The sequence below is a fragment of the Parvibaculum sp. genome, from assembly GCF_040882025.1.
In the GTDB taxonomy this organism is placed as follows: Bacteria; Pseudomonadota; Alphaproteobacteria; order Parvibaculales; family Parvibaculaceae; genus Parvibaculum.
Genome location: NZ_JBBECC010000195.1, coordinates 1 through 56,671, shown reverse-complemented (window position 1 = coordinate 56,671; position 56,671 = coordinate 1). Strand labels below are relative to the sequence as shown.

Annotated in this window: 55 protein-coding genes; 30 read left to right on the top strand and 25 right to left on the bottom strand. The window is 63.4% G+C overall.

Annotated features, from left to right (window positions below; genetic code table 11):
* Positions 1-92 precede the first annotated feature (92 nt).
* Positions 93-380, top strand: a complete 288-nt coding sequence (locus WEB61_RS15095) for a GIY-YIG nuclease family protein (RefSeq protein WP_368065170.1) — start codon at positions 93-95, stop codon at positions 378-380.
* 148 nt (positions 381-528) lie between these two features.
* Here WEB61_RS15095 and WEB61_RS15090 read toward each other — a convergent pair whose 3' ends face one another.
* The 5 genes from WEB61_RS15090 to WEB61_RS15070 all read right to left on the bottom strand — a co-directional run bounded on the left by WEB61_RS15090 (position 529) and on the right by WEB61_RS15070 (position 5,136).
* Entirely contained in the window at positions 529-1,698 is a 1,170-nt protein-coding gene (locus tag WEB61_RS15090) for an acyl-CoA dehydrogenase family protein (RefSeq protein ID WP_368065167.1), read from the bottom strand.
* A 16-nt stretch (positions 1,699-1,714) separates the two neighbouring features.
* Complete coding sequence (locus tag WEB61_RS15085; protein ID WP_368065166.1) at positions 1,715-2,635, bottom strand: thioesterase family protein; 921 nt, start codon at positions 2,633-2,635, stop codon at positions 1,715-1,717.
* Between the two features lie 39 nt (positions 2,636-2,674).
* Positions 2,675-3,580 carry a thioesterase family protein gene (locus WEB61_RS15080; protein ID WP_368065165.1) on the bottom strand — a complete coding sequence of 302 codons (906 nt, stop codon included), beginning with the start codon at positions 3,578-3,580 and terminating at the stop codon, positions 2,675-2,677.
* Positions 3,581-3,649: 69 nt separating this feature from the next.
* Positions 3,650-4,258, bottom strand: a complete 609-nt coding sequence (locus WEB61_RS15075; protein ID WP_368065164.1) for a TetR/AcrR family transcriptional regulator — start codon at positions 4,256-4,258, stop codon at positions 3,650-3,652.
* Entirely contained in the window at positions 4,258-5,136 is an 879-nt protein-coding gene (locus WEB61_RS15070; protein WP_368065163.1) for a crotonase/enoyl-CoA hydratase family protein, read from the bottom strand. The genes WEB61_RS15075 and WEB61_RS15070 overlap by 1 nt, the downstream gene beginning before the upstream one ends.
* Positions 5,137-5,287: 151 nt before the next feature.
* Between WEB61_RS15070 and WEB61_RS15065 the strand changes: the two genes are divergently transcribed.
* Both WEB61_RS15065 and pdeM read left to right on the top strand, forming a co-directional pair.
* Entirely contained in the window at positions 5,288-7,840 is a 2,553-nt protein-coding gene (locus WEB61_RS15065; RefSeq protein WP_368065162.1) for a ligase-associated DNA damage response DEXH box helicase, read from the top strand.
* A gap of 95 nt (positions 7,841-7,935) precedes the next feature.
* Complete coding sequence (gene pdeM / locus WEB61_RS15060; protein WP_368065161.1) at positions 7,936-8,646, top strand: ligase-associated DNA damage response endonuclease PdeM; 711 nt, start codon at positions 7,936-7,938, stop codon at positions 8,644-8,646.
* Positions 8,647-8,819: 173 nt separating this feature from the next.
* Here the strand turns inward: pdeM and WEB61_RS15055 are convergent, their stop codons facing one another.
* The 6 genes from WEB61_RS15055 to WEB61_RS15030 all read right to left on the bottom strand — a co-directional run bounded on the left by WEB61_RS15055 (position 8,820) and on the right by WEB61_RS15030 (position 16,310).
* A complete protein-coding gene (locus WEB61_RS15055; protein ID WP_368065160.1) occupies positions 8,820-9,590 on the bottom strand; it encodes a cytochrome c biogenesis CcdA family protein in 771 nt (256 codons plus the stop codon).
* Entirely contained in the window at positions 9,590-10,393 is an 804-nt protein-coding gene (locus WEB61_RS15050) for a TIGR02186 family protein (RefSeq protein ID WP_368065159.1), read from the bottom strand. The genes WEB61_RS15055 and WEB61_RS15050 overlap by 1 nt, the downstream gene beginning before the upstream one ends.
* On the bottom strand, positions 10,390-11,313 hold the full coding sequence (locus WEB61_RS15045) for a sulfite exporter TauE/SafE family protein (protein ID WP_368065158.1): 924 nt from the start codon (positions 11,311-11,313) through the stop codon (positions 10,390-10,392). The genes WEB61_RS15050 and WEB61_RS15045 overlap by 4 nt, the downstream gene beginning before the upstream one ends.
* A 115-nt stretch (positions 11,314-11,428) precedes the next feature.
* A complete protein-coding gene (locus WEB61_RS15040) occupies positions 11,429-14,407 on the bottom strand; it encodes a peptidoglycan-binding protein (protein WP_368065157.1) in 2,979 nt (992 codons plus the stop codon).
* Positions 14,408-14,605: 198 nt separating this feature from the next.
* Positions 14,606-15,691, bottom strand: a complete 1,086-nt coding sequence (locus tag WEB61_RS15035; protein ID WP_368065156.1) for a TRAP transporter substrate-binding protein — start codon at positions 15,689-15,691, stop codon at positions 14,606-14,608.
* A gap of 70 nt (positions 15,692-15,761) precedes the next feature.
* Entirely contained in the window at positions 15,762-16,310 is a 549-nt protein-coding gene (locus tag WEB61_RS15030; protein ID WP_368065155.1) for a CAP domain-containing protein, read from the bottom strand.
* A gap of 162 nt (positions 16,311-16,472) precedes the next feature.
* On the opposite strand from WEB61_RS15030, the gene WEB61_RS15025 reads away from it, so the two are divergent.
* The 13 genes from WEB61_RS15025 to WEB61_RS14965 all read left to right on the top strand — a co-directional run bounded on the left by WEB61_RS15025 (position 16,473) and on the right by WEB61_RS14965 (position 30,463).
* Entirely contained in the window at positions 16,473-16,982 is a 510-nt protein-coding gene (locus tag WEB61_RS15025) for a MerR family DNA-binding transcriptional regulator (protein ID WP_368065154.1), read from the top strand.
* Positions 16,983-17,034: 52 nt separating this feature from the next.
* Complete coding sequence (locus WEB61_RS15020; protein WP_368065153.1) at positions 17,035-18,828, top strand: acyl-CoA dehydrogenase C-terminal domain-containing protein; 1,794 nt, start codon at positions 17,035-17,037, stop codon at positions 18,826-18,828.
* A 25-nt stretch (positions 18,829-18,853) separates the two neighbouring features.
* Positions 18,854-20,011, top strand: coding sequence for an acyl-CoA dehydrogenase family protein (locus WEB61_RS15015; protein WP_368065152.1), 1,158 nt, complete (start codon positions 18,854-18,856; stop codon positions 20,009-20,011).
* 55 nt (positions 20,012-20,066) lie between these two features.
* Complete coding sequence (locus WEB61_RS15010; protein ID WP_368065151.1) at positions 20,067-21,272, top strand: acetyl-CoA C-acetyltransferase; 1,206 nt, start codon at positions 20,067-20,069, stop codon at positions 21,270-21,272.
* Between the two features lie 7 nt (positions 21,273-21,279).
* Positions 21,280-23,532, top strand: coding sequence for a 3-hydroxyacyl-CoA dehydrogenase NAD-binding domain-containing protein (locus WEB61_RS15005; RefSeq protein WP_368065150.1), 2,253 nt, complete (start codon positions 21,280-21,282; stop codon positions 23,530-23,532).
* 192 nt (positions 23,533-23,724) lie between these two features.
* Positions 23,725-24,744 (top strand): GlxA family transcriptional regulator, encoded by a 1,020-nt coding sequence (locus WEB61_RS15000; protein ID WP_368065149.1) that lies wholly within the window; start codon positions 23,725-23,727, stop codon positions 24,742-24,744.
* Positions 24,719-25,399: a DJ-1/PfpI family protein gene (locus WEB61_RS14995; RefSeq protein WP_368065148.1), complete on the top strand. Its 681-nt coding sequence runs from the start codon at positions 24,719-24,721 to the stop codon at positions 25,397-25,399. The genes WEB61_RS15000 and WEB61_RS14995 overlap by 26 nt, the downstream gene beginning before the upstream one ends.
* Before the next feature lie 16 nt (positions 25,400-25,415).
* Entirely contained in the window at positions 25,416-26,033 is a 618-nt protein-coding gene (locus WEB61_RS14990; RefSeq protein ID WP_368065147.1) for a DJ-1/PfpI family protein, read from the top strand.
* 36 nt (positions 26,034-26,069) lie between these two features.
* Positions 26,070-27,092, top strand: a complete 1,023-nt coding sequence (locus WEB61_RS14985; protein WP_368065146.1) for a hypothetical protein — start codon at positions 26,070-26,072, stop codon at positions 27,090-27,092.
* Between the two features lie 60 nt (positions 27,093-27,152).
* Complete coding sequence (locus tag WEB61_RS14980) at positions 27,153-28,115, top strand: alpha/beta hydrolase (protein ID WP_368065145.1); 963 nt, start codon at positions 27,153-27,155, stop codon at positions 28,113-28,115.
* A 162-nt stretch (positions 28,116-28,277) separates the two neighbouring features.
* On the top strand, positions 28,278-29,111 hold the full coding sequence (locus WEB61_RS14975) for a mechanosensitive ion channel family protein (protein ID WP_368065144.1): 834 nt from the start codon (positions 28,278-28,280) through the stop codon (positions 29,109-29,111).
* A gap of 41 nt (positions 29,112-29,152) precedes the next feature.
* Positions 29,153-29,425, top strand: a complete 273-nt coding sequence (locus tag WEB61_RS14970; RefSeq protein ID WP_368065143.1) for a DUF6460 domain-containing protein — start codon at positions 29,153-29,155, stop codon at positions 29,423-29,425.
* 156 nt (positions 29,426-29,581) lie between these two features.
* Entirely contained in the window at positions 29,582-30,463 is an 882-nt protein-coding gene (locus WEB61_RS14965; RefSeq protein WP_368065169.1) for an SDR family oxidoreductase, read from the top strand.
* Positions 30,464-30,553: 90 nt separating this feature from the next.
* On the opposite strand, the gene WEB61_RS14960 is transcribed toward WEB61_RS14965, so the two are convergent.
* Entirely contained in the window at positions 30,554-31,477 is a 924-nt protein-coding gene (locus WEB61_RS14960; RefSeq protein WP_368065142.1) for an NADPH:quinone oxidoreductase family protein, read from the bottom strand.
* 191 nt (positions 31,478-31,668) lie between these two features.
* Between WEB61_RS14960 and WEB61_RS14955 the strand changes: the two genes are divergently transcribed.
* Positions 31,669-32,547: an alpha/beta fold hydrolase gene (locus WEB61_RS14955; RefSeq protein WP_368065141.1), complete on the top strand. Its 879-nt coding sequence runs from the start codon at positions 31,669-31,671 to the stop codon at positions 32,545-32,547.
* Here the strand turns inward: WEB61_RS14955 and WEB61_RS14950 are convergent.
* The 4 genes from WEB61_RS14950 to WEB61_RS14935 all read right to left on the bottom strand — a co-directional run bounded on the left by WEB61_RS14950 (position 32,535) and on the right by WEB61_RS14935 (position 35,493).
* Positions 32,535-33,134: a TMEM165/GDT1 family protein gene (locus WEB61_RS14950; protein WP_368065140.1), complete on the bottom strand. Its 600-nt coding sequence runs from the start codon at positions 33,132-33,134 to the stop codon at positions 32,535-32,537. The two genes, WEB61_RS14955 and WEB61_RS14950, sit on opposite strands and share 13 nt — an antisense overlap.
* Positions 33,131-34,156 (bottom strand): alpha/beta hydrolase, encoded by a 1,026-nt coding sequence (locus WEB61_RS14945; RefSeq protein WP_368065139.1) that lies wholly within the window; start codon positions 34,154-34,156, stop codon positions 33,131-33,133. The genes WEB61_RS14950 and WEB61_RS14945 overlap by 4 nt, the downstream gene beginning before the upstream one ends.
* A 37-nt stretch (positions 34,157-34,193) precedes the next feature.
* A complete protein-coding gene (locus tag WEB61_RS14940) occupies positions 34,194-34,850 on the bottom strand; it encodes a TetR/AcrR family transcriptional regulator (RefSeq protein WP_368065138.1) in 657 nt (218 codons plus the stop codon).
* Positions 34,851-35,025: 175 nt separating this feature from the next.
* Positions 35,026-35,493: a PAS domain-containing protein gene (locus WEB61_RS14935; protein ID WP_368065137.1), complete on the bottom strand. Its 468-nt coding sequence runs from the start codon at positions 35,491-35,493 to the stop codon at positions 35,026-35,028.
* Positions 35,494-35,670: 177 nt separating this feature from the next.
* On the opposite strand from WEB61_RS14935, the gene WEB61_RS14930 reads away from it, so the two are divergent.
* The 6 genes from WEB61_RS14930 (at position 35,671) to WEB61_RS14905 (ending at position 39,846) form a co-directional block, all read left to right on the top strand.
* Positions 35,671-36,195 carry a PaaI family thioesterase gene (locus WEB61_RS14930; RefSeq protein WP_368065136.1) on the top strand — a complete coding sequence of 175 codons (525 nt, stop codon included), beginning with the start codon at positions 35,671-35,673 and terminating at the stop codon, positions 36,193-36,195.
* Entirely contained in the window at positions 36,192-36,629 is a 438-nt protein-coding gene (locus WEB61_RS14925; protein WP_368065135.1) for a PaaI family thioesterase, read from the top strand. The genes WEB61_RS14930 and WEB61_RS14925 overlap by 4 nt, the downstream gene beginning before the upstream one ends.
* Positions 36,626-37,192, top strand: coding sequence for a hypothetical protein (locus WEB61_RS14920; protein ID WP_368065134.1), 567 nt, complete (start codon positions 36,626-36,628; stop codon positions 37,190-37,192). The genes WEB61_RS14925 and WEB61_RS14920 overlap by 4 nt, the downstream gene beginning before the upstream one ends.
* Complete coding sequence (locus WEB61_RS14915) at positions 37,193-38,515, top strand: MATE family efflux transporter (protein ID WP_368065133.1); 1,323 nt, start codon at positions 37,193-37,195, stop codon at positions 38,513-38,515. It abuts the gene before it with no gap.
* Between the two features lie 84 nt (positions 38,516-38,599).
* Positions 38,600-39,052: a nuclear transport factor 2 family protein gene (locus WEB61_RS14910; RefSeq protein WP_368065132.1), complete on the top strand. Its 453-nt coding sequence runs from the start codon at positions 38,600-38,602 to the stop codon at positions 39,050-39,052.
* 83 nt (positions 39,053-39,135) lie between these two features.
* On the top strand, positions 39,136-39,846 hold the full coding sequence (locus WEB61_RS14905) for a helix-turn-helix domain-containing protein (RefSeq protein ID WP_368065131.1): 711 nt from the start codon (positions 39,136-39,138) through the stop codon (positions 39,844-39,846).
* Between the two features lie 15 nt (positions 39,847-39,861).
* Here WEB61_RS14905 and arsC read toward each other — a convergent pair whose 3' ends face one another.
* The 3 genes from arsC to WEB61_RS14890 are packed head-to-tail and all read right to left on the bottom strand — an operon-like array spanning position 39,862 to position 41,629.
* Positions 39,862-40,212: an arsenate reductase (glutaredoxin) gene (arsC, locus tag WEB61_RS14900; protein WP_368065130.1), complete on the bottom strand. Its 351-nt coding sequence runs from the start codon at positions 40,210-40,212 to the stop codon at positions 39,862-39,864.
* The gene (locus tag WEB61_RS14895) at positions 40,212-41,267 is read right to left on the bottom strand and encodes a quinone-dependent dihydroorotate dehydrogenase (RefSeq protein WP_368065168.1); all 1,056 of its coding nucleotides are present in this window, start codon (positions 41,265-41,267) and stop codon (positions 40,212-40,214) included. The genes arsC and WEB61_RS14895 overlap by 1 nt, the downstream gene beginning before the upstream one ends.
* A 5-nt stretch (positions 41,268-41,272) precedes the next feature.
* Complete coding sequence (locus tag WEB61_RS14890; RefSeq protein ID WP_368065129.1) at positions 41,273-41,629, bottom strand: DUF952 domain-containing protein; 357 nt, start codon at positions 41,627-41,629, stop codon at positions 41,273-41,275.
* Between the two features lie 150 nt (positions 41,630-41,779).
* Here WEB61_RS14890 and WEB61_RS14885 point away from each other — a divergent pair, with 150 nt between their 5' ends.
* A complete protein-coding gene (locus WEB61_RS14885) occupies positions 41,780-42,421 on the top strand; it encodes a helix-turn-helix transcriptional regulator (protein ID WP_368065128.1) in 642 nt (213 codons plus the stop codon).
* A gap of 3 nt (positions 42,422-42,424) precedes the next feature.
* Here WEB61_RS14885 and WEB61_RS14880 read toward each other — a convergent pair whose 3' ends face one another.
* The 3 genes from WEB61_RS14880 to WEB61_RS14870 form a co-directional block, all read right to left on the bottom strand.
* Entirely contained in the window at positions 42,425-43,264 is an 840-nt protein-coding gene (locus WEB61_RS14880) for a hypothetical protein (RefSeq protein WP_368065127.1), read from the bottom strand.
* A complete protein-coding gene (locus WEB61_RS14875) occupies positions 43,261-44,784 on the bottom strand; it encodes a hypothetical protein (RefSeq protein ID WP_368065126.1) in 1,524 nt (507 codons plus the stop codon). The genes WEB61_RS14880 and WEB61_RS14875 overlap by 4 nt, the downstream gene beginning before the upstream one ends.
* A 113-nt stretch (positions 44,785-44,897) precedes the next feature.
* Complete coding sequence (locus WEB61_RS14870; protein WP_368065125.1) at positions 44,898-46,520, bottom strand: lysine--tRNA ligase; 1,623 nt, start codon at positions 46,518-46,520, stop codon at positions 44,898-44,900.
* 162 nt (positions 46,521-46,682) lie between these two features.
* On the opposite strand from WEB61_RS14870, the gene WEB61_RS14865 reads away from it, so the two are divergent.
* From WEB61_RS14865 to WEB61_RS14855, 3 genes are read left to right on the top strand one after another with little or no spacing between them, the layout of a single operon-like run.
* A complete protein-coding gene (locus WEB61_RS14865) occupies positions 46,683-48,572 on the top strand; it encodes a sensor histidine kinase (protein WP_368065124.1) in 1,890 nt (629 codons plus the stop codon).
* 36 nt (positions 48,573-48,608) lie between these two features.
* The gene (locus WEB61_RS14860) at positions 48,609-51,494 is read left to right on the top strand and encodes an ATP-dependent DNA helicase (protein WP_368065123.1); all 2,886 of its coding nucleotides are present in this window, start codon (positions 48,609-48,611) and stop codon (positions 51,492-51,494) included.
* Between the two features lie 36 nt (positions 51,495-51,530).
* Entirely contained in the window at positions 51,531-51,941 is a 411-nt protein-coding gene (locus tag WEB61_RS14855) for a tellurite resistance TerB family protein (protein WP_368065122.1), read from the top strand.
* Between the two features lie 4 nt (positions 51,942-51,945).
* On the opposite strand, the gene WEB61_RS14850 is transcribed toward WEB61_RS14855, so the two are convergent.
* Both WEB61_RS14850 and WEB61_RS14845 read right to left on the bottom strand, forming a co-directional pair.
* Positions 51,946-52,092 (bottom strand): hypothetical protein, encoded by a 147-nt coding sequence (locus tag WEB61_RS14850; protein WP_368065121.1) that lies wholly within the window; start codon positions 52,090-52,092, stop codon positions 51,946-51,948.
* Positions 52,093-52,168: 76 nt separating this feature from the next.
* Positions 52,169-52,702 (bottom strand): hypothetical protein, encoded by a 534-nt coding sequence (locus WEB61_RS14845; protein ID WP_368065120.1) that lies wholly within the window; start codon positions 52,700-52,702, stop codon positions 52,169-52,171.
* A gap of 203 nt (positions 52,703-52,905) precedes the next feature.
* Here WEB61_RS14845 and WEB61_RS14840 point away from each other — a divergent pair, with 203 nt between their 5' ends.
* Complete coding sequence (locus tag WEB61_RS14840; protein ID WP_368065119.1) at positions 52,906-53,733, top strand: sterol desaturase family protein; 828 nt, start codon at positions 52,906-52,908, stop codon at positions 53,731-53,733.
* Positions 53,730-54,260 carry a histidine phosphatase family protein gene (locus WEB61_RS14835; protein WP_368065118.1) on the top strand — a complete coding sequence of 177 codons (531 nt, stop codon included), beginning with the start codon at positions 53,730-53,732 and terminating at the stop codon, positions 54,258-54,260. The genes WEB61_RS14840 and WEB61_RS14835 overlap by 4 nt, the downstream gene beginning before the upstream one ends.
* 9 nt (positions 54,261-54,269) lie before the next feature.
* On the opposite strand, the gene WEB61_RS14830 is transcribed toward WEB61_RS14835, so the two are convergent.
* Positions 54,270-55,214, bottom strand: coding sequence for a transporter substrate-binding domain-containing protein (locus WEB61_RS14830; RefSeq protein ID WP_368065117.1), 945 nt, complete (start codon positions 55,212-55,214; stop codon positions 54,270-54,272).
* A 453-nt stretch (positions 55,215-55,667) separates the two neighbouring features.
* Between WEB61_RS14830 and WEB61_RS14825 the strand changes: the two genes are divergently transcribed.
* The coding region (locus tag WEB61_RS14825) for a glycosyltransferase (protein WP_368065116.1) at positions 55,668-56,671 on the top strand (1,004 nt) is incomplete at its 3' end.

Sequence of the window (56,671 nt, the reverse complement as noted above, 5' to 3'; positions counted from 1 at the left end):
CAGAAGCCGCCGTCAGGCGGCGTCTCTCTTCGAAAAAAATCTTTGCCGCAATCGCATTGCCGTCGTGCAAAACGATGCGCCAAACTCATCTCATGCGGGATTACTTCGTCTACATCCTCGCCAGCGGAAAGAACGGGACGCTCTATACCGGCGTCACCAACGACGTGTTGCGCCGCGTGTCGGAGCACAGGCAGGAACTCACCAAGGGCTTCACCAGCCGCTACGGCGTCAAACGCCTTGTCTGGTACGAGGTCCATGGAACCGCCATCGGCGCCATCCAGCGCGAGAAGAACATCAAGCACTGGTCGCGGTCATGGAAGATCGCGCTGATCGAGGAAATGAATCCGACATGGCGCGATCTATTCGAGGAGCTGCTTTAAGAAGAGTTTTTTCGAAGAGAGACGGCGCGTTCCGCGCCTTCTGGATTGCCGGATCAAGTCCGGCAAAGACGACCTGGGGATGGGATGGCGGGGAGCAACGTGAGGCCGGGTCATAACGGCTCCGTGTTTTAGCGTACCTCGCTAACGCCTAGCCCAGGTCAGGCCCATAGGCCTTCAACAGGCCCGCGCCGATGCGTTCGTTCATCATTTCAGTGCTGCCGTCGGTATAGGCCGCGATCTTCGCGCAAGCGAGTTGACGGCCGAGGCCGTGTTCCTCGCGCAGACCGGCGGCGCCCATCGCCTGGATACAGTCGGCGATGCGGGCGAGGGTGACGCGGCCGGCGAATTTTTTCGCATGCGCCGCCGCCATCACCGCGTCGCCGCCTTCATCGATCAGGTGGCCGGCGGCAAGCGTCAGCCCGCGCAGCGCTTCGAGATCGTTGGCGACGTCGCCGAGGGACCAGTTGAGACCCTGATGCTCGAGAAGCTTCCGGCCGAAGGTTTCACGCTCGGCGGCGTAGGCGAGCGCCTTTTCCAACGCGTCGGCCAGCATCCCGGCGCACATCGCCGCGACATAGACGCGGGCGCCGTTGACACCTTTCATGGCGAGCTTGAAGGCGTCGCCGGGCGGCGCCAGCATGTCGTCGTCCGGCGCGATGTAACCTTCGAGCGTGAAACCGCCGGCGCCGATCGCATGACCTCCCGACAGGTCATAAGACGCGGCGCGACGGAAACCCGGCCGCCTTGCATCGACAAGGAAGGCAGCGATGCCGCGCCAGCCCGCGGCCGGATCGGTCTGCACATAGGTGATGAAGAGGTCGCCAACGCCCGCATTGGTGATCCAGCCCTTCTCGCCATTGAGCGTCCAGCCGGTGCCGCTTTTGACGGCGCTGGTCCGGATCGCCGAAAAGTCGCTGCCGGCGCCGGGTTCGCTCAAGGCGGTGCCGCCGAAGATTTCGGCCTTCATCAGCGCCGGCACATGGACGTCGCGATGTCGTGCCGTCGGCGAGAGCGCCAGTCGCGCGGCGACGTTCTGCGTGTTGACCAGAGAAAAAGTGAAAGCCATGTCGGCGCGCGACATTTCCTCGCAGAGCGCGAGCTTCACCATGTAGCGATGGCCGGGGCCGCCGGCCTCGCGCGGCACTTCGAGCGCGGCAAGCCCCAGCGCGGCGGCTTCGCGCAGCGCCTCGACCGGCTGGCGGCGCGCGCGTTCCCATCCGGCGGCGTTGGGCGCGACCGTGTTTCGCGCGAATGCCGCCGCTCTGTCGATGAGCGCCGTTTCATTCGCCGTCAACGCGCCGCGCAGAAATCCCGTCATGGCCGCCCTCCCCCGATCAAACGCCGAGACCGTCGATCACCAGCGTTTCCAGATTGGCGCGCATTTCGTCGGGAATGGCAATCGCCTTGCGTGTCGTCAGGTCGAGTGCGATGGCGACCGCCTCGGCGGTGGCGATGGCTTCGCCGGTTTCGAGATCGAACAGCCAGTGGCACCAGGTATAGATTTTCGGACCGACATTCTTGAGGCCGCTCCTGAGCGTCAGCACGTCGCCGACACGCGGGTGGCGGCGATAGACGAAGCGGTATTCGAGCGCCGCGCCGCCCACCGACGGCGTTCTCGACCGATCCTCGCCGCGCGTTTGCGCCAGCAGATTGGGAATGCCGTCCGACACAATGCCCATGAAATGGCGAATGGTCAGAAAGCCCTGGCCGTCGCATTGCGCGGTGTCGATTTCGCCCTGCCAGGTGCGCACCATGCCCATGGCGTCGGCCCCGGCGAGCTTCGGCGCCGGGCGCGGTTCGTAAATGTCGAGACCGCGCGGGGCGCCATGCACCGGCAGTTCGACGACAAGTGCCTTCGCCGCCGTTTTCACTTTCGCCGGCAGCGGCTTCACTTCGCGGCTTTCTTCATCCAGCAACTCGATCTCGGCGATGAAGGTCGCGGCGACCTCGCCCGAGACCGTGTTGACCATCTCCTCATAGACGCGCAGACCGAAATCGCGCACATCCAGAATGCCGGCGCGAATGAAGAAAGGCGCGCCGGGCCGCTGTTCGCGCAGGAAACGCACATGATGATCGCGCACGAAGAGCCGCGCGCCTTCCGCGCGGGCGAAACGCGGCCCGATGCCGAGCCGGAGCGCCAGCGCGGCCAGCCCCTGCCCCGCCTTGTCGACATAGAACTGCACGTTCATATGCCCCATCTGGTCGCTTTCCCATGTCTGCACGCTCGACCTTGCGACCTCGATCATCTCGCTCATGTTTTCTTTCTCTTGTTGCAATAAGGATGACGAATGGGATCAGCCGCGCGCCCGAAGCGCGTCGGGCAGCGGCACGGCCTTGCGGCTCGCCTTGTCGAACAGGAGCCCCGCGCCTTCGGCGATGCAGGCCGGCTCGCCGGTGTCGCCCGAAAACAGCCAGTGACGATAGCGGATCGTCTTGCCGTCGGTGGCGTCGATGCCGGTGCGCACGAAAAGCGTTTCGCCGGCGCAGAGCTCGCGCAGATAGGCGAGCCTTATCTCGACGGTCGCGGTCGCAAGCCCGCGCGCCGCCTGCTCGTGCCGGCCGAGGCCTGCATGCGCCCACATATGGCCCTGCGCATCGGAGAAGCGTGCCATGAAGAAGCGCGCGTTCATGTGATTGTTGGTGTCGCATTCCCAGGTGTTGACGACTGAACGATTGGTCTCGACCATGCCGTCGGCATCGGCGCGGGCCAGCGAGACGTCGCGCTCCAGTGCTTCCTTCGGCAGCGAGCGCGGCAGCGAGCGCGGCAGCGCTTCCGGCGGCAGTTCGGTTGCCATCGTCGCGGCGCGGGCCCGCGTTTCCTCGGGCCAGGCGGTCAGTCGCCGCGTCGCCAGATCGAGGCAGCCCGTGTCGACGACATAGGTGGCGGCCAGCCGGTCGTCCAGCGCCTCGCGCATTTCCTGATAGATGCGCATCGTCTTGTCGCGCAGCTCGACGACGCCGGAGCGGATCACGACGAGATCGCTGGCGCGAAGCTCGCGGTGAAAGCGGATGTGATGTTCGAGCGCCACATAGCCAAGCCCTGTCTGCGCCTGATCGAGCGCGCCGAGGCCCAGCGCCACGCGCAGATTGTAGGAACTGTCCGAGCTCTTCGAGATGTAGTGCTGGATGTTCATATGCCCCATCTCGTCGCATTCCTGCAGCGAGACATAGCCGCGATAGGTGTCGATCATGCCGGTCATTTTTGCGGGATACGGGTTCGTCGATGGCGGGTGGCGCAGCATAGGGGGGCCGCCGCCGCTTGTCATGGGTCAGCCCTTCGCGGGAAGTGCCGCCAGCCGGTGCGCCAACAGATCTTGCGCAGGGAAACCCAGCGCCGCAAGACGCCCCGAGCCTTCGAGCACCCTGAGCCCGATCAGGAAGGCCGCGAGGCAGAGGATTTCGCGATGCGCCGCCGCGCCTTCGAGCCCGGTCGCCGCGCGCAAGGGCCCGCCCAGCGTTTCGAGCACCGCGATAACACGGCCCGTGACGGCGCGGCTCAGATCGGGGTCGAGCGTGTCCGCCGACATCAGCCGGCCGGCCAGCCGCACATGCGGCGCGTTGCCGGCGGTCGCCGCCAGCGCCTCGCGGGCGGCGGCGGCCAGCGCCTCGGCGGGCGATGCCGCCTTCTCCGCCGCCTCGCGCATCCGTCTGGCGAGGTGCCCCAGCTCCTCGGCGGTCAGCGCGATCGCCAGTTCGTCGATGCCGGCGAAATAGGAATAGACGGCGCCGGGCACATAGCCCGCTTCGGCGGCCACGGCGCGAATGGTCAGCGCCTCCGGTCCGCCCGCGTCGCAGACGCGGCGCGCGGCGGCGAGGATCGCCTTGCGCTTGTGGTCGCGCAGCGCCGTGCGGCGTTTTTCGGCGGCGGGTGCGGCCATCAGAATTTGTAGGTCGAACGGGAGACCCCCTCGGCAATCGGCCCGCCGCCGTCGCGTTCCTTCACCGCCTGCTGGAAGCCGACCGCTTCCGCGCGCTCCTTGAACCAGACGCCTTCGGGCGAGTGGCGCGTGATGCCGTCGAACAGCGTCGCGAACATCTGCGTCGTCTGGAGCCCCATGTTCTCATAGGCCTGATTGACCAGCAGCTTCTGCATCATCAGCTGGTTGCGCGGCACGCCGGCCATGCGGTTCGCGAGTTCGTCGACCCGCGCATCGAGAGCGGTCTCCGGCACCGCTTCGAGAACGAGCCCCATTTCGGCGGCCTCCGTGCCCATCACCAGATCGCCGGTGAAGAGCATGCGCTTGGCGCGTTCGGGGCCCAAGCGATAGACCCACATGGCGGTCGTCGGGCAGCCCCAGACGCGGGCCGGCGGATAGCCGATCTTCGCATCCTCGGCCATCACCACCATGTCGCAGCAAAGCGCGATGTCGGACCCGCCGGCGACCGCGAAGCCGCGCACTTTCGCAAGCGTCGGCTTGTGGCAGCGCCAGAGCGACATGAAATCGCGCGTGTTCGCATGCATCATGTTGAAATCGACCATCGGGTCCCAGGGGCGGGCGTCGCCCGCCGCCGTGCCCGCGCCCTGGTTGCGCGTCGGCCGCTCGGCAAAGTCTTTCAGGTCGTAGCCGGCGCAGAAGGCGCGGCCGGCGCCCGTCAGCACGATCGCATGGACATCGTCATCGTCGTTCGCCTGTTCGACCGCGCGGGCGATTTCGCGCGGCATGCCCGAGGCGATGGCATTGAGCCTGTCCGGCCGGTTCAGCGTGATGGTGGCGATGCGGCCCTGCCGCTCATAAAGGATGTGTTCGAAAGGCATGGGCTTCCCTCCGGTTTTCGGTTATTTTTTGACCATATATCATATTTTTGAACAATGTTCAATTTCTGGCCGGCGGGATGGCAGCGCCCGGCCGGCGCGTCCCGCCTTCGCCCCTCCCCCAAATACAGCGATGGCCTGCTAACCTCCCCCCATGAGCAAGCCCCTTCCCGCGCAACAGACGGTCGCGCTGCCCGCCGCCTTCAGCCGCTGGTTCGCTGCGCGCGGCTGGCATCCGCGCCCGCATCAATTGGCCTTGCTCGATCTCGCCGAGGCCGGCCGCTCGGCGCTTCTCATCGCGCCCACCGGCGCCGGCAAGACGCTGGCGGGCTTCCTGCCGAGCCTTGTCGAGCTTGCCGAACATCCGCAGGCGGCCCCCGCGCTCCACACGCTCTACATCTCGCCGCTCAAGGCGCTGGCCGTCGACGTCAAGCGCAATCTCGAAATCCCGCTCGCCGAAATGGGCCTCGATATCGCGATCGAAACCCGCACCGGCGACACGCCGCAAAACCGCCGCCTGCGCCAGCGCCACACGCCGCCCGATATCCTGATGACGACGCCCGAACAGCTGGCGCTGCTCTTGTCCTACCCCGACAGCCCGCGCTTTTTCGGGCAGCTTTCCTGCATCGTGCTCGACGAACTCCATGCGCTGGCGAATTCGAAGCGCGGCGACCTGCTGTCGCTCGGTCTTGCGCGTCTTTCGCGCCTTGCGCCCGCCGCGCGCCGCGTCGGACTGTCGGCCACCGTTGCCGAACCCGATGCCTTGCGTCGCTATCTGATGCCGCAACCGCCAAATGACGAAAGGGGCGGCGAGAACCTTGCCGACGTCGTCGTCGCGCCGCCCGGTGCGGCGCCCGAGATCAACATCGTCGCGGCGGGCCTGCCCGATGAAGAGGGCGGCGAGGCGCACATCCCCTGGTCGGGTCACTCGGCGCGCCATGCGCTGCCGGCCGTCTACGAAGCGATCAAGGCGAACCGCATCGTTCTCGTTTTCGTCAACACGCGCAGTCAGGCCGAATTCGTCTTTCAGGAGCTCTGGCGCCTCAACGAAGATGCGCTGCCGATCGCGCTGCATCATGGCTCGCTCGCCGCCGAAGCGCGCCGCAAGGTCGAGGCGGCGATGTCGGCGGGCACGCTTCGCGCCGTCGTCTGCACCTCGACCCTCGATCTCGGCATCGACTGGGGCGAGGTCGACCTCGTCGTCAACATGGGGGCGCCAAAAGGGGCAAGCCGGTTGCTGCAGCGCATCGGCCGCGCCAATCACCGCCTCGACGAGCCTTCGCGCGCGCTGCTGGTGCCGGCCAACCGCTTCGAGGTGCTGGAATGCGAAGCCGCCCGTGCCGCCGCTCTCGAAGGCGCGCAGGACGGCATGGTGTCGCGCACCGGCGCGCTCGACGTGCTGGCGCAACACATTCTCGGCTGTGCCTGTTCGCAGCCCTTCGATCCCGACGCGCTCTATACGGAAGTGCGTTCCGCCGCGCCCTATCGCGCGCTGACACGCGGCGACTTCGACAAGGTGGTCGATTTCGTCGCCACTGGCGGCTACGCGCTGAAAACCTATGACCGCTTCGCGCGGCTGCGCCCCAACGCGAAGCTCGAAGGCGACATGCGCCTGCGCGCCTCTTCGCCCGCCGTCGTCCAGCAATACCGCATGAATGTCGGCACCATCGTCGAGGCGCCGATGCTGAAGGTGCGGATGATCAAGCGCGGCCGCCGGCCGATGGGCGGGGGCGGCGGGCGCTATCTCGGCGAGATCGAGGAATATTTCATCGACCAGCTCTCGCCCGGCGACACCTTCCTCTTCGCCGGCCACATATTGCGTTTCGAGGGCCTTGCCGAAACCGAAGCCCTCGTCACGAAGTCGCAATCGGGCGAGCCGATGATCCCGTCCTATTACGGCGGCAAGTTTCCGCTCTCGACCCATCTCGCCGCCCGCGTCCGCCGCATGCTGGCGCACAAGGCGGAATGGGGCCACCTGCCGCCACAGGTGCGCGAATGGCTTGAAATGCAGAGCTGGCGCTCGCTGCTGCCGCGCGAGAGCGATCTGCTGGTCGAATGTTTTCCGCGCGGCGACAAGTTCTATCTCGTCTGCTACCCCTTCGAGGGCCGCCTCGCCCACCAGACGCTCGGCATGCTGCTGACGCGCCGCCTCGACCGCGCCGGCGCGCGGCCCATGGGTTTCGTCGCGTCGGAATATTCGCTGGCGATCTGGTGCCTGCGCGATCCGGGGCTGATGCATGAACGCCACGAATTGCCGCTCGGCGAACTCTTCGCCGAAGACATGCTGGGCGACGATCTCGACGCCTGGCTCGCCGAATCGAGCCTCTTGAAGCGCACCTTCCGCGACTGCGCGATCATTTCGGGCCTGATCGAGCGCCGCTATCCGGGGCAGGAGAAAACCGGCCGCCAGGTCACCTTCTCCTCCGACCTCATCTACAATGTGCTGCGCGAGCACGAGCCCGACCACATTCTGCTGCGCGCCACCTATAATGACGCGGCTTCAGGGCTTCTCGACGTCGGCCGCGTCGCCGAGATGCTGAAGCGCATCCGCGGCCACATTGTTCTGAAACGCCTCGACCGCGTCTCGCCGCTCGCCGTGCCGGTCCTGCTCGACATCGGCAAGGTCCAGGTCGACGGCGAAGCCGGCGACGCGCTGCTTTCGGAAGCCGCCGACAAGCTGATAGAAGAAGCGACGCGGCTGGTTTGATTCCGTGCGCCGCCGCACACTAAAGTGTCACCCCGGCGAAAGCCGGGGCCCATGGACCTCGCGCCATACGCAGGTCGTCATAATTTGACCGGCAGATGTACGAAGTAAAAGACATCCATCTCGAAACCCGTCCCGCGCTCACCGTCTGTGGTGTCGCCTTCGACCTGACGCCGGAAGGCGCGGCGTGGCTCGCCGATGAGCGCCTGCTGGTCGTGGCCGATCTCCATCTCGAAAAGGGTTCGTCCTATGCCGAACGCGGCCAGCCGCTGCCGCCCTATGACACGCGGACGACGCTTGCCCGCCTCGAAAAGCTGATCGCCCGTTTCCGTCCCCGCACCGTCGTCGCGCTGGGCGACAGTTTCCACGATGCGCGCGCCGACAGCCGCATGGATGCGGACGACGCCGCGCATCTCGCGCGCCTGACGCGCGGCCTCGACTGGATCTGGATTTCGGGCAATCACGACCCGGCGCCGCCGCCGCAATTCGGCGGCGAGATCAGGGAAGCGTTCCGCCTCGGGCCGCTGACCTTCCGCCACGAGCCGAGGTCCGCGCCCGCCACCGGCGAGGTCGCCGGCCACCTCCATCCGTGTGCAGCGGTTCGCGTTCGCGGCCGCAGGCTCCGCCGCCGCTGCTATGCCTCGGACGGCACGCGGCTCATCCTGCCCGCCTTCGGCGCCTATGCCGGCGGCCTCAATGTGCTCGACCGGGCCTTCGACGACCTTCTCCCCGGTCTCGATTTCCATGCCTGGATGATGGGCGGGCGCACCATCGTGCCCGTCACGGCCCGCCGCCTCGAGGGCGATTGATCCGTAGACGGATTAAAAAATTGCTCGCTTTATCTCCGTTTCGGGCGCGAGCGCGGGGATAAGACATGAAATCCCGGGGATAACGTGAAGTTGTCCCCGCCCTTATCCCCGCTCAAAAAGCGTTTGTGACAGTTTTTTGACAGTTTGATGACAGAGGGGGTGTTTTCGGAGCCTCAACCGAGTGTCGCGAGCGCCGGAAACGTCTCCAGCAGGAAGATCGCAATCCGCTCGAACGAGCCGAGGATCATCAGCGTTCCGGTCGCCGCCAGCAGCAGGCCGGCCGTCATCTCGACCTTGCGCATGTGGCGGCGAAAGCCGGAGGCGAACGACAAAAATCCGCGTACGGCAAAAGCCGCCGCCAGAAACGGAATGCCGAGCCCCAGCGAATAGACGGCGAGCAGCGAAACACCCGCCTGCAGACTTTCCTGCGCCGCCGCGATCGTCAGGATCGTTGCGAGGATCGGACCGATGCAGGGCGTCCATCCGAAGGCAAAGGCGAGTCCCAGCAGATAGGGACTGGCGAACTGCATCAGCGGGCTGCGCGCGACATCGCCATTGCCCGCGATGTGAAACCGCGCCTCGCGGTCGAGCAGCGCGATGCGGAAAAGACCCATGTAGTGCAGGCCGAAAATGACGATGACGCCGCCGGCGAATTGCGACAGCAGAATCTTGTGCGTCATGATGAAGGGGTTGATCGCCGATGCGCTGGCGCCGAGCGCGACGAAAATCGTCGTGAAGCCGAGCACGAAACCGACAGCGCCCAGCGCCACGCGCCGCGTCAATCCTTCCGAGGCAAGCGGCTTTCCCTCCGCGTCCTCGCGCGTCAGTTCCTCAAGCGAGGTACCGGCGATGAAGCAGAGATAGGCCGGCACCAGCGGCAACACACAGGGCGACAGAAAGCTGATGAGGCCGCCCGCGGCGGCGGCGAAATATCCGATCTCCATCAGGGTCGTCCCATAATCGCCGAAGCGAGCCAGCCGGCAAAGGCGGCGCCGAGCACCGCGAGCAATCCATACAGAAACGGATCGCTGTGCGCCATGCGGTAAATGAACCGCTCGATGCCGCGCTTGTCGATATAGAGGGGCGAGGAAATCGTATCGATCACTTCACCATCCTGAAACAGATAGACCTTTGCGGTATAGAGACCGACCGGCACATTGGCCGGAATGTCGACCGTTGCGCGAAACAGCGTCTGCCCGAGGAATGTCACGCCGCCCGGTACGTTGGCGTAGAGCCTCTCGCGCTGGCGGTTGCGGATCAGCGCCTTCCAGAAGGCGTTCTCCTGCTCGGGCTGCAACACCTGCGGCGTGCCGTCGATCGCTCGCGCCTCGGGCGTCCCGAGGTCGACATTCTCGATCCCGATGCGCAGCGCCTGACGCGTTTCGGGCGTCATCGTCACTTCGAGCGGCCGGGTGCTCGCAATGGCGTAGTAGCCCGGTGCAGCGGGATAGGTGACGGAATCGTGATTGACCCAGATGCCGGCAACCCGGTCCTTCCGCCGCACCATGGCCGGCGCGTTCGGACCCTGCACCACCACCACGACGTCGCGATTGAGCGCGCGCGTGCCCGGCGTTCGCGCTTCGACTGCGCCGAACAGCAGAATCTGCGTGCCCGTGAAATTGGAGCGAATGGCGATCTGGTGTTCGGACAGGTCGGTCACGAGCTGATCCGCCCGGGCCGCACCCGCCGCCGCCAGCAGCGCCGCGGCCAGCGCCAGTGCGATGGAATATTTCAGGGAGCCGATCATCTGTGCGGCGCCACTTCGACAATGGAATAGACATCGTCGGGCGTCGTCACCAGATCGAAACCGAGCCGAAGCCCGATCAGAAGGAGGATCGCCGCCAGCAGCGCGCGCAACTGCTCGGCCGGAAGCTTTTCGGCCGCCCGCACGCCATACTGCGCGCCGACGACGCCGCCGATCACCAGCAGGAACCCGAGCACGATATCGACGGCGAAATTTTCGACCGCATGGAGGACGCCGGTCAACGCGGTCACGAACACGATCTGGAAGAACGAGGTGCCGATCACGACGTTGGTCGGCATACGCAGCAGATAAATCATCGCGGGGATGATGATGAAACCGCCGCCGACGCCCATGATCGCCGACAGCGTGCCAACGAAGAAGCCGACAAGGATCGGCGGGATGACGCTGATATAGAGCTTCGAGCGGCGGAACCGCATCTTGAAGGGAAGCCCGTGAATCCAGCTGTGGTGGCCGCCCCGCCGCGTCGGCACTGCGCCGCCCCGCGCCGCGTGGATTGCGCGTACGCTCTCGACCATCATCATCGCGCCGATGACGCTGAGAAAAAGCACATAGACGAGCGAGATAACGAGATCGATCTGGCCGAGGCGCGTCAGCAGTTTGAACAGGAAGATGCCACTGACCGAGCCGGCGACGCCACCGATCAGCAATATGCCGCCCATCTTGAAGTCGATCGATTTTCGCGTGAAATGCGCGAGCGCGCCGGTGACCGACGAGGCGACGACCTGGGTCGATTGCGTGCCGACGGCAACCGCCGGCGGAATACCGAGAAAGATCAGCAGCGGCGTCATCAGGAAGCCGCCGCCTATTCCGAACATGCCCGACAGGAATCCGATCGTCGCGCCCATGGCGAGAATGGTCAGTACATTGACCGGCATCTCGGCGATCGGAAGATAAATCTGCATGACGCACGGCTCCGGCGGCCGGTAACCGCCCCGGAGCGAAGAAGGGACGGAGAAACGGATGCGAATTTGGGTAACACGTCCGGACGGGAATTCCTAGGTGTACCCCGGAAACGGCTCAGCCGAAGCGGGCCTCGAGTGTCGCCAGCGTCTCAGGCGTCACGGTCCCCGTTGCCGCCAGGCCCTCGGTTATCTGGTAGTCCAGAATGGCATCGCGCGTGCGCGGCCCCATCAGTCCGTCGGGCGAGCCGGCGTCATAGCCGAGCCGGTTGAGCAGCGCCTGCGTTCTTGCAATGGCGTCCTTCTGCGGCAGGGCGGCACGCTCGCCCATATCCGACACATCCCAGCTCTTCAACGCGCTGACATCGCCATTGGCGAGCGGCGCGGGCGTCCTGGCGCGCCAGGTTTCGGTTGCCACTTTCGCCCTTGCGAGCTCGGCGGCCTCCATCGTCGCGGCCAGCGCATCGCGCTTGGCGGCCGCGCCCTTGTCGCCGCCTTTGGCTGCGATCGAAAGCCATTTGTATGCTTCGCTGGCATTCTTCTCGACGCCGAGGCCGCGCTCGTTGAGTACGGCGAGATTGTACTGACTGTCGCCAAGTCCGTAGTTGGCGGCCTCGCCGAACCATTTGGCGGCGGTGGCGAAGTCCTGCGCCGTGCCGCGTCCTTCGGCGTGGATGACGGCGAGATTGTGCATCGCCTTCACATTGCCGCTTGTCGCCGCCTTTTCGTAAAGGACGCGGGCTTTCGCATCATCCTGCGTCACGCCGCGTCCTTTTTCGTATTGCGTGGCGAGACGGTACTGCGCGATGGCAAGACCCTGATCGGCGGCACGCTCGAACCACTCTGCCGCCTTGCTCATGTCCTGCGTCACGCCCTCGCCATCGGCGAAGCGCTTGCCGAGTTCGTATTGCGCGGCGGCGTCGCCGCGTGTGGCCGCCTCCATCAGCGTCAGTCGCGCCGGTTCGACCGGCGCCGTCTCGACGGGCTTCGCGGGCGCGGCGGTCAACGGCGGCGCTGGCGTCAACGTGGCCTGACCGGCCGGCTGCGCAGTCGAAGGCTTCGGTGTTGCCGGTTTCGGCGCTGCGGGTTTCGGTGCGGGCACCAGCGCCTCTTTCGGGGTTGCGGGTGGTGTGGCGGACGCCGGCGCCGGGGCATCGTTTGCCGTCGCGCCGGCGCCCTCCGGACTGGCCTCCGGAATCTTGTCGGTTGCTGAAGCCGGGCTTTCGGTGCCGGACACGGAAGGTTGCGGTGCGCCCTGTTCGATCGGTGTCCGGGGCTGCTCGATGCGCGGCGCCGATCCATCTTTCAGCAGATAGGCGCCGGCCAGCAACACAAGCAGCACGAAACTCGCCGCGAGGCCGATGATCAACCTGCGCCGGCTCGCGCCGTTGTTCTCAGCCGAAAAACGGGCGGGCGACTCGGCGTAGCCCGGCGCGGGCGGCGTCGTGTAATAGGGTTCCTGCCGCGGCGCCGCTCCGCCTTGCGCGGCGGCCTGTGCGGCGCGACGCGCGGCCGCGAGAAAATCGTTGGCGGCGCGCTGTCCGGCATTTTCAATCGGCGGCGGCGCAGGATCGGGCGGGATGACCCCGTCATCGACCGGCTCGCGCAGCCGCATCTCGCTCCCCGCATCGTCGGCGACATAAGGCGGGGGCACGTCATTCTCGTAGGGCGCATCGACGGGCGGCGGCGCCGAAACAGCGGGCGCGGCCGGGCGGCCCCAATCCGACGGATTGAGCGCCGGGCCGAGATTGCCACCCATCGCCGGGTTGAGCATCGGCGGGGCATCGAATTGCGGCATCGGGAAGCCGGGGCCGGATGGCGCAAAGCCCGCCGCCACACCGCCGGCGTTGAGTTGCGGCGACAGCGTCGCCTGCCTCACCGCCTTGGTCTCGCGTTCGAGGTGACCGAGACGGCTCGTCATCTTTTCGATCATCGCCTGCAGCGAGGTCAGCGCCTCACGGTCGCGGCTCTCAGTCGCGTTGAGATTGTCGCTGATGCCGGCAACCGCTTGTTCGACGGTCTGCGCGGCCTGCATCGTTAGTTGTTCGTTGTGTTCGATCCGCTGCGCCATCTGTTCGAGGCGTTGCGCCAGCGCTTGCGGAATTTCGTGACGCTGCGCGTTGTCGAGATCTTCGAGCTTCCGCGCGATACTGGTCACGCTTGTTTCGAAGGTCTTCACCGTTTCTTCGGTGCGATTTTCGGTCTGCTCCAGCCGCCGCGCCATGAGTTCGAGGCTGGTCTGAAGCCGTTCGATGGTCGCACGCTGGCTTTCGGCATGGGATTTCTCGTCGATGGCCTTCAGCGCGGCTTCCACTGCCTGCGGCGCGATGCCGGAAACACCGTGCTCCATCTTTTCCATGCGCGTCGCAAGCTGCATCAGCGCATCTTCGAGCGCGCGCGTGCGCTTCTTGGCTTCTTCCCGTTCGGATTCCTCTTCCGCCGTCTCGATGCGGTCGGAGAGCGAGGCAAGCGACTGGCGAATTTCGCTGAGCGTGTCGTCGGTGCGGCGTTCGGTCTGGTCGAGATGATCGACGACCGCGTTGACGGCCTTTTCGAGCGTCTGGATCGTGCGCGCGTCTTCGGCGCGCAGCCCGCCACCGCCACGCGCGCGCTCGGCGCGCTCCATGCGCTCGTGAAGCTGCTGCAGTTTCCGCTCCAGCGGATCCAGCGATCGGGTCTCGGAAGACCGAGCTTCGGAATATCTGTCGTCCATGTCGTGCTCCGACTGGTCGATGCGCTGGGCGAGTTGTCCCACCGTCGCTTCGAGCCTGCGCGCCATTTCCGCAGTGCGGCGTTCGCTGTTGTCGACCCGCTGCACCACCTCGCGCACCGCCTCGGCCACGGGCGCGAGATCGATCCCCGAAGCAGGTTGCGGTTCGGGCGCCGCCTGCGGCATCGCCTGGGACGGCGGTGCGTAGGCGCTCCGGAAGGAAGCGGGAGCAGCGTCCTCGTCGCCGACTTCGTCGGTACCGGTTTCCATGATGACCTGGTTGAGCCACGCGCCAAGCGTCACACCCGCCCGACGGGCGGCCTGTTTCGCCGCCTCGCGCGCCTCGGGCTCAATGCCCTTGACGCTCCATGGAACCCCCGGTCTCATTCGAATCACTATGCCCGTTAACCCTCTGGGGCAGTATAAACCGCGCTATCTGGTATTACGAACGCGCGCTGTCCCAAAACCTTGTAGCGGTTGCGCCTGCACCGGCCGGCGTCTGAACGCAGGCCGGCAACCTCCCTAATAAAGCGCCAACCTAGGTAAAGACCGGGTTAACGGGTGCGCCATTTCGGTATTTCTGCGTCAGCCCACGGAATGATCGTTGCGGAGCGCCAGCATCGCGACATCGCTCCATTGCGACCAAACACGGGCCTTGCCGAGGGCGCCGCCATAGGACGCCGCCACCCGGCCCGCGAGATCGCTGCTCTGGGCGAGTTCGGCGAGGACCGCCCGCGCCGCCTCGGCCATCGCGGCGGCGATGGGCTCGGGCCAGCTCCGCAGTTCCGTTCCACCCGCCGCCGTCAGCCGGGCGAAGGCGTCGGCATTGTGGAAGGTGAAATCGGCCAGCGTCTCGGCGGCACCCGCCATCGCCGCGCCGCGCACGATTTCCTGCAGATCGGGTGCAAGGCGCTCGAACTCCGCCTTGTTGACCATCAACTCGAGCGCCGGCCCCGCCTCGTGAAAGGCCGGCAGATAGTAATAGCGCGCCACCTTGTTGAGCCCGAACGCCATATCGTTCCATGGCCCCACCCATTCGGCGGCGTCGATCGTGTTGCTTTTCATCGCGGTGAAAATCTCGCCGGGCGGCGTCACCACGACGCTGACGCCGAGCCGCCGCATCACCTCGCCGCCAAGCCCGGCGATGCGGAACCGAAGCCCCTTGAGGTCGTCGAGCGTGTTGACCTCCCTGGCAAACCAGCCGCCCGCCTGCACGCCGCTCGAGCCGGCATAAAAGGGCAGGACGCCGAAGGGCGCATAGGCCTCTTCCCAAAGGGCCTGACCGCCGCCAAATTGCAGCCAGCCGGCCATTTCGGGCGCCATCAAGCCGAAGGGCACGCCGGTGAAATAGTGGAAGACCGGGTTCTTGCCCTGCCAGTAATAGGGGCTGCCGTGGCCCATTTCGCAGGTGCCTTGCGACACGGCATCGAACACCTCGAAAGGCGGCACCAGCTCGCCGGCGCCGAACAGCTTCACGGTCAGCCTGCCGCCCGACATCGCGCCGATCCGGTCGGCGAGGCGCTGCGCATTGACGCCGACGCCCGGCGCGCCTTTCGGCCAGCTTGTCGCCATCTTCCACTCGATGGCGGTGTCGGCGCGCGCGTGGCGCGTCAGCGCCGGCATAGCGAGTGCGCCGGCCGCCGCGCCGCCGATAAACTGTCTGCGTTTCATGGTGCTGCCCGTCCCCGGAGATTCGATGGTGCAAGCATCTCACCTCCCGGCCCGGCTCGGCAATGGGCCGTCAGTCCCCGGCGAACACCTGCACGGCAATGACGCGCATTCCCGTCCGCGCGATGCCGACACCGCTGCGGGTCGCCGCATCAGCTTGCATGATTTGCCGGTGCGACGGGCTCTGCGCCCATTTCGTTACCATCACCTCGGCCAGCGCCGCGTCGTCCATTGCGGCATAGCTCGGCCCATCCAGCATCTGGAGGTTCTCCGAAATGCTGGCGCTGAAAGCCGGATCGACGGCCAGCACCCGCTCGCGCGGTCCCTGGCCTTCGGGGTTGTGATGGCCGAAATAACCGCGCAGCGCCATGTCGGCCGCATGAACGGCAGCGGCGCGCTGCAACGTCGCATCAGCACTCAACGCGCCTGCGCCCTTACCCTTGCGCCAGGCGTTGACGGCCGTCATCACAGCGCGGCCGAGCGGCGTGTCGGCCTCGGCGGCCGCGCTCGCGGCGGCCGGCAGGGAGCTTGTACTGACATTGACCGGTGGCGGCGCCCGTTCCGGTCCGGTTGCACAGCCCGAAAGAACGGCCATCAAGGCGGCGGCCATAAAAACTGTCATGTGTCGCATTTTCCGTCTCCCTGCCGAACTGGCCGAGCCTAACAGATCGCAGACGCAATCGGCTCCACTTGACGCTTACGTCAACGTAAACTAGAGTCCGGTCCATTCTGAAAAACGGCTGAAAACAGCCAAAAAATACGCCATTCAGGGAGCGACCATCTCATGGACCAGCAGCTTCACAGCGCCGTAGAAGCGCCCCGCCGCAACGGCCGCGACGCCGCCGGCGAGACTTTTTCGATCACCCAGCTTGCCGAAGAATTCGGCCTGACGACCCGCGCAATTCGTTTCTATGAGGACAAGGGTCTGCTCTCGCCGGAGCGCCGGGGCCAGACCCGCGTCTATCACCCGCGCGACCGGGCCCGCCTGATCCTGATTGTGCGCGGCAAGAATGTCGGGCTGGCGCTGGCCGAGATCAAAGAGATCCTGAGCCACTACGACCAGGAAGACGGCTGCGAGACCCAAAACCGCGTCGCGGTCGACAAGTTCCGCCGCCGCATCGAGAGCCTCCGGGAGCAGCGCCGCGAGATCGACCTCCAGATCAAGACGCTGGAAGAGAGCTGCGCCCGCCTCGAAGCGCAGATCGCGGCACATGAGAAGCGCGGCAGGGCCGAAAAGAAGCTGGCCGCCTCCGAAGCGGCAAAGACGAAAAAGCCGGAAAAGGCTATCGTCTGAGGCTTGGCGCGGCCGGCGAAGACCGGCCCCGCAAACCCGCCGGAGGAAACCCATGCCGACCTACAAAGCGCCGCTGCGCGAATACCGCTTCCTGTTGAACGAGCTCTTGGACCTGTCGCAATACAGCGACCTGCCGGGTTTCGCCGACGCGCCGGCCGATCTTGTCGATGCCATCCTTGAGGAAGCCGGCAAGCTCACCGAGGAAGTGTTGCAACCCCTGAACCAGATCGGCGACCGCGAAGGCTGCAAGCTCCAGAACGGTGTGGTGACGACGCCGACAGGCTTCAAGGACGCCTATAAATTGCTGGTCGATGGCGGTTGGCCGGCGCTTGTCGCCGACACGCAATATGGCGGTCAGGGTCTGCCCAATGCGCTCGGCGTCATCTTCAACGAGATGGTCTCGTCGGCCAACATGGCTTTCGGCATGTATCCGGGCCTCAGCCACGGCGCCTACTCCGCGCTCTCGCAGCACGGCACCGACGAGCAGAAGAAGAAATATCTGCCCAAGCTCGTGACCGGCGAATGGACCGGCACGATGAACCTCACCGAGCCGCATTGCGGCACCGATCTCGGCCTGCTGCGTTCAAAGGCCGTGCCGGTGGGCGACGGCTCCTACAAGATCAGCGGCCAGAAGATTTTCATCTCCGCCGGCGACCACGACCTCACCGAGAACATTCTCCATCTGGTGCTCGCCCGCATCGAAGGCGCGCCACAGGGCGTCAAGGGCATCTCGCTTTTCCTCGTGCCCAAGTTTCTCGTCAACGAGGACGGATCGCTCGGGAACCGCAACGGCGTTTCCTGCGGTTCGCTGGAAGAGAAAATGGGCATTCACGGCAACGCAACCTGCGTGCTGAACTACGACGAGGCGATCGGCTGGCTGGTCGGCGAGGAGCACAAGGGCCTGCGCGCCATGTTCACGATGATGAACGAGGCGCGGCTCGGCGTCGGCTTGCAAGGTCTCTCGCAATCGGAAGTCGCCTATCAGAATGCGACCGCCTATGCGCTGGAGCGCCTGCAGGGCCGCTCGCTCACCGGTCCCAAGGCGGAGGACAAGCCCGCCGATCCGCTGATCGTCCATCCCGACATTCGCCGTATGCTGCTCAACGCCAAATCCTTCAACGAAGGCGCACGTGCGCTTCTGATCTGGACAGCGCTGCATGGCGATCTCTCGCACAGGTCCGACGATGAAAAGACGCGTGAATTCGGCGACGACATGATGTCGCTGCTGACGCCCGTGCTGAAAGGCTATTTCACCGATCGCGGGTTTGCCCATGCGGTCGATGCGCAGCAGGTCTATGGCGGTCACGGCTATATCGACGAATGGGGCATGGGCCAGTTTGTGCGCGATGCCCGCATCGCGATGATCTATGAAGGCGCCAATGGCGTGCAGGCGCTCGACCTCGTCGGCCGCAAGCTGGCACAGAATGGCGGCCGCGCCGTCTTCGCCTTTTTCAAGGCGGTGGACGAATTCATGGCTGCCAACAAGGGCAATGCCGACCTGAAACCTTTCCTCGATCCGCTGGCTGCCGCGCGCAGGGATCTCGAAGCGGCGACCATGTGGTTCATGGAGAACGCCCTTCAGAATCCCGATCATGCCGGCGCCGGCTCGACGCCCTACATGCATCTTTTCGGTGTCACGGGCCTCGCCTTCATGTGGGCAATGATGGCAAAGGTCGCGCTCGACAGACTCGCCGCCCAAAATGAGGGCGACAATGCCTATTACGAAACCAAGATCAAGACCGGCCGCTTCTACATGGAACATGTGGTGCCCGAAACGGCGATGCATCTTGCGCGCATCCGTCACGGCGCCGATCCCATGATGGCGATGGCCGCCAGCGAATTCTGACGATCGAAGACAGGGAGCCTCACGAATGAGTTTGAATGCCGGTTACAAATCGCCTTGGCTGAACGAGGAGCTTGAAATCCTCCAGGGCGCCGTCCACAAGTTCTACGAAAGGGAGTTCCTGCCGCATAGCGAGCGCTGGGACGAACAGGGTTGCGTCGATCGCGATGCCTGGCTGAAGGCGGGCGAGGCCGGCATTCTTTGCGCGTCGATCAAGGAGGAATATGGCGGCGGCGGCGGCACTTTCGCCCATGAAATGGTCATCGCCGAGGAACAGGGCCGCATCGGCATTTCCGGTTTCGGCAATTCCGTGCATTCCGGCATCGTCGCGCACTACATCCAGTCCTACGGCACCGAAGAGCAGAAAAGGAAATGGCTGCCGAAAATGGCGACCGGCGAAATCGTCGGCGGCATCGCGATGACGGAACCGGGCACGGGCTCCGACCTTCAGGGTGTCAAGACGACCGCAAAGAAGTCGGGCAACCAGTATGTGGTGAACGGTCAGAAGACCTTCATCACCAACGGACAGCAGGCGAACCTGATTTGTGTCGTTGCGAAGACCGATCCGTCGGCGGGCGCGAAGGGCACTTCGCTCATCATGGTCGAGACCGACGAGGTTGAAGGCTTCCGCCGCGGCCGCAATCTGAAGAAAATCGGCATGAAGGCACAGGACACCTCGGAGCTTTTCTTCGACGAGGTGAAGGTGCCGACTTCCAATCTCCTCGGCACGGAAGAGGGCAAGGGCTTCATTCAGCTCATGCAGCAATTGCCGCAGGAGCGTCTCATCATCGCCGTGCAGGCCTGCGTCGCCATGGAAATGGCACTGAAATACACGACTGATTATGTGAAGGAGCGCACCGCTTTCGGCCAACGCATCCTCGACTTCCAGAACACGCAGTTCAAGCTTGCCGAGTGCAAGACGGAAGCTACCATCGCTCGTGTGTTCGTCGACGATTGTGCCGTGAAGCTGCTTGACGGCAAGCTGGATGCGACGACGGCCGCGATGGCCAAATGGTGGACCACGCAGAAGCAGAACGAGATCGTGGATACCTGCCTGCAATTCTTCGGCGGCTTCGGCTACATGATGGAATATCCGATCGCCAAGCTCTATGCCGACGCCCGCGTCCAGAAGATTTACGGCGGCACCAACGAAATCATGAAAATGCTGATCGCCCGCACGCTTTGATGCGTGCGTTGTCCCGGTACGAAAACAAGAACCCCGTCCCCCAGGGAGACAGCCAATGACCGAATGTTTCGTCTACGACACCGTGCGCACACCGCGCGGCAAGGGCAAGAAAGATGGCGCGCTTCACGAAGTGACCGCGCTGGAGCTCTCGACGCAAACGCTGAGAGCGATCCGCGACCGCAACGGCCTCGACACCTCGAAGGTCGACGATGTGGTTCTGGGTTGTGTCGATCCGGTCGGCGAACAGGGCGGCGATATCGCCCGGATCGCGGTGCTGAACGCCGACTATGCGCAAACGACGGCGGGCGTGCAGATCAACCGTTTCTGCGCGTCGGGTCTCGAAGCCACCAACATGGCGGCAGCCAAAGTCATGTCCGGTGAGGCCGACATGGCGATCGGCGGCGGCGTCGAGTCGATGTCGCGCGTCGGCATGGGCGCCTCGGGCGGTGCCTGGTCGTCCGACCCCAACGTCGCCTTCAAGTCCTATTTCACGCCGCAAGGCATCGGCGCCGATCTCGTCGCCACGAAATACGGCTTCTCACGCGCCGATGTCGACGCCTATGCGGTCGAAAGCCAGAAACGCGCCAAGGCCGCCTGGGACAAGGGCTATTTTGCCAAGTCCGTGATCCCGGTGAAGGACATCAACGGTCTGACCATTCTCGATCACGACGAGCATATGCGCCCTGAAGCGACCATGCAGTCGCTGGCCGCCCTTACGGCCTCCTTCGCCTCGCTCGGCGAATTCGCCTTCGACGGTGTCGCGCTCGACCGCTATCCCGAAGTCGAGGAAATCATCCACGTCCACCACGCGGGCAATTCCTCCGGCATCGTCGATGGCGCCTCCGCCGTCCTTGTCGGCAACGGTCCGACCGGCAAGGCCATGGGCCTGAAGCCGCGCGCCCGCATCCGCGCTATGGCGTCGATCGGTTCGGAACCCTGCATCATGTTGACGGGTCCCGCCGATGTATCGCGCAAGGTACTCGCCAAGGCCGGCATGAAGCCGGAAGACATCGACCTCTACGAGTTGAACGAAGCCTTTGCCTCCGTCGTGCTGCGCATGATGCAGGCCCTCGACATCCCGCATGAAAAGATGAACGTCAATGGCGGCGCCATCGCTATGGGCCATCCGCTGGGCGCCACCGGCGGCATGATCCTCGGCACCGTACTCGACGAGCTTGAACGCCGCGATCTCAACACCGCGCTTGTGACGCTTTGCGTCGGCGCGGGCATGGGTACGGCCACCATCATCGAACGCGTGTGAGGCGACAATGACCACCTATGAAAACTTCAAATTCGAAATCGATTCCGACGGCATCGCCCTCATCACTTGGGACATGCCCGGCCGTTCGATGAACGTGCTGTCGCAAAGCTCGATGGCCGACATGGCCTCGATCATCGAGAAAATCATGTCCGACGACGCCATCAAGGGCGCCGTCCTCACCTCCGGCAAGGATGCGTTCTGTGCCGGTGCCGATCTCTCCATGATGGGCGGCCAGGCCGGCGGTTCCGGCAGCGGCTCGCAGGAAGAGCGCGTCAAGGCGATGTATGAGGGCAACCTCAAGTTCAACATGCTGCTCCGCAGCCTGGAGACATGCGGCAAGCCCGTGGCAGCGGCGATCAACGGCACGGCGCTGGGTGGCGGTCTCGAAGTCACCCTGGCCTGCCACTACCGCGTGGCAGCCGACAATCCGAAAACGCAGATCGGCCTCCCCGAAGCGAAGGTCGGCCTGCTCCCCGGCGGCGGCGGCACGCAGCGCCTGCCCCGTCTCATCGGCGCGCAGGCCGCGCTGCCGCTGATCCTGCAGGGCACCTCGCTCGATCCGCAGAAGGCGTTGAAGGCCGGCATCGTCCACAAGGTCGTGCCTGCCGCCGAACTCGTGTCGGCCGCCAAGGCATGGCTCAAGGAAGGCCTCGCCCAGCCCAAGGTCAAGCTCGGCAAGAAGGGCCCTGAGGTTTATGCCATCGCCATCCAGCCATGGGACCGCGAAGGCTACAAGGTGCCGGGCGGCGATCCGCATTCCAAGGGCGGCGGCCAGGTCTTCACCATCGGCAACGCCACGCTTCACAAACAAACGCATGGCAACTTCCCGGCGCAGAAATACATCATGTCCTGCGTCTATGAAGGTCTCCAGGTGCCGATCGAAGCGGGCTTGCGCATCGAGACGCGCTACTTCACCAAGCTGCTGATGGACCCGCGCTCCAAGGCGATGATCCGTTCGCTCTTCCTCTCCATGCAGGAACTCGCCAAGGGCGCGCGCCGTCCGTCGGGCGTTCCCGCCTTCCAGGTCAAGAAGCTCGGCATTCTGGGCGCCGGCATGATGGGTGCGGGCATCGCTTATGTCTCGGCGCAGGCCGGCATGGAAGTCGTGCTCCTCGACACCGATCAGGCGAATGCCGAGAAGGGCAAGGCCTATTCGCAGAAGCTGCTGGCGAAGGCGCTGGAGCGCGGCAAGACCACGCAGGAGAAGGCGGACAAGCTTCTCGGACTCATCAAGCCGACGACGAATTACGACGACCTCAAGGATGCCGACCTCGTCATCGAAGCGGTCTTCGAAAGCCGCGAGATCAAGGCGGAAGTGACGAAGAAGGCAGAGCCGATGATCGCCACGGGTGGCATCTACGGTTCCAACACCTCGACGCTGCCGATCACCGGCCTCGCGGAAGCTTCCGCGAAGCCCGAGAACTTCATCGGCATCCACTTCTTCTCGCCGGTCGACAAGATGCAGCTCGTCGAAATCATCATGGGCAAGAAGACGAGCGACGAAACCCTCGCCAAGGCGATGGATTACGTGAAGCAGATCAGGAAGACGCCGATCGTCGTCAATGACGGCCGCGGCTTCTACACTTCCCGCTGTTTCGGCACCTATGTCGGCGAAGGCCTTGCCATGCTGGGTGAAGGCATCCCGCCGGCGATGATCGAGAATGTCGGCCGCATGACCGGCATGCCGATGGCGCCGCTCGCCTTGAACGACGAAGTCTCGCTCGACCTCGCCCACAAGGTGCGCGAGCAGACGAAGAAAGACCTCGGCGACAAATATGTTTCAGGTCCCGCGGACGAACTGCTGGAGAAGATGGTCGTGGACCTCGGCCGCGCCGGCAAGAAGGCCGGCAAGGGTTTCTACGACTACCCCGCCGACGGCAAGAAGAAGCTCTGGCCCGGCCTCGCCGATCTGATCGGCAAGCGCCAGGACCCCGACGATCTCAATGTGCAGGAGATGAAGAACCGCTTCCTCTACATCCAGGCACTGGAAGCGGCGCGCTGCTTCGAGGAAGGCGTGGTGACGGATGTGCGCGATGCCGATGTCGGCGCGATCCTGGGCTGGGGCTTCGCGCCCTGGGCCGGCGGCCCGCTGTCGCTGATCGACATGGTCGGCACGAAGGCATTCGTCGAGGCTTGCGACAAGCTCGCCCAGAAATACGGGCCGCGCTTCACACCCTCCAAGCTGCTGCGCGACATGGCCTCGAAGGGCGATACTTTCTACGACCGCTTCGCGCCGAACAAGGAGAAGGCGGCGGCCTGAGCGGCGCTTTCTGCTGGAAATGTTGGAAAATCAACACCCCGCCTCAAAAAGGCGGGGTGTTTTTTACAGTTGATTGGCAGAAAATGCATGTCATTTGTCATTTCCGCCATCCGTCGCCGAGCCTAGTCTGGCTTCATGACAACGCCCTCAAAAAGAAAGCCGTCGAAATCTGCCCCCGGTCCGCGCCGGGTGATGATGCTGGCATATGACGCCGCGCAGATACTCGACATTGCCGGACCGCTGCAGATTCTCTCCTCGGCGCTGACATCTGATGGCCATCCGGCCTATTCGGTCGAGCTGGTTGCGGTCGAGCCCGGCCCGGTCTCGACGACGAGCGGTCTTGTGCTGCGTGCCGATCGAGCGATAAGCGATGTGACATCGGCTGATCTCGCGGCACTCGACATCCTGATGGTGACGGGTGGGTTCGGCTCCCGCGCCGCGATGGAAGATGAACGGGTTCTCGCGTTCGTGCGCAAAGCCGCCGCGCCGGCGTGTCGCGTCGTTTCGATCTGCACCGGCGCGATCATTCTCGCGGCTGCCGGCCTGCTCGACGGCCGCCGCGCCACGACGCATTGGGCCTATGCGCCCACCATGCGCAAAGGCTTTCCTGCGGTGACCGTGGAAGAAGATGCGATCTATGTGCGCGACGGAAAGTTCTGGACCTCGGCCGGCGTCACCGCCGGCATGGACCTCGCACTGGCGCTGATCGAGGAGGATCTGGGTCGCGATGCGGCGCTGACGATCGCCCGCCACCATGTGATGTATCTGATGCGCCCCGGCGGCCAGTCGCAGTTCTCGGCGCAGCTCGCAGCCCAGCGTGTCGCCGACACGCGACTTTCGCGCGTCTGCGCCTTCGTCATCGACAATCCGCGCGCCGATCTTTCTGTGCCGGCGCTCGCCGCCCGCGCGGCCATGAGCGAACGCAGCTTTGCGCGTCATTTCGCCGACGAAACCGGCATCACTCCGGCGCAATTCGTCGAGCGTGCCCGCCTCGACGAGGCCTGCCGCCGCCTCGCCGGCAGCGATCTGTCGCTCGACGCCGTCTCGGCCGATGCCGGTTTCGGCGCCGCCGAGCGCATGCGCCGCGCCTTCATCCGCCATCTCGGCGTGACACCCGGCCGCTACCGCGAACGCTTCCGCACCGCCCGACGCGACCCCGCGCCTTCAAATCAGGGAATCTCGAACAATGCGTATCTCCATTCTTCTCTATGACGGATTCACCATGCTCGACGCTGTCGGCGGCTATGCCGTGCTCGGCTGGCTGCCCGGCGCGGAAGTGGAATTCGTTGCTGAAAAGAAGACCGTCATCGCCGACGATCTCCGCTCCGGGGGCATGGCCGCCTGGCGCGACTATTCCGAAGTCGAAAAGACCGGCATTCTCTATGTGCCAGGCGGACCGGGCGGTCGGCCGCAAATGACCAATGAGGCGACGCTCGCCTTCATCCGTCGCCTGCACGAGACCTCTACTTGGACTTTCGGCGTCTGCAACGGCGTCGAGATTCTCGCCGCCGCCGGTATCCTGAAAGGAAAGACGGTGACGACGAATTATTATGCGCGCGAGTCGGTGGCCTCCTTCGGCGCGACGGTCGTGTCCGACCGCTATCGCCGCGACGGCAAGATCGTAACGACGGCAGGCGTCTCGGCCGGCATCGATGGCGCACTCTATCTCGCACGGCTGATCGCCGGCGAGGAGATAGCCAAGACGATCCAGCTCGGCATTGAATACTATCCGCACCCACCCTTCAGCTACGGTTCGGCCGACGAAGCGCCCGAGCACATTCACAAGACGATCCGCGCGGCGGAGGAAACTGGCCTGCTGGCGCAGATGGAAGCAACGTCGCCATCCTTCAAGCAGCCGTTGCTCTGACATCGAGGAAGTATTCATGACCCGCAACCGCACCATCGGCATCCTGATTTTCGACGGTGTCGAGGAACTCGATTTCGTCGGCCCCTATGAAGTCTTCACCATGTCGAACGAAGCGCATGGTTTCGAGGGTCGCGAGCGCCCGGATACCGTTATCCTGATTTCGGAGACGGGCGGCCCAATAACCGGCGCCAAGGGCATGCGTGTCGAAGCGCATGTGTCGATTGCCGATGCGCCGAAGCTCGATCTGCTGCTGGTGCCGGGCGGGCAGGGCACGCGCCGCGAGGTGGAGAACGAAAAGTTGCTCGCCTGGATCGCGCGCCAGGCCGCCGCCGAATGGGTGGCGAGCGTTTGCACCGGCGCGCTGCTCCTCTGTGCCGCCGGTCCGGCGCGGGGCAAGCGCGTCACCACCCATTGGGGCTTCATCGAACAGCTCCGCCAGCGCGGCGAAGCGGCGGAAGTACTTGAAAATATCCGCTATGTCCGCGACGGCAATGTCGTGACGGCCGCTGGCGTTTCGGCCGGCATCGACATGGCGCTCTGGCTTGCGGGCCAGATGCATGGCGAGAGCCATGCGCGCCTGACACAACGCCTGATGGAATACGACCCCGCACCGCCCTATAGCGCCGCCGTCTGATTGCGCTATCCTGCCCCGAAACATCGGGGGAGAAAAATGGCGACGGCGACGAGAACCGAACTCAATGGCTGGCTGGCAAGTGCCGAGTTGCACCAGCGATATTTGACAGGGCTGATCCTGCGCGCCATCGTCTTCAAGGGCGAGGCGGCAGGTACCGAGCTCAACTTCCGCACCTTCCAGGCCCAGCACCGCGAGAAGTTTCTGGCAGGCTATAAAAATCTCGGCCTCGACGAGCTGCCGCCGGCCGTCGCCTGCGCGCAATATATCTATCTGGCAAACCATGTCGGCGGCGTGAAATGCGAATTCATTCCTGAAAGCGATCGCAAGGCCTGGGTGCGCTATCTGCCGCCACGCTGGATCTGGGACGGCGCGGCGATCTGCGCGGTTCCCAACGACGTGAGCATCGCCTTCATGCGCGCCTTCCATTCGCAGGTCGGCGTCAGCCTCGGCAATCCAAATCTCGGGTTCGTCTGCACCGCCATCACCACGCGCTGCGACCCATGCCTCGAAGGTTATTTCATCGAGGAAGAGCGGCCGCTGGCGCCCGATGAGCGTCTGCGCTTCCGCTTCGAGGAGAACGGGCCGGACGTCGACCCATCGAAGCTTCCCCATGTCGAATGGTCGGAAGAACGCATGATCAAGGCGAAGCGCAACTATGCGGTGCAGTATATCCGCTCGATCCTGCCGGCGGCCGTGTCGCTGCTCGGCGAAGAGGAAGCGCGCCAGCTCGGCTGGGAGGCCGGGCGCCTGATCGGCATGCAGTGTTACGACACCACTGCGGCCCTGATCGGCGTTGCAGGCGCGGACGCCCCAGCCTTCGCGCACTATCTCGGCTCCATGCTCGATGCCGGCGGCGACAAACCGGATGTGAAGGGTGCCGAGGTGTCGATCTCGACATGGCGCATGATGCAAGGCAGGGAGGGCGTTACGCCGGCTTGCTTCGACGCCTGGAACGCACTCTGGGAAGGCGCGCTCGCGGTCCACAACCGCCATCTCAAACTCGAAGTGACGAGCCGCATGGACAAGGGCGCGGATCGCTGGGGCTGGCGCGTCCGATAGACGGATCCCGCGAAATCCGGTTTAGTCTTTCAGAAGAAACGCCATCGACGAGGGGAAATAATGTCAGACAGCAATCCGTTCGATCCGAAGCTCTTCGCCGCCGACGCCATTTCGGCGGAAACCAGAGCCATCAACGACACCATCATCAAGGCGATGGACGGCGCGCCCGACTGGTGGGATATCGGCGCGCAAACGGTGCGCGATGCCCGCGCGCGTGGCGAGGGGCCGTTCCCGTTGGCGCCGAAATCGCACCGTGCCCGCACAATCGAAATTCCCGGCAAGGGCGGCAAGATCGCGCTGCGTATCATTGCGCCCGACAATCCCAAGGGCGTCTACCTGCATATTCATGGCGGCGGCTGGACGCTGGGTACCGCCGACCAGCAGGATCCGCTGCTCGAACGGATCACCGACAATGTCGGTCTCGCCTGCGTCAGCGTTGAATACCGGCTGGCGCCGGAACATCCCTATCCGGCGGGTCCCGACGACTGCGAAGCGGCGGCCGTCTGGCTGGTCGCGAATGCGAAGAAGGAGTTCGGCACCGACAAGCTGACCATCGGCGGAGAAAGCGCCGGCGGTCATCTTTCGGCCGTTACGATTCTGCGCATGCGCGACCGCCACGGTTACACCGGCTTCAAGGGCGCCAATCTCGTCTTCGGCGCCTTCGACATGACGATGACGCCAAGCCAGCGTGCCTTCGGCAACGAACGCCTGATCCTGCGCACGCTCGACATCGAGAAATTTTCCGAAGCCTTCCTGCAAGGCGTCAAGGACAAGCGCGACCCCGACCTTTCGCCGCTCTATGCCGACCTGAAGGGCCTTTGTCCGGCGCTCTTCACCGTCGGGACGCGCGACGCGCTCGTCGACGACAGCCTCTTCATGTATGCGCGCTGGATCGCTGCCTGCAACGAAGCGGAGCTTGCCATCTATCCCGGCGGCGCTCATGGCTTCGTTGCCTTTCCGGGCGCACTTGCCGCTGCCGCAAACGCTAAATGCGACGAATTTCTGAAACGCGTGACGAGCTAGCGCCGGACACGGCCTGAAGCGATCGCCAACCGACGATACCTCTCCGAGCGAAGCCTCGCCGGGTTGCCGCCCGAAGACCCCGAGAGCGGGTTCAAATCGGCGGCGCATCTTGGGAGACTGCCGTCTCCCTCAAAAACGTCCACAGGAATGGAGCCCCGCCGCATGTTCGAGAAGTTGCCGCCTTCGTTTCAGGAACAGATCGACGTTCTGCTGCCGACATTTGTCGAGCACGGGCTGGCGTTGATTTCGGCAGTGCTGATCCTGATCGCCGGCTTCTGGTTCGCGGGCCGGGCGCGGGCATGGACGATCGACGGCTTGAGGCGCATGCCGAATGTCGACGAGATGTTGCAGAATTTCTTCGGCACGATGGTGCGTTATCTCGTGCTGATCTTCACGCTGCTGGCGGTGCTGGCGAAATTCGGCGTGCAGACGGCAAGCCTGATCGCACTGCTGGGCGCAGCCGGCCTTGCTGTCGGCCTCGCGCTGCAGGGCACGCTGTCGAACGTGGCGGCCGGCGTGATGCTGCTGATCTTCCGGCCGTTCCGCGCCGGGCACTATGTCGAGGTCGGAGGGATCGCCGGAACGGTCAAGCTACTGTCGCTTTTCACCACCGAACTCACGACGCCGGACAATGTGCAGATTTTCGTACCCAACAGCCAGATATGGGGACAGGCGCTCAAGAACTACACATTTCATGCGACACGGCGGGTCGATTTCTCGTTCGGCATTTCCTATGGCGACGATATCGGGAAGGCGATGGAGGCAATCCGCGCCGAATTCGAGGCCGATCCGCGCTGCCTCAAGGAGCCGGAGCTTTTCATGGGCGTCGGCAATCTCGGCGACAGCTCGGTCGACATCACCGTCAGGGTCTGGAGCGCGACGGACGACTACTGGCCAGTGAAGTTCGAGCTGACGCGGCGGGTAAAAGAGCGCTTCGACCGCGAGGGAATTACCATCCCCTTCCCGGCACGGACGGTCTACACTGGCAAGGATTGAGATTGGCGGTTACGCGGCGTTACAGAAGCGGGTTTTCGAAAATGAACCGGATATTTGGCGGGCCTGTGCTGGCCATAATCTTCAAGCTGGCGGTCGCCTCGATCGCGGTCGGCATCGTCCTGGCCATTCTCGGCATCAGACCGATCGACCTCTGGCGCGACTTCCTCGCCACGGCCGCCAATATCTGGTCGATGGGCTTCGAGGCCATCGAGTGGTCGATGCAGTATCTTGTCCTCGGCGCCATCGTGGTGGTGCCGATCTTCATTGTCGTCCGGCTGTGGACGATGATGACGGAACGCGAGAAGAAGGATTGAGACACGCCGACTCTCCTCCCGGATACGGGTAGAACACGAACTGCACGACGCCCATTCCATTACGCTTTCCCTTGCGTCAGCTTGAGAAGCGAGACGATGCGCGCATGAAACTGTAATCTTCCCGGCAAATGCATATGGGAGGATGAGATGGTTTCGATGTTTCGCGATGGACTGCTTGCGGGCAAACGCATTCTGGTGACGGGCGGCGGTACCGGACTCGGCAAGGAAATGGCCGAGGATTACCTGCGCCTCGGTGCCGAGGTTTACATTTGCGGGCGGCGAAAGAACGTTCTCGACGAGACCGCCAAGACGCTGATGGACAAACATGGCGGCTCGGTGAAGACACACAGCGTCGACATTCGCGTCGCGCAGGCCGTCGACGACATGGTCGGTGAAATCTGGACCGACGGTGGACCGCTTACAGGCCTCGTCAACAACGCGGCCGGCAATTTCATTTCGCCGACCAAAGACCTTTCACCGCGCGGCTTCGACGCGATTGCCAATATCGTCTTTCACGGCTCCTTCTACGTGACGCATGCGATCGGACGGCGCTGGATTGCCGACAAGGTGAAAGGCAGCGTCATTTCGATCCTGACGACATGGATCTGGAACGGCGGGCCGTTTACCGTGCCGTCGGCGATGTCGAAAGCCGGCGTCAACATCATGACGAAGTCGCTCGCCGCGGAATGGGGGCCTTACGGCATCCGCCTCAACGCGATTGCGCCCGGCCCCTTTCCAACCGAAGGCGCCTGGGCGCGGCTTTCGCCCGGCCAGTCGGCCGATGGCGACGGCTCGCGCGAAGGTATTCCGATGGGGCGTGTCGGCGAGATGGACGAATTGAAAAACCTCGCGACCTTCCTGATGAGCGACGGCTGCGAATACCTCACCGGACAGACCATCGCCATCGACGGGGCGGGGTTCTCGGGCGGCGGCGGCAATTTCGCGCGCCTGTCGAAACTTTCCGACGAAGAGTGGGACAGGATGCGTGAAATGATCCGCAGCGCCAACGAGAAAGACAAGGCGCAGCGGAGCGTTTGATCTGGTACTCACCCTCGCGAGATGGGGCTCGAATTGGCGCAGTACGGGCGAAGCAAATTTCGGCGCAGGCGAAAGAGTTTTTTCGTCTCCTCACATCTCGATAACGACCTTGCCGACGGCTTCACGGTTCTGCAGCATGCGCAGCGCGTCGACGGCGCGCTCGAGCGGGAAACGGGCGCAGATATAGGGATCGATCTTTCCTTCCGCCGCGAGGCGGTTGATGGCTTCGAGGTTTGCCCTGCCCGCTTCCGGATCGCGGCGGCCATATTCGCCGGCGCGAACGCCAACGACCGAGAAGCCCTTGATCAGCGGCATATTGACCGGGACGGTCGGAATGCGACCGCTGGTGAAACCGATGACGAGCAGACGACCATTCCAGGCGATGCAGCGTACGCTCTCGTCGAAGACGTCGCCGCCAACCGGATCGTAGATCACATCGGCCCCTCGACCGCCCGTGAGTTCCTTCACCTGCTCGCGGAAGCCCTTCGTCACATTCAGCACATGATCGGCACCGCGGGCTTTCACCACTTTCAGTTTTTCGTCCGAGGCGGAAGTCGCAATGACGGTGGCGCCGAGAAGCTTGCCCATTTCGACGGCGGCGAGGCCGACCCCGCCGCTCGCCCCATGCACCAGCAACGTTTCGCCGGGCTGCAGGTGGCCACGACAAGTCAGCGCAACCCAGGCCGTGAGGTATGTGGCCGGAAAGGCCGCGGCTTGCGCAAAGTCCATGGTGCCGGGAATCGGGCGGCAGGCTTCGGCCGATGCATTCGCTTCCTCCGCGAAGCCGCCGGTGCGCAGGCCGGCAACGACACGGTCACCGGCCTTGAATTTCGTGACGCCTTCGCCGACCACCGTGACGATGCCCGCCCCTTCCATGCCCGGTGCAAAGGGGAGTTCCGGCTTGAACTGATACTTTCCCTGTACCATCAGGATATCGGGAAAGTTGACCGAGCAAGCCTTGAGTGCGAGACGCAACGCGCCGGGGCCTGGCGGCGGCAGCTCGACATCGTCCATTCTCAATACGCCTACATCGTCCGATAGTTCATGCACACGCATGGATCGCATTTTTTCCGCTCCCGAAGGTTTCGCTTATGGCAAATTCATATGTGGGCGAGCATAAGGCGGCGGCCCCAACTTCGCCACGGTAGGCGCGGAGAATTGCGGCCGGAATCAGGCCGAGTCGCGCCGTGGAAGGGAAGACACGAATGATCAACGGGATGGAGGCGGCGCGCTTCGGCGTGGCGCATCTCGACAGGATCGCGCTGCATTACGCGGAGATGGGACCGGAGGATGGACCCCTGATCATACTGCTACACGGCTTTCCCGACACATGTCTTGGCTGGGGCAAGCAGATGCCGATATTGGCCAAGGCCGGCTTTCGCGTGATCGCACCCGATCAGCGCGGCTATGGGGTCAGCGGCAAGCCACGGGGTGTCAAAGCCTACGATCTCGACGAGTTGGCCGAGGACATAGTGGCGCTAGGCGCGCATTTCGGCGAGACGCGGCTCCGGGTCGTCGGACATGACTGGGGCGCGAGCGTTGCCTGGTGGCTCTCGTCGACACGGCCCGAGCGCATGGAGAAGGCGGCGATGATCAACGCACCGCACCCGGCGATCTGGAAGCAGGCGATGTATGCCGACAAAACACAGCGAAAGAAGAGCCGCTATGTGAAGGCGATGCGAATGCGCGTGTTGCCCGAAATGGCGATCCGGTGTCGAAATTTTGGGCCCTTCATCAAAACGCTGAAAGCCGCGTCGCGAGAGGGCGTTTTCGACGGCGAGATCGAGGCCTACCGAAAGGCCTGGAGCGAGCCCAGGGCGCTGACCTCGATGCTCCATTGGTATCGTGCGCTGCTGAAGAAGGAACTCCCGAAAGCGCCAGGCCGCATCGAAACGCCGGTACTGCTGATCTGGGGCGAGAAGGATGAGTTCGCCGATGTTTCGCTTGCGAGGCAGAGCATCGCGCTTTGCGAGCGGGGCGGCACGTTGTTCTTCGCGGACGGCTCGCACTGGGTGCATCGCGAAGAGGCGCAGCCGATCAACGACATGCTGATTACCTTCCTGCAATCCGATCAGGATATGTAGTTCATTGCACCGGCAATGGCGACAAGGCCGAGGACGATGAAAATGCCGGCGGCGGCCAAACGCAGCAGGTGCAGCGGCAGGTGACGCGCCGCCGCCTCACCGATCAGCACGACCGGCACATTGGCGACCATCATACCAAGCGTGGTGCCCAATGCGACCGCAAGCAGCGTCTCGTAATGTGCGGCAAGCGCGGCGGTGGCCGCCTGGGTCTTGTCGCCCATTTCGACAAGGAAAAAGGCAATCGTGGTGGCGAGGAAGGGACCATAACGCGCGGGCAAAAGCGTTTCGTCTTTCTCCGGCGGTTTGTCGGGAATCAACGCCCAAAGGCCCATCACGATGAAGGAAATGCCGAGCCCCCAGGCGAGGACCTGCGGCGTCAGCCAGTCGGCAATCAGCGTACCAACCCAAGCGGCCAGCGCGTGATTGAGAATGGTCGCGATGAAAATTCCGGCGATGACGGCGACAGGCGCGCGAAAGCGCGCCGCGAGCAGCAGTGCCAGAAACTGCGTCTTGTCGCCCATTTCGGCAATGGCGACGACGCCGAGAGAAACGAGAAAGGCTTCCACGAGAGGTTCGGCGCCGCTCAACGCAAGGCGCGGCCGACATCGCGCGCGATTGCCTCGCAGGCTTCTTTTGCCTTGGGTACAACGCCGGTCATGGCCGTGAAGGCGTGGGCGAGACTGTCCTCGCAGCGAAAGGTCACGGGAACGCCGGCCGCATTTAGCCTTTCGGCATAGGCCGCGCCCTGGTCGCGCAGTGGATCGAAACCTGCCGTCACGACGATGGCCGGCGGGAGCCCCGCGAGATCGGACGATTTCATCGGCGAGACGCGTACGTCCTTTGCCTCGGCCGCATCGTTCAAATAAAGGCCGCCGAACCAATCCATGATTTCGCGGGTCAACGGATAGACATCGGCGCAGCTCTCCATCGAGCCGCCCTGCCATTCCCAATCCGTCACCGGGTAGATCAACAGTTGCAGCGACGGCCCCGACCGGCCGGCGCGCCTTTCTTCCTGGGCAATGACGGCCGAGAGATATCCGCCAGCGCTGTCGCCGCCGACGCCGATGCGACCCGCAATCATGCCGATCTCGTCCGCATGGGCGTCCGCCCAGCGCCAAGCGGCGAGCGCATCGTCGATGGCGGCAGGGAATTTGTGTTCCGGCGCCAGACGATAGGCAACATTCAGCACCGCGCATTGGGAGATTTCCGCAATCATTGTGCAGAAAGTGTGACAGGTATCGAGATCACCGATAACGCAACCGCCGAAATGAAAATAGACGAGACCGGGCAGTGGACCCTGCGCGTCTTTCAGTGTGTAGAGCCGTGCCGCCAGCGAGCCCGCCGGACCCGGCACCGAGATGCTCCGCACCGTAACGCTTTCGCTCGGCGCGCCATCGAGAAGCTTCAAGCCGTCGGCCGTGCCGGCGCGGGCGGCGACCGGATCGAGTGTCGTTATCGAGGGTTGTTTCGCGCCCTGCGCCGCCAGAAACTGCATGCGTGCATCGAGAATGCGGCCGTCGATCGCCAACGGCTTTCCACCCGACATCTTTATCAGGATGCTGTCCGGCAGCTTCAGCAGAGTACGGACAATAAATTTCTGGACGCTCATCAGCGATTTCCTTTGGCAACGGCGCGGTAATGATGTTTCAGGGTTTCTGGGCCGGCAGGGCGCGGAAGCCGCTCAGTACCAGTTGCGTGGCAAAAGCGGCGGCGGCGGCAGCGTCCATTTCCGGCCGGCGTAACATGCGGTCGCCGATTTCCATGGCGATGCCGACAAGGGCGGCCATCAGATATTCGGAATCGACATCGGGCAGCGTGCCGTTGCGAATGTCTTCCTCGAGATATTCCCGAATTTCCTCGAATCCCGCCAGGATTTCGGGAGAGTCCATACGTACGCGCAGCGTGTTGGGATTGCGGCGCATGACCTGAAAGGTGTCGCTGTCGGTTGCCAGATATTCGAAGTAGGTGCGATAGGCGTTGCGGATGAAATCCTCGAAGGTGCGCGAACGGATGCGTTCGGCGCGCAGACGAGGACGGATGCGGCGCATGCCCTCGTCCATCAATGCCTCGAAGACTTCCTCCTTGCTCTTGAAATAATTGTAGAAGGTGCCCGAGGCGAGACCGGTCTTGCGGATGATGTCGCGCACAGAGGTGGCACCATAGCCGAGATCGGCAAAGACGATGCGCGCCGCATCGAGAATCGCACCGCGGTTGTTGTGTTTGGTCTGTTCGCGCTTGCCGCGCGGTCTGGAAGCCGAGGACCCCGCTTCGGGCTCGACCTGCTTTTGTATGACGCCTGCCATCTTTCCTCCCCGTGCGCCGGGTTGCCCGCCCCCGGGGCCCCACGCGATCGGCATATTACCCCAATGACGAAAATCGTCAATTTTGGAATTGCAGCAAAATGCTGGAAAATCTTTTTATTTCAGATAGTTAGAGATCGGCCCGCGGATCGCCTTTGCTCCCAGTATGACGCAACATTCATGGGAAAGCATAAGCCGCCAATAGACGTGTAACCCGCTCGCCGTCCTCGGAGAGCGGCAGATGCACGCATTCGAAGCGACGATAACCGCGGTTGAGCCAGTCGAGCCGGCCGCCAAGCGCCACGGGGCCAGGCGAGGCGAGCATGCGCTCCAGCGCTGCCAGCCGCTCTTCCAGCCGCTCGCCGCTGTGACCGCTGCGCAGGGTTTCGCCCGTACGGTCGATGCCACCCATTTCGACGAGGCGTGTGCCCATCAGGCGGTAGCGAATGTCGAGCGGGTCGTACATGACGTCCGCGATGGCGATATAAGGGAGCAGGCGCGGCATTTCGATCGGATCGATGTCGGTATGCACAGGCATGGGCCGGCTGCCCCGCTTGCGTTCCCAATAGGCGATCAACTGGGGCAAGGGTGGCGCAAGCGCGTCCAGATCGGTCAGGAGCGTCAGCCCCCCTTCGACGATCAGCATGAATCAGCGCTCCGGTTCCGGCATCTGGCAGCCGGTGTCGTCCCCATGTTGAGTGTGGGCCGGCGGGGCTCACGGCGCAACAGCACCGGCACCGATTTACCGTGTTGACTTGGCGATGTGGCATAGCGCTATTAAAAGGCTCAATCAGGCGCTTTAACGGCTTGCGAAGACTTGATCATGGCATCGAACTTCAAAATCACACCGGAACATATTGCGCTGATGAAGGATGTGCTGATCGAGCATGTGCCGCATGCGAAGGCGCTGGGCATGACCGTCGTTAACGCCGCGCCCGATGAAGCTTGGCTTTCGGTGCCCTACGACGCGAAGCTCGTTGGCAATCCCGAGACCGGGGTCATTCACGGTGGCGTCATCACCTCGCTGCTCGACAATGCTTGCGGCATCGCTGTGCAATTGGCGCTGCCGGAGCGCATGTCGATCGCGACACTCGATCTCAGGATCGACTACATGAAACCGGCGACACCGCACCTCGAGCTTGTGGCGCATACGCATTGCTACAAGGTGACAACCAACATCGCCTTTGTGCGCGGTACCGCCTATCACACCGACGAAACCGATCCGATCGCGACCTGTGTCGGTACTTTCATGCTGGCCGCTAACCGCACCATGCCGATGCCAATGACGCCGGAGGCGGCGGCCGAAGCGCTGGCGATGCTGGCGGAGAAGAAAGGCGGCGTCGAGTGAGCAAGGAAAAAGAAGCGCCCGATATCGATGTGATGATGCAGGCGATTCCCTATGCGCGGTTTCTCGGAATTACCATCGACCAGCGTGGCAATGAGGTCACAACGGTGCTGCATTTCTCGCCACAACTCATCGGCAATCCGGTTCTGCCCGCGCTGCATGGCGGCGTGATCGGCGCGTTCCTCGAGACAACCGCAATCGCTCAACTCATCTTCGAAGCGGGCGAAGGCGCCTTGCCGAAACCCATCGGAATTACCATCGACTATCTACGCTCGGGCCGGCCGGTCGATACCTATGGCCGGGCCGAGATCACCAAGCAAGGGCGCCGCGTCGCCACCGTGCGCGCCGAAGCCTGGCAGGACGATCGCGCACGACCCATCGCGGTGGCGCATGGACATTTCCTGCTGAAGGCGGTGGACGAATTTGCCGACAAATGACCATCGACGACATCACACCGCCAGCCGGTTATCCGCATCTCAAATATGCGCAGATCGAGCGCGAACGGCGCTGGCTTTGTGACGGCGTTCCCGACCTGGCCCGCGCGTCAGGTATGTGCTTCGACATTGTCGATCTTTACATTCCGGACAGCGCGCTTCGTCTGCGCTCCGCTCAACCAATCGATGGCGGCATCAACTACCGGCGGCTTTCGAAGAAGACACAGCTGGCCGATCCACGACACAGCATCATCACCACGATCTATATGAGCGACGCCGAGTATGCACGGCTCTGGACACTGGGCGGGCTCACACTGAGAAAGCGACGCATCAATTTCGAAGTAGCCGGACGACGCATCGCTGTCGACCGGTTCGAGCCGCCGCTTCAAGGCCTTATCCTTGCCGAAGTTGAGTTTGAAGACGACGCGACGATGGAAACCTATCCCATGCCGTCATTCGCAAGGACTGAAGTGACAGCGGACGGGCGCTATGCCGGGTTTGCCCTGGCGCTCCGCGCCGCGGAAGCCGAGCCGAATATTCGCGACCTCATCGACGGACCTTCCTGAATGGCGATCGCGACGCCCGTATCGCGCGTGACACACCGAACGGTGCTGGCGATTGCCGCGCCGATCGTTCTGTCCAACATCTCGACGCCGCTTCTCGGCGTGGCCGACACCGCGGTGATGGGGCGGCTCGGGGATCCGAAATATATCGGCGCAGTCGCCATCGGTGCGCTGATCTTCACGATGGTCTTCTGGACCTTCGGATTCCTCCGCATGGGGACGACCGGGCTCACCGCACAGGCGCTGGGTGCGGAGGATGGCGAGGAGATCCGTGCCGCGCTCGGCCGGGCAATGTTGATTGCCGGCGGCGTGGGACTCGCGCTCATTCTCGTCCAATGGCCTGTCCGCGAGATTGCCTTCTTCCTGCTCGATGGGGGACCGGAGGTCGAGCCACTGGCGCGCAGCTATTTCGATATCCGTATCTGGAGTGCGCCAGCGGCACTCGCCAATTATGCGCTGGTCGGCTGGTTCATCGGGCTTGGCCGCGCCAGCGTCGCGCTGGCGCTGCAGGTGTTCCTCAACCTTGTGAATATCATTTTCAATATCCTGCTGGCGCTGGGACTCGGTTGGGGCGTGACCGGCATCGCCGCCGGGACACTGATTGCCGAAGTTTCTGCCGCGTTGCTGGGGCTTGCCGTCGCGGCGCGCTATCTGCGGTTTTATCCGGGCACCTGGACGCGGGCGCGGCTTCTGGATGCGGCACGGCTTGCGCGCACCATCGCGGTCAATCGCGACATCATGGTTCGGACCATCGTGTTGATGCTTTCTTTCGCCTGGTTCACGGCCAGGAGCGCCGAGGCCGGGCCGGTGACGCTTGCCGTCAATTCAATCCTGCTGCAATTCGTCACGGTGAGCGCATTTTTCCTCGATGGTTTCGCGCTCGCCGCCGAAGCGCTGGTGGGCAAGGCCGTGGGCGCAAGAAACCGGCAGGACTTCGACCTTTCGACGCGGCTTTCGACGCTGTGGGCAGCCGGGGTCGCGCTGGTGCTGTCGCTCGGCATCTTCGCCGCCGGAGGACCAATCATCGATTTTCTCAGCATCGATGTGGAAGTGCGCGCGGTGGCAAGGGTCTATCTCTTCTGGGCGGCGGCACTGCCTATCCTGTCCGTCTGGTGCTATCAGCTTGATGGAATTTTTATCGGGGCGACCCGGGGCCCGGAAATGCGCAACGCAGCGCTTGCTTCCAGCCTGATTTTCCTCGTGCTGTGGTGGCTGTTCCTGCCATATGGCAATCACGGGCTGTGGGCGGCGCTGGCTGGCTTCAACATCATGCGCGCGGCGACGCTGGGATTCTACTACCCCAGGCTGAGGCGAGGACTGGTGTAACGGGTTCCGGGCGGCACGTTTGTTCAACGAGCCGTGCGACCTTGCTCCTAGGCTCTCCGGGACACCAACTCCGGAGGAACCAGGATGAGCGCCACGACACTGCGAACGCAACCGCGCCTCTCGATCGAACATCTCTTCGAGCGCTATCACACAGGCTGGGAGGCGAAGAACCCCGGCTTCATCGCATCGACGCATTCCGAAGACACCCTCTTCTGGCTCCATGACGGGTCCGAGCCGATCAAGGGCCGGGAGGCGCTGCGGCGGTACTGCATCGCGACGTTCGAGGCGTACGACTTTTCCCAGGAAATGGGCCGCAGGCTCTTTGGCGCCGATCACTGGGTGTTCGAATGGACGATGGTCCTTCCCCTGACGGACAAGGAAGGCGCGCCGTTCACCGCGCGTGTCGAAATGCTCGACGTGGTGACCGTCAACAAGGCGGGCGAGGTGACCCGAAAGGACGTGTTCATGAATGGCGATCAGTCGCGGGCCGCCTTCGCGCGGGCCGGTATCGCCATCGAAGGCGGCATAAGGGCCTGAATGGCCGGGCCCGGCACGTTCCGCCGCCGCGAAATCTCCGCTACGGTGAACGCCGGGCCCGCACACCGGGCCGGGGACAGGCCATGAAGCGCAAAGCGCCGGCATTTCCGGACACCGTGCTTCCCATCGACACGGCGCAACTGGCCGCGCATGGGAACGCGGTGACATGCGTACTCGCCGGGTGGCGCGGCCCCGTCTCCGTCATGCGCGGCAACGACAACGTGACCGGCGAGTTGCTTCTGGTGCGGCCGGGTGTAGTGCACCCCGTGATCTGCAGTCCCGGCGGCGCCCAGGTTCTCTACCTAAACGGCCTCGCCTTTCCCGGCAACGAGGCCCTTGCCGTGCGGCTCGACGGTCCGCTCGCGGCCGTCGCAATGGACGCGGTGAACGGAAAACCCGAGGCCGGCCGGGAACTGCGCGACCGGTTGGGAGAAAAAGACGGCTATCCGGCCGATATCGCCGACATCGCCATTGCCGCGATGAACGATCCCATGGAACGGCTGACGCAGGTTCAGCTCATGCGCCGTCTGAACATGGAGCGCACGAGGGCGCTTCGCTATTTCAAGGCCGCGACGGGGCTTACCTTCCGGGACTTCAAGCGGTGGGCAGGCCTGCAGTTCGCGGCGCGGCAGATGATCGAGGGCGCGTCGATCCGGACGGCTGCAATGGATGCGGGTTTCTCGGACACCGCACATCTCTCGCGGACATTCCGGCTGATGTTCGGGCTTACGCCAAGTGACGCTCTGGAGGGGCTTCGTTCAAGACATTCCGCCGGGGAGCGCGCGCACGGCTAGCCGGCTGCGTCCGGCCTATAAAATGTCGAGCACGCTTTCGGGCGGGCGGCCGATCTTCGCTTTCGCCCCGGCGACGACGATGGGACGCTCGATCAGGATCGGGTTTTTGACCATAGCCTCGACGAGATTTTCGTCGGAGAGCTTTTCATTGTCGAGGCGAAGCGTCTTGTAGATCTCTTCACCCTTCCGCATCAGCTCGCGCGGCTTCATTTTCAACTTCTTCAGCAGTGCCCGAAGTTCGGGGGCGGTGGGCGGGGTCTTCAGATAGTCGATCACGACCGGCACATGACCCTGCTCTTCCAGAAGCGCCAGCGTCTGGCGCGATTTCGAACAGCGCGGATTGTGATAGATGACGGGCTTGGCCATTATTCCTCCTGAAGCTTGACGTCGGCGCCAACCGCATCCTTCAGATGCACGAAGCCGTCGGCGGCGAGATGGGCGGCCAGCTCGCGCTTGATACGCGCGATGAGGCCCGGGCCTTCATAGGTGAGCGCCGAGTAAAGCTGCAACAGCGAAGCACCGGCGCGGATTTTCATATAGGCGTCGCGGCCGTTCGAGATGCCGCCGGCACCAACAAGCGGCAGGCGGCCCTTGGTCAGCCGGTAGATGTCGGCAAGGACCGCGGTCGACATCGCGAAAAGCGGCGCGCCGGAAAGGCCGCCGGTTTCGTTTGCGTGGACACCGGATACCAAGTCGCCCCGCGCGGTCGTCGTGTTGGAGACGATCAAGCCATCGAGACCCTGAGCCAGCGTTACCTCTGCGATATCGACCAATTCTTCGGGATCAAGGTCGGGCGCAATTTTCAGGAGCACCGGCGTGCGGGTCTTGCGCACGGCCAGTACGCGGGCAATCAGCGTTTCGAGTTCGGCGCGGTTTTGCAGGCTGCGCAGGCCCGGCGTGTTGGGCGAGGAAATGTTGACCGTGAAATAGCTCGCAAGGCCTTCAAAGGCGTGGATGCCGGCCTCGTAGTCGGCAATGCGATCGGCCGCATCCTTGTTGGCGCCGATATTGACACCGATGACGCCCGGCCGCTTGCGGCGTGCTTCCAGGCGCTTCTTCAACGCCGCATGGCCTTTGTTGTTGAAGCCAAGACGATTGATAACTGCCCGATGTACCGGCAAGCGAAAGATGCGCGGACGCGGATTGCCCGATTGCGGCAGCGGTGTCACCGTGCCGACTTCGGCAAAACCCATTCCCATCGCCAGCATCGCATCGGGTACTTCGCCGTTCTTGTCGAAACCGGCGGCGATGCCGAGCGGGTTTTCGAAATGAAGACCGAAAACGTCGATGGCAAGCGAGGCGGGGTCGGCTTCACGCGGGTGAGGACCGAGCCCCATGCGAAGCGCCCGCAGCGTCAGCGCATGTGCCGTCTCCGGATCGAGCAGGCTCATGGCGGGCCGCGCCAGAGGGAAGATGTCGATGCGCATTATGCCTCAAGCTCCGGAAAGAGGTGCGTACCGCCCTCGCCGACCGGCAGCGGCTCGACGCGACGTACCGCATCGAGGGTCAATACGTCGTAGAGGTGAGGGAAGAGCGCGCCGCCGCGCGAGGGCTCCCATTTGAGCGCCTCGCCGAGCGCGGCAGCCTCGACGGCAACCAGCACGAGGCCCTTGCGGCCGGCAAAATGGCGGGCTGTCGTTTCGGCGACCTGCGCGGCGGTCGAAAAATGAATGAAGCCATCATCGATATCGACCGCCGAGCCGACGAAACGGCCTTCGGCCGCGGCGGCGAGCCATTCATGCTCGCTCACGATCTTGTAGATGAGGCTTGAAACTGGGGGCATGCCGGTCTTCCCGATTGGGGCGGCACTGTAACCATGGGGAGGCAGAGGGACAAGAAGCGGAAAATAGGAATTAACTCTCCAGACTTCTTGATTTTCCTGAATATATTCTCATAATTGTTATCGTTTCGACCTTGCAGGACCCACATGCTCATGGCTGACGCCCTGTCCCACGGCCGGCTCTGGACCGCGATCGATGCGCTGGCGTCCGCGCATGGCTTGACAGCATCCGGCCTTGCCAAATCGGCCGGGCTCGATCCCACGACCTTCAACAAGTCGAAACGCGTCACGGCGGCGGGGCGACCACGCTGGCCGAACACGGAAAGCCTTTCGCGTATCCTCAACGCGACCGGCTCCTCGCTTGAGGAATTTCTCGCGCTCGTGGCGAGCGGCGACTTTGCAGCCCGGCAGCGGAATGTGCCGTTAATCGGCCTCGCACAGGCGGGACATGGCGGCTATTTCGACGATGCGGGCTTTCCGGTTGGGGGCGGCTGGGAGGAAGTGGCCTTCCCCGAATTCAAGGACGAACATGCCTATGCGCTGGAAGTAAGTGGCGACAGCATGGCGCCCGTTTATCGCGATGGCGACGTCATCGTCGTATCGCCAGCCGCCGGTATCAGGCGCGGCGACCGCGTGGTCGTCAAGACGATCGCCGGTGAAGTGATGGCCAAGGTACTGGCGCGGCGGACAGCCAAAAGCGTCGAGCTGCATTCATTCAACCCTGCGCATGACGACCGGATATTGAAAGCCGAAGAGATTTTGTGGATGGCGCGGATCATTTGGGCCAGCCAGTAGGGATCAGCGCGTGCGGCCGACGCCGGGCCGCGTTTCGATGCGCGGGCCGGGCGCGGTAGCGCCGAAGCCATCGCGGCCGAGACGACGCGTGACGACGCGCAGCATTTGAGGGCGGTTGCGGCTTTCGACGGCGGCGGCAAGCTCGGTGGCGCCGTCGCGGAGAAACCGGTCGAGCGCGGTTTGCGGCGGGTGTTCCAGAATGGCGGCGAGCAACGCCTGTGCGCGGTCGATACGGGATTTCCCGCCGATGCCCGTTAGCTGAAGCGCATATTGCCAGGCGATGGAGGTGTTTCCCGGATCAAGCACCAGAGCGCGTTCGTAGGAGGCCTCGCCTGCCTCCACGCTCGCGCCATAAAGCGCCGCGCCGACAAGCCCGCCCGCATAGGCGATTTCCAGATGCCAGCCGCCCAGAGCCGCATGGGCCCAGGCATTGTCCGGCGCAAGGACGAGCGCCCGGTCGATATGTGCCCGCGCCTCGTCGCCATAGCCCGCCACATGCGCCATCAGCACACCCTCCCCACGCGCAACGAGACCGAGCGCGACGGCGAGGTAGAGATGACCTTCGGGACGCGCAGGATCGCGCAGAAGGGCCCGACGGGCATCGGCGAGCGCCCGGTCGAACGCTGCACGGCGGGCGGCGCCCACCGACACGAATTCGCCCTGCACAAGCTCCGCGCGGGCGGCGAAGGCATCGCCTTGCGATGTGTCGAGTTTGCGGGCGAGGAACGCCGCGCGGGGAAAAGCACCATCGTCGAAGGCCCTGGTCGCAGGAGCAAGGTCAGCGCTTGCGGCGAGAGCGGTCGTACCTAGCGCGAGAGAGAAGAGGAGAACCAGCATCCTCATCGCGCGAAAGCCTTGTCGAATATAAAGGGGTCGTCGAAATGGCGCTCGCCCACAAAGGCCGTTGCATGTGTGCCCCATTGGCGCATGGCGCCGGGACTTTCGATGCCGAGCGGCCAGAGCGTGAAGCGCTCCAGTCTTTCCGTATGCGGTACGATCCCCGTGGGACCGAAGAAGCTGCGGCGGCCGCCGTCCGGCAATGGCAGGGAACGCTCTCCGAAGGCAGGGGACGCCCATGCGGATTCAAGCTCATAGGTGGATGGCGTGGATGCTGCTTCTTTCGCGCCGAGATTGATCAGATAGTGGCTGACGGCGGCGAGGCGGAGATGGATGCGCTCGCCGGGCGGGAGACGCGGGGCGGAGATGGGCGAGAGCGGCGCTTCGCGCGTGTCGCGGTCTTCGGGCACGGGCACCCGGACGAGCGGCGCGACCGGGAAAAACATGTGATAGCAGCCGCAGGCATGGATCGCGTCGTAGATCAGCGGCTCGCCGTTTTCGTCGAGTGTCACGCGCCAGATGAAGCCATCGATGCGGCCGCCGAGAAGATCGAACTTCCCCTGCAGGGTTCGTGCTGGAAACCAGACATTGTAGACGAGTTGCGGCAACACCAAGCCCTCGAAACGCGTGTAGACGAGGCGCGTCGTTGCGACTGGGCTCGACACATCGACATCGGGGAGCAATTCGTCACCCTCGCGGCGCCAGACCGCTGAGCCGAGGCGATCGTCGTTGCTCTCTGTTTCGATTTCGAAGACGGGGGCAAAAGCGGCGGTCAAATGCGCTACGTCGCTTGCGGAGAATTTCGGGAGACCAAGGGCAGTGCGTGGTGCAGCGCGGACGATATGCGACGCCTCACTCGCATCCGCGCGCGCGCCGGGGTTGTAGACCATGATATTTTCCGACTTCGCATGCGGCTCGAACGAAAGCGCGAAGGATCTTGTGTTCTCGTCCTTCCACTGCGCATAGCCGATGGCGGCGCCGAGATTTGTGACCGGGTAAAGGCCGGCGGCACGCTGCCACTGATTGTAGTGGTTGGGTGCGACGGCGGCACGGACGAGCGCATCGCGCGCTTCCACCGTCCCCTCCAAAACTTCAACTTTCAGCAGGAGATCGCCGCAGCGGCTGGCAGCGGCACCGATCCCTTCTGGATCGGCGAGGCCGTGGCGCGCGGCGAGCGATGCGCGCGCGTCCGCTGACAAGTTCGCCGCTTCGATCAGCCTCGCCTTGTCATCGAGCCAGCGCAGATGGCCTACCCAGTCCTCGAAGGCGCCTGGCGCAACGAGTTCGTGGCGGAAGCTCGCAAGGAAGCGGTCGATGCGGAGATAGGGGAAGGTCTTTATGCGAGCGGCACCAGCATCGCCGACATCATGCGCGGCGACGGCCTCATCCATATCACCGATCAACGCAAGACAGCGAGCCCGCGGTGACCCGGCCGCCGGTTCGGCGCGCCAGTTCGGCACGGCGACGCAGCCGCCGAGCAAGCCGAGCGCAAACAATGCACCGATCCGTCGCGCAGAGAAACTCAACGGCGCGCACCTCTTGTTGACAACAAACAGCCGGCGCCATGTTCGGCCATGAGGCGTGGAGCCGCAATGGACCGGCGGCAGATTGCCGGGTGCGGCATGACAAATTTTCGCGATCAGGCTTTGGAGAGGTCTTCGCCCGCCAGCGAACGGCGGATCAGCGCCACGGTTTCTCCGACACCGTAGAGCTTGGTGAAGGTACCAAAACGCGGCCCCTGCTCCTCGCCAAGCAATACTTCATAGAGCGCCCTGAACCAGTCGCGCAGATTCGTGAATTCATGCGCCTTGCCGATTTCGTAGACGATATTTTGTAGCTCCTCACCGGATGCAGACGCGTCTGCTGCTTCGAGCCGCGCCGCCAGATCCTCCAACGCGGCACGTTCCTTGTCGGTCGGCGCCCGATACTTCTTTGCCGGTTTCACGAAGTCGTGGAAGTAGTTGATCGCGTAACCGACAAGCTGGTCGAGACGTGGATGATCTTCGGGGGTCGCGTCTGGCGCATAGTTGCGGATGAAGCCCCAGAGCACGTTCCGGTCTTCGGAATGGCTGGCGCTGGCAAGATTCAACAGCAACGAGAAGGTGATCGGCAGGTCCTGCACCGGCGGGTTGCCGCCATGAATATGGAAGGCTGCGTTGTTGAGGCGCTCGCGCAAATCCTGCTTCGGATAGGCCGTCAGCGCGCCGAGATACTCGTCGACATTGCGCGGAATGACATCGAAATAAAGCCGCTTGCCGGCACGCGGGCTCTGATACATGAAGTATTGCAGGCTTTCCGGGCTCGCGTAGCGCAGCCAGTCCTCGATCGAAAGACCATTGCCCTTCGACTTCGAGATCTTCTTGCCTTCCTCGTCGAGGAACAGCTCGTAGTTGAAACCTTCCGGCGGACGCTGGTTGCTCAATACGCGGTAAATGCGTGAGGCAAGTTTGACGGAATCAATGAGGTCCTTGCCTGCCATCTCGTAGTCGACGCCGAGCGCAACCCAGCGCATCGCCCAGTCGGCCTTCCATTGCAGCTTGCACTGGCCGCCGGTGACGGGCACTTCGACGACTTCGCCGGTATCGGGCTCCGCATAGCTCACCGTGCCCTTCTTCGCGTCACGTGCCAGAAGCGGCACCAACAACACATGGCCGGTGCGCGGGCTGACCGGGAGAATGGGACTGTAGCTCTGCTGGCGTTCCTCACGCAGGCTCGGCAGCATGATCTCCATGATCTCGTCGAACTTCTCAAGCACCTTCAACAGCGTTGCATCGAAACGGCCGGTCTTGTAGTACTCGGTCGAGCTGGCGAATTCATACTCGAAGCCGTAATTGTCGAGGAAGGCACGCAGTCGCGCGTTGTTATGTTCGCCGAAACTTGGATGCGTGCCGAAAGGGTCGGGCACTTTTGTCAACGGCATGTTGATGTAACCGGCCAACATCTCCTGGTTCGGCACATTGGTCGGCACCTTGCGCAGCCCGTCCATGTCGTCCGAAAAACAGAGAAGACGCGTCGGCACGCCAGGGGCGAGTATCTCGAAAGCTCGACGGACCATCGTGGTACGCGCCACCTCGCCGAAAGTGCCTATATGCGGCAAGCCGGAAGGGCCGTAACCTGTCTCGAAGAGAACCGTGCGGTTGGAGCTGCCTTCCTTCTCCAGCCGATCGACGATCTTGCGTGCTTCATCGAAGGGCCAAGCCTTGCTCACACGGGCCGCCTCCAGAAGCGTCGAGGGTGCTATCGCGGTTGTATTTGTTGACATATTTCGACTCGAAGGAATGACTTAAGGCTTTATCAAGCGCGCGGACCCTATGCTTAGCACACCCCTCCGTCAACGCGGCAATCCGAACCGGAAAGGTCGCGGGCGACCCGCTCCGGCGGCCTCTGAAGAAGGATCTGCGACCCCCGCCCGGAGACCCGGAAGTTGACCAAGACCGATCTGGACCAGGATTCGATCGAAGCCGAGACCGTTGGCGACCCCGCGACCATCGAGCCGACCGCTACGGTTCGCCGCGCCCATCCTATCGATGCCCGGATCGATGCCGAGCAGGTGCGCCTGCTGCTGGAGTTGGGCGAGGCCAGCCGTCTCACTGTTTTCGGCGGCATTCTTGTGGTGGGCCTCGCTTTTTGGCCGTATGCACCCCTCTGGACCATTGGTGTCGTCGCGGCCATCCAACTTGTTGCGCAAATTCTCTTCGATCGCGTGCGGGCGGGTTTTCGCGCTGACCCCGACGCCGTCGGCAATGCAACGCTTTGGGCAAAGCGTTACGCGCTCGTGACCATCGTCAGCGGTTCCACTTGGGGCGTCGGTTCGCTTCTGTGGCTGCCGGGCGCGTCCTTTACCCACGAGATATTCTACGTTCTGGTTCTGGCGTGCCTGGCCATGGCAACGGCCATTACACGCGCCAGTCACCCCCTTGCCGTCATCTACTACATCGCAGCATCCTGCCTGCCAACCGTCGGCATGTTGCTCTGGCGCGGCGATCCGCTGGCCATCGCGACAGTGGCGCTGGCGGGCATGTTCTTCGCCACCGTCGCCGGCTGGACACGACGCGTCAACAACAGCTATCGCGAAGCCTTCCGCCTGCGATTCGAGAACGCGGATCTTGTGGAGCGGATGGCGCGGGCCCATGCAGCGACTGAACAAAAACGCCGCGATGCCGAGGATGCAGAGACCCGTGCGAGAGCCGCGATGCGGGCAAAACAAGCATTCCTCGAAATCCTGAACCACGAGGTGCGGGCCCCCCTGGATGGGTTGAGCAATCTGGCGATACATCTTGCCGACGAGCCGTTGAGCGAGGGCCAGGCGAAGATCGCAAGATCGATGGGAGAGACCAGCCAGTTACTGCGTCGGTTGTTTGACGACATGATCGACCTATCGCAGATGGAAGCGCTTTCGCTGGAATTGAGGCCCCGACGTTTCGACCCTGTCGAGCTCGCGGGCAGCGTCGTGCGCATGATGAGGCACCGTGCGAGCGGACACGGATTGTCGCTCGAACTCGATGCGGCACCAGGCATCGATGCCGATATGTCCGCCGATGCCGACCGGGTCCGCCAGGTACTGACAAACCTGATCGACAACAGCATTAAATTTACCGACAAGGGCGGTATCGTCGTTCGCATCACCTCGATCCAGACGCCAAGCAACGACAAGGTTGTCAGATTTTCCGTGACCGACACCGGGCCCGGCCTTTCGGATGAATCCCGCGCGCAGCTTTTCGAAACCTTCTGGCAAGGCGGGGACGCGCGCGACTTTCGCTTCGACGGTGAGGCTGGCGGTATGGGTCTCGGCCTGCCGATCTGCGACCGTCTAGTGAGGCTGATGGGTGGCCAAATCGGCGTCGACAGTGCGCCGGGACAAGGCAGTACTTTCTGGTTCCTGCTACCGACGGAGCCCGGCGGCGCAGCAGAATATTTTTCCTCGCTCGCTGCCGGCGCCACGCCGCCGAAACGCCGGGCGCCGGAAAAGCTGATCGATCTCGGCCACCTCTACGAGATCGAGCGGGAGATCGGACCGGAGCGCATCACAGATCACCTGTTGTCCGGGCTCGAACGTGTGCTGACCCTGCATCGCGCCGTCGAAAGGGCGCGCATCGGACACGATGAAGTAGCGCTGGCGGAAGGCGCGCGCGCGTTGCAGGCCGCCGCCGACAAAATAGGCCTATCGGCGATTTCGCATGTAGCCGGCGACATCGAGATGGCGCTCGGCCATGGCGAGGCAGATGCCGCGATGCGCGACGTGCCGCGGCTGCAGCAGAAAATCACTGCCACATGGCGCGAACTCGCCAAGGCCTATCCGAGTCTCGCCAACTGATTTCATTCAGAGCCTGCACGTCTATACTCGCCGCCCATGTCCTTGCAGCCCCCATTCGATTCGCCGCACGGCCCGGTCGGCGGCGCTTTCCTGCCCGAGGCCCCGGCCATCGTACCGTCGCGAGCGGCCGGCGGCGCTGTGGTCGTCAGCGCCGAGGGCGAGGTCGACGAACTTGGATCCGAAGCGGCTCTGAAGCTGATCGAGCGGGAACCCGTCCTGCTGGTCCATGCCGGCTTCACGGCGCGGCGTATCGCCCGGGGACGGCCGTTTGGCGCACCGGGCCCCCATGCGCTTGATCTGATGGAACTCTTCGCCTTCGTCCATCCAGCCGAGCCGTGCCTGCCGACGCCGGAGGGACTTGCCCGCGCCCTTGGCCTCGATGCAGGCAATACACCGGAGACGCAAGCCATCATGCTGCATGCCGCAGCAGCGCAGATGCTCTTATGCCTGCAGGACCGCAACTTGCCAGACCGCCCGTCGGCGGCGCGCACGGCCTTCCGCATGGCCGAAGGCGGATGGGCGTGGGGACCGGGCGTCGTGGCAGCGCTCGCCGATGCCTTGGGACGGGAGGGGCGGCCACCCGCCGGCCGCGGCTTCGATATCTGGAATGAACTGCCGGAATGGGAAGAGCAGGCGCCTCGCGCACCAGCGGGCGCCTTGTCCATCAGCGATGCCGAGGCGCGGGCCCGGCTTGCCGAACTCGCTGGCGTGGATGCCGAGCAGCGTGAGGGCCAGGCTGAATTCGCCGGCGCTGCCGCCTTTGCCTTCGGGCCGCGTGAAGCCGTCGGCGCCCCCAATGTTGTCATCGCCGAGGCGGGCACGGGCATCGGCAAGACCATCGGCTACATTGCACCCGCGAGCCTCTGGGCAACGCGCAACAAGGGCACGGTATGGATCTCCACCTATACCAAGAACTTGCAGCGGCAACTCGATCAGGAGCTTTCGCGACTTTATCCCGATCCCGCTGAGAAAGCCGAGAAGACCGTGATCCGAAAGGGACGCGAAAACTATCTCTGCCTGCTCAACTTTGCCGAGTTGGCAGATCGGGCGGCTCTGGGCGGCGGCGCAACGGCCATCGGGCTTGTGGTGCGTTGGGCCAAGGCCAGCCGCGACGGCGACATGGTGGGCGGCGATTTTCCGGCATGGCTGGCAGGGCGTCTTGGCGGCGCGACCGGTCGCACAGGCCTTACCGACCGGCGCGGCGAATGCATCTATACCGCCTGCCCGCATTACCGAAAGTGCTTCATCGAACGCGCGATCCGCAAAGCGCGCCGCGCCGAGATCGTCGTCGCCAATCATGCGCTTGTCATACGACAAGCGGCGCTCGACCGGGCGATGGGACAGATTGCGCAAGCCAAGACAGCCGACATGGCAGGCGGCGCCGAGGATGAGGCGCCGAGCGGACGGGAAGCGCGATCACGCTTCGTCTTTGACGAAGGGCACCACATTTTTGATGCCGCCGACAGCGCCTTTTCAGCTGCGATTTCCGGCATGGAGACAGCAGAACTCAGGCGTTGGATTCGCGGAGCCGAAGGTCAACGAGGGAGACGCGGACGCGGCCTCGATGAGCGTATCGGCGACCTCATTGGCGGCGACAATCTGGCGGAAGATGCACTTGTAGCAGCACTTTCGGCCGCCGCTGCGCTGCCAGCTCCGGGCTGGACAGCGCGGCTCAAGGACGGGGCCCCTCGCGGCGCGGCCGAGAAGTTTCTCGTGCTGGTGCGCCAACAAGTTCATGCGCGGACCGAAGACAATGACAGTCCATTTTCTCTGGAGGCCGAGACCGATCCATCTGTGGCGGGACTCGCTGCGGCGGCAAGCGAACTTGATGCCGCCCTCGCGCGGCTTGTCGCACCGCTGCAGCTCATCGCCGAACGACTGCGTGCGCGGCTCGACGACGAGGCTGAAGACCTCGACACCGGTATGCGAATCCGCATGGATGCGGCGGCACGTGGGCTCGACCGGCGGGCGCGAATTCTCATTCCGGCATGGCGCTCAATGTTGGCCAGTCTCAATACTGCAACGCCCGAGGAATTCGTCGACTGGTTTTCGGTCGAGCGAATTTTTGGCCGCGAAGGCGATGTTGGCATGCATCGGCACTGGCGTGACCCGACGATCCCGTTCGCCAACGCCGTGCTCGAACCCGCGCATGGTGTGTTGATCACGTCGGCAACGCTACGCGACCGATTGATCGACGAGACCGAAGACGACGAAGGCTGGGAAACGGCCGAGATCAGAACAGGTGCCGCCCACCTGGCTTTGCCGGCGCGACGTGCCTTCATGGCGTCTCCCTTCGACTACGACAAGCAAGTGCGCATTTTCGTGGTGCGCGATGTAGCGCGTGATGACATGGATCAGGTCGCCTCGGCGTATCGCGAACTCTTTTGCGCAGCGGGCGGCGGGGCGCTTGGCCTTTTCACCGCCATTCATCGGTTGCGCACCGTGTACGAGAAAATAATTGTGCCGCTTGAGGAAGCAGGGCTAACGCTCTACGCGCAACACGTGGATGCACTGGACACAGGTACACTGGTCGACATTTTCCGTTCCGAGAAACATTCCTGCTTGCTCGGTACCGATGCAGTGCGCGACGGTGTCGACGTGCCGGGAGACGCGTTGCGCATGATCGTGTTCGACCGCGTGCCCTGGCCGCGGCCCGACATTCTGCACAAGGCGCGTCGCGAGGTCTTCGGCAAGGCACGTTATGACGACATGCTGACCCGCCTCAGGCTGAAACAGGCCTTCGGGCGGTTGATTCGGCGCGCTGGCGACCGGGGTGTCTTTGTCGCCCTCGATGCGCGGCTGCCTACCCGCCTGACTTCAGCATTCCCGCCGGGCGTCACCATTCATCGGGTAGGGCTCGCAGAGGCTATCGCCGAAGCGAGGGCCTTTCTCGGCGCCGCGCTTGCTCCAGATCAGCCCTGACTCTAAGCTCCCGGCAAATCGAACCAAGGAAGCCTCATGTCGACGATTTCTCCCGAGAATGCCCTCATTTACATCATGGTGACGATGAGCGCCGTCGATCGCGCGATGAGCGATAATGAACTGCGCGATATAGGCACCATTGTCCAGACACTGCCTGCGTTCCGCGACTTCAATCCCGAGCGGCTAATCCCGGTGGCAAAGGAGTGCGCGGTAATCCTGCAAGAAGATGGCGGGCTCGACGCCGTTTTCGGGCTCGCGAAAGACGCGCTACCGCCGCATCTGCGTGAGACAGGTTATGCACTAGCCGTCGAAATCGCGACCTCCGATCTTGCCGTCGGTGCAGAAGAAATCCGGCTGCTACAATTGCTGCGCGATACGCTTGACATCGACAAGCTCACGGCCGCTGCGATCGAACGCGGTGCGCGCGCGCGACACATGCCCCTCTGACAGGTTAAATACAGGAGCCGGATCCCGTTTCGCGCATTTCGTCGTCGATGCGATCGAAGAAGATGCGGACGCAATGCGAGAAGCCATCGAACCGGTCGACCTCGCGATGGATCATCACCGGCACGTCACCGCTCCACGTATAAACATCCACACCGCCCTCTGCAGCGCTTGAGCGCCAGCGGCTAAAAATTTCATGGGTTTCCGAATCGAATTCAGGCGAGACGATTTTATCGAGCCCCGGGGCTTTCCATGAAAGGTTCTTCTTGGATCAACCAGAGCCAGTTGCGATAGAGCACATTGGGGCCGGCCGTTCCTCCAGCAATCAGGCGCATGTCGAGATAGCCGTCAAAATCCATGTCGATAAGTTCGAAGCCGGCATTGTCGATCTGGGTTGCCGTACGGGCATCGAGGCCGGCGATCACCTGGAACGGCTCGGCGCGGTCTTCCTGACGGATCAAAATGCCGGTGACAACGCGCTCGCCGCTCTTCGGGGCGAGATGCCAACGCAAATCGAAGAAAAACTGCGCCAAACCCGGGTTGACTCGGCTCAGGCAGACGGTCGGCCCGGCCTGAGCGTCGCCGAGCAGTCCCCTGCAGGCAAAGCCGCCCTGAACGGCTTCGTCCCCCCTGCCCGAAACAGGCGCCGTTGCGGCAACTGGCACCGCTTCGACCGTGTACTCGCCCACGCCGGTTGGCGGCGCCTCGGCCCAACCGGCAATACTTTCTGTCCTACCGTCACTCCAAGCCGGCACCATCAGCAAAGCCAAAATCAAGCCGCCAAAACAAACACCGCCTCGCATCGCAGCCGTCCCTTCCGGACTCATACATCCGAGTTTCGCACTGCATTTTTTCCTGCTGTGCCGAAACCGGGCCCTTTTTTTTGACGAACAAGCGACCCTATAGTTGCGATCCCACGACGGCTTGGCGCACTCTCCGGGGTCAACGCAGGACGAAACCGAATCCAATGACCGAATTCCTGTCGCTCCACGAACCCCTGTTCCGGCTTACCATCTCTGCGACGGTACTGGCGGTAATGGTGCTTTGGGAACTGGCCGCGCCGCGCCGGATACTGCGGATGTCGCGTTGGCAGCGCTGGCCAACCAACATGGCGCTTTCGGCGCTCGGCACTTTGCTTGTGCGGCTCGCCTTGCCCCTTGTCGCGGTGGCGACGGCCATCGAAGCGGAGCGCCAAGGCTTGGGCCTATTCAACTGGGCCGGCGCACCGACCGTCCTCGCAATTCCGCTTTCGATGATCATGCTCGATGCGCTCGTTTATGCCCAGCATGTCATCTTTCACCGGTTGGGCCTTCTGTGGCGACTGCACCGGGTTCATCACGCCGATCCCGATTTCGACGTGACAACCGGCATCCGCTTCCATCCGGTAGAAATACTAATCAGCATGTGTATTAAAATACTGGCGGTGGCGCTGCTTGGCGCTCCAGTCGTGGCGGTGATCCTTTTCGAAGTACTGCTCAACGCGGCGGCGATGTTCAACCATTCGAATGTGCGGTTGCCCGTCGCCGTTGACCGGATTTTGCGGTGGCTCGTCGTGACACCCGATATGCACAGGGTACATCATTCGATCCATCAGGACGAACACGACATGAATTTCGGATTCAGTCTGTCGATCTGGGACCACCTCTTCGGCACCTACCGGGCTGAACCGCGCGACGGTCACGAAGCCATGCAGATCGGGCTCGCGGCGTTCCCGGCACCAGTACCGGCCGGCCTCGGTTGGAGCCTTATAAATCCCTTGTCAAACGCCGCAGGCGGCCGGGAGAGGCGGATATGAAGCGGCTGTGTCTGCTGCGCCATGCAAAATCGGACTGGGGTGACCCAGTGAAGGACGATTTTGATCGGCCGCTCAACGCACGCGGCGCCAAGGCGGCCGATTTCATGGCCGGCTTCATTGCCAATTCACCGTTTCGGCCCGACACCATTCTCTGTTCGGCGGCAGCGCGCGCGATAGAAACCTGCGCGCCGCTTGCCGCGCGGTTGGGTGAGACGGTTCCCATCTTCTATCGTGACGAGCTCTATCATGCGATGCCCGAGGTTATGCTCGACGAAATCCGGCATGCGCCTGACCACACACAAACGTTGCTGGTCATCGCCCACAATCCGGGGCTTGTGTTGCTGGCAATGGCTCTGGCCGAAGACCCGGACGAGGCGACAGCCCTGCGCATTGCGCATGGCGTGCCGACCGGCGGCTTCATTGTTTTCGAATTCGATATAGAACGTTGGGACGACGTCGTCGAAGGCAAGGGCCGGAGCGTCTTCTTCGGACGACCGCGCGACCTGATGGCAGAAGAGAACGGGTGAACGTCTTCCTCAATAGATATTGTTGGCGAAGTAGCGCGCGTTGATGCGGGCATAGGTGCCGTCGGCAACAAGTTCTTCGAGTGCCGCGTTGATCCTGTCTCGCAGCACTTTGTCGTCGACGCGGAGCGCAATGCCCGCGCCCTCCCCGAACCACGCCGGGTCCGCGTAACCCGATCCGACCAGTCGACAGCATGCCGCCCCACTGCCCGATGCTGTCCAGCGCGATAAAACGTTTCGGTCAGCGAAGAGAAGATCCGCGCGACCGGCCGCTAGCGCATCCTGCGCCTCAGCGAGTGTGGGCAAGGCCAGTGGCGCGGCCTCCGGGAACCGCGTCCGAATATAGGCGTGATGCACCGAACCCGCTTGAACTGCAATCTGCTTACCGGCGAGTGCGGCTGGGGTCGCGGCGACTGGTACGTTCGAACGCCGCGATGCGAAATGACCCGGCGTCGAATAATAGCGCTCCGTGAAGATAATTTCGTCGTCAGCCACCGGCGCCTCGCGTCCGGGTACCGGGATCAGCATCGAGGCGACAACCGCGTCGCCCTCACCACGCTTGAGCGCCGGCAGCAGTTCGCTCCATGGACGAAGCTCAAAGATGCATTCGGCCTTGAGGCGCGCGCACAAGGCAAGGGCAATCTCGATATCAAAGCCCGTGAGTTCGCCCCTGCCGTCGCGATAGTTGAACGGGCGATAGTCACCTTCGGTAAGGAGACGCAGCTTTTCGACCTCGGGGACAGACACGGCAACCGGGGCTCGGGTAGGATGGGGCAGAGGAAGCTGGAGGGCGGCATATTGTTCGGTTGTCAACGGGGACGTCTGTGGAGGCGCCAGATCGACCGCCAGCGCGATCGGCCCGTCAGCCCAAGGCAATGGGGCGCCGTCATAGAGACGCGCCAGCGCGCCCGCCAGCAGGATAATCGCGATGGTGTTGAGATAGAGCAGAAATCGCATAGCCGTCCAAACTGCTCCGGCGGCGGCAACCCCACCGACCAGATTGTCTCAATATGACACATCAAAGCGACCATTTTTGAGTCGCATCGAAAACCTGTCCTTTTTCAACCTCCGACAAGCAAGGACCATACCCTCCCCATTTGGCCTATTAAGGTTACGGCAGATCTATACTAGCCTTCAATTTCCGTAATCCGGTTGCGTTCTGTCCCGTACACCATCAAACGTTCGAACCTCCGGGGATATCAATTGCAGAACGGGAACAATTCCGACGGCCACACGGTCATGTCCGCTGCCATGCATGTGGACGACCAGCGTTGGCGGGGACGGCAGCTTTCGGCTGGCACGCGGCCGTTGATTGGTGAACTTGCTGTCGCGTCCGGGCTGACACCGCCCGATGTCATTGCCGGGGCGCTCGACCGACAGCGCCAATGGGGGACATCGATCGGCCGGATCATGATCAGCACCGGCGTGGCGCGGCATATCGATATGGCGCGCCTCTATGCAGCACAGCAGGACATTCCGTTCGTCAATCTTCTGACAGATCCGCCCGATGTGACGCTGCGGCAAGCAGCGAAGCTTGATTTCTATCTGCGCGAGCAATGCTTGCCTTGGCGACGGCTCGGTCTCGAGACAATCTATGTCGCGGCAGATCCCGCAGCGGCGCGCGAAGCAATTGCGCAGCACGAGGGACGTCCGCAGCCTGTTTTTGTTACGTCGCCGCACGATATCAACCGGACGATAGTGAATGAGTTCGGCGATGCGCTCGGTGAACGGGCGATTTTCGATCTCGCACGACGTATGCCGGAAAGTTCAGCCGTGAAGCCGGTTACCCGTCAGCAAGCAATCGTGCTGACAGGCATTGCCTTGCTCGCGACCGCCGCCTTCGCCAGCATGCCAGAAAGCACCCTGATCGTGCTCAACATAGCATTTGGTTTGTGTTTTTCGGCAATCGCGATTTTGAAATACACATCGATCTTCGTTGGCCTCATGGCACGACCAGCCGATGAGGAACGCGCTTATGAGAGGTACGGTGCGCCTTGCGACGCGGACCTGCCCGTCTATACCGTCATGGTGCCACTCTTCGATGAAGCGCGTGTTCTACCGATCGTCACGCGGGCACTGCAGAATCTCGATTACCCGTCTTCGAAACTCGACATCAAGATCGTTTTCGAGGAGAGCGATATCGAGACATGGGAAGCTGCAAAGGCACTGAAACTGCCTGACCATTTCGAGTTCGTTCGCGTTCCGACAAGTTTGCCGCGGACGAAACCCAAGGCATGCAACTTCGCCTTGCCCTTTGCTCGCGGCGAGTTTCTCGTCATTTACGACGCAGAAGACATGCCCGAACCTCAACAGCTCAAGAAAGCTGTCGCCGCGTTCTCATTGGGAGATGAGACGCTTGCCTGTGTACAGGCACAACTCAATTACTACAACTGGAACGAGAACTGGATGACGCG

Bases quoted from the DNA above. Each gene is read 5' to 3' on its own strand.
- WEB61_RS15095 (WP_368065170.1), top strand. From the start codon at position 93: ATGCGGGATTACTTCGTCTACATCCTCGCCAGCGGAAAGAACGGGACG.
- WEB61_RS15090 (WP_368065167.1), bottom strand. From the start codon at position 1,698: ATGACGGGATTTCTGCGCGGCGCGTTGACGGCGAATGAAACGGCGCTC.
- WEB61_RS15085 (WP_368065166.1), bottom strand. From the start codon at position 2,635: ATGAGCGAGATGATCGAGGTCGCAAGGTCGAGCGTGCAGACATGGGAA.
- WEB61_RS15080 (WP_368065165.1), bottom strand. From the start codon at position 3,580: ATGACCGGCATGATCGACACCTATCGCGGCTATGTCTCGCTGCAGGAA.
- WEB61_RS15075 (WP_368065164.1), bottom strand. From the start codon at position 4,258: ATGGCCGCACCCGCCGCCGAAAAACGCCGCACGGCGCTGCGCGACCAC.
- WEB61_RS15070 (WP_368065163.1), bottom strand. From the start codon at position 5,136: ATGCCTTTCGAACACATCCTTTATGAGCGGCAGGGCCGCATCGCCACC.
- WEB61_RS15065 (WP_368065162.1), top strand. From the start codon at position 5,288: ATGAGCAAGCCCCTTCCCGCGCAACAGACGGTCGCGCTGCCCGCCGCC.
- pdeM (WP_368065161.1), top strand. From the start codon at position 7,936: ATGTACGAAGTAAAAGACATCCATCTCGAAACCCGTCCCGCGCTCACC.
- WEB61_RS15055 (WP_368065160.1), bottom strand. From the start codon at position 9,590: ATGGAGATCGGATATTTCGCCGCCGCCGCGGGCGGCCTCATCAGCTTT.
- WEB61_RS15050 (WP_368065159.1), bottom strand. From the start codon at position 10,393: ATGATCGGCTCCCTGAAATATTCCATCGCACTGGCGCTGGCCGCGGCG.
- WEB61_RS15045 (WP_368065158.1), bottom strand. From the start codon at position 11,313: ATGCAGATTTATCTTCCGATCGCCGAGATGCCGGTCAATGTACTGACC.
- WEB61_RS15040 (WP_368065157.1), bottom strand. From the start codon at position 14,407: ATGAGACCGGGGGTTCCATGGAGCGTCAAGGGCATTGAGCCCGAGGCG.
- WEB61_RS15035 (WP_368065156.1), bottom strand. From the start codon at position 15,691: ATGAAACGCAGACAGTTTATCGGCGGCGCGGCGGCCGGCGCACTCGCT.
- WEB61_RS15030 (WP_368065155.1), bottom strand. From the start codon at position 16,310: ATGACAGTTTTTATGGCCGCCGCCTTGATGGCCGTTCTTTCGGGCTGT.
- WEB61_RS15025 (WP_368065154.1), top strand. From the start codon at position 16,473: ATGGACCAGCAGCTTCACAGCGCCGTAGAAGCGCCCCGCCGCAACGGC.
- WEB61_RS15020 (WP_368065153.1), top strand. From the start codon at position 17,035: ATGCCGACCTACAAAGCGCCGCTGCGCGAATACCGCTTCCTGTTGAAC.
- WEB61_RS15015 (WP_368065152.1), top strand. From the start codon at position 18,854: ATGAGTTTGAATGCCGGTTACAAATCGCCTTGGCTGAACGAGGAGCTT.
- WEB61_RS15010 (WP_368065151.1), top strand. From the start codon at position 20,067: ATGACCGAATGTTTCGTCTACGACACCGTGCGCACACCGCGCGGCAAG.
- WEB61_RS15005 (WP_368065150.1), top strand. From the start codon at position 21,280: ATGACCACCTATGAAAACTTCAAATTCGAAATCGATTCCGACGGCATC.
- WEB61_RS15000 (WP_368065149.1), top strand. From the start codon at position 23,725: ATGATGCTGGCATATGACGCCGCGCAGATACTCGACATTGCCGGACCG.
- WEB61_RS14995 (WP_368065148.1), top strand. From the start codon at position 24,719: ATGCGTATCTCCATTCTTCTCTATGACGGATTCACCATGCTCGACGCT.
- WEB61_RS14990 (WP_368065147.1), top strand. From the start codon at position 25,416: ATGACCCGCAACCGCACCATCGGCATCCTGATTTTCGACGGTGTCGAG.
- WEB61_RS14985 (WP_368065146.1), top strand. From the start codon at position 26,070: ATGGCGACGGCGACGAGAACCGAACTCAATGGCTGGCTGGCAAGTGCC.
- WEB61_RS14980 (WP_368065145.1), top strand. From the start codon at position 27,153: ATGTCAGACAGCAATCCGTTCGATCCGAAGCTCTTCGCCGCCGACGCC.
- WEB61_RS14975 (WP_368065144.1), top strand. From the start codon at position 28,278: ATGTTCGAGAAGTTGCCGCCTTCGTTTCAGGAACAGATCGACGTTCTG.
- WEB61_RS14970 (WP_368065143.1), top strand. From the start codon at position 29,153: ATGAACCGGATATTTGGCGGGCCTGTGCTGGCCATAATCTTCAAGCTG.
- WEB61_RS14965 (WP_368065169.1), top strand. From the start codon at position 29,582: ATGTTTCGCGATGGACTGCTTGCGGGCAAACGCATTCTGGTGACGGGC.
- WEB61_RS14960 (WP_368065142.1), bottom strand. From the start codon at position 31,477: ATGGACGATGTCGAGCTGCCGCCGCCAGGCCCCGGCGCGTTGCGTCTC.
- WEB61_RS14955 (WP_368065141.1), top strand. From the start codon at position 31,669: ATGATCAACGGGATGGAGGCGGCGCGCTTCGGCGTGGCGCATCTCGAC.
- WEB61_RS14945 (WP_368065139.1), bottom strand. From the start codon at position 34,156: ATGAGCGTCCAGAAATTTATTGTCCGTACTCTGCTGAAGCTGCCGGAC.
- WEB61_RS14940 (WP_368065138.1), bottom strand. From the start codon at position 34,850: ATGGCAGGCGTCATACAAAAGCAGGTCGAGCCCGAAGCGGGGTCCTCG.
- WEB61_RS14935 (WP_368065137.1), bottom strand. From the start codon at position 35,493: ATGCTGATCGTCGAAGGGGGGCTGACGCTCCTGACCGATCTGGACGCG.
- WEB61_RS14930 (WP_368065136.1), top strand. From the start codon at position 35,671: ATGGCATCGAACTTCAAAATCACACCGGAACATATTGCGCTGATGAAG.
- WEB61_RS14920 (WP_368065134.1), top strand. From the start codon at position 36,626: ATGACCATCGACGACATCACACCGCCAGCCGGTTATCCGCATCTCAAA.
- WEB61_RS14915 (WP_368065133.1), top strand. From the start codon at position 37,193: ATGGCGATCGCGACGCCCGTATCGCGCGTGACACACCGAACGGTGCTG.
- WEB61_RS14910 (WP_368065132.1), top strand. From the start codon at position 38,600: ATGAGCGCCACGACACTGCGAACGCAACCGCGCCTCTCGATCGAACAT.
- WEB61_RS14905 (WP_368065131.1), top strand. From the start codon at position 39,136: ATGAAGCGCAAAGCGCCGGCATTTCCGGACACCGTGCTTCCCATCGAC.
- arsC (WP_368065130.1), bottom strand. From the start codon at position 40,212: ATGGCCAAGCCCGTCATCTATCACAATCCGCGCTGTTCGAAATCGCGC.
- WEB61_RS14890 (WP_368065129.1), bottom strand. From the start codon at position 41,629: ATGCCCCCAGTTTCAAGCCTCATCTACAAGATCGTGAGCGAGCATGAA.
- WEB61_RS14885 (WP_368065128.1), top strand. From the start codon at position 41,780: ATGGCTGACGCCCTGTCCCACGGCCGGCTCTGGACCGCGATCGATGCG.
- WEB61_RS14880 (WP_368065127.1), bottom strand. From the start codon at position 43,264: ATGAGGATGCTGGTTCTCCTCTTCTCTCTCGCGCTAGGTACGACCGCT.
- WEB61_RS14870 (WP_368065125.1), bottom strand. From the start codon at position 46,520: ATGTCAACAAATACAACCGCGATAGCACCCTCGACGCTTCTGGAGGCG.
- WEB61_RS14860 (WP_368065123.1), top strand. From the start codon at position 48,609: ATGTCCTTGCAGCCCCCATTCGATTCGCCGCACGGCCCGGTCGGCGGC.
- WEB61_RS14855 (WP_368065122.1), top strand. From the start codon at position 51,531: ATGTCGACGATTTCTCCCGAGAATGCCCTCATTTACATCATGGTGACG.
- WEB61_RS14840 (WP_368065119.1), top strand. From the start codon at position 52,906: ATGACCGAATTCCTGTCGCTCCACGAACCCCTGTTCCGGCTTACCATC.
- WEB61_RS14835 (WP_368065118.1), top strand. From the start codon at position 53,730: ATGAAGCGGCTGTGTCTGCTGCGCCATGCAAAATCGGACTGGGGTGAC.
- WEB61_RS14830 (WP_368065117.1), bottom strand. From the start codon at position 55,214: ATGCGATTTCTGCTCTATCTCAACACCATCGCGATTATCCTGCTGGCG.